The organism is Ruegeria sp. G7 (genome assembly GCF_056535465.1).
The window spans coordinates 1-56916 of sequence record NZ_JBQFIL010000003.1 but is presented as its reverse complement, the minus strand read 5'-3'; the positions used below and the strand labels follow the sequence as shown (position 1 = coordinate 56916).

56 protein-coding genes and 6 pseudogenes (1 of these 62 only partly in view) are annotated in these 56916 nt (G+C 53.8%); 35 read left to right on the top strand and 27 right to left on the bottom strand.

Annotated elements, in window-relative coordinates; translation table 11 throughout:
- The 4 genes in view from ACR3EN_RS20555 to ACR3EN_RS20540 are tightly spaced (at most 13 nt apart) and all read right to left on the bottom strand, a layout consistent with a single transcriptional unit that may run on beyond the window.
- Positions 1-469, bottom strand: the 5' end (the start) of a protein-coding gene (locus ACR3EN_RS20555; protein WP_480918509.1) for a DUF3604 domain-containing protein. The gene continues 968 nt to the left of window position 1, outside the view; the window shows 469 of its 1437 coding nt (coding positions 1-469); the start codon lies at positions 467-469; the stop codon falls past the left edge of the window.
- Positions 466-981 (bottom strand): DUF3604 domain-containing protein, encoded by a 516-nt coding sequence (locus tag ACR3EN_RS20550; protein ID WP_480918508.1) that lies wholly within the window; start codon positions 979-981, stop codon positions 466-468. The genes ACR3EN_RS20555 and ACR3EN_RS20550 overlap by 4 nt, the downstream gene beginning before the upstream one ends.
- A complete protein-coding gene (locus ACR3EN_RS20545) occupies positions 917-2806 on the bottom strand; it encodes a DUF3604 domain-containing protein (protein WP_170825399.1) in 1890 nt (629 codons plus the stop codon). The genes ACR3EN_RS20550 and ACR3EN_RS20545 overlap by 65 nt, the downstream gene beginning before the upstream one ends.
- A gap of 13 nt (positions 2807-2819) precedes the next feature.
- Positions 2820-4739, bottom strand: a complete 1920-nt coding sequence (locus tag ACR3EN_RS20540) for a DUF3604 domain-containing protein (RefSeq protein ID WP_170744550.1) — start codon at positions 4737-4739, stop codon at positions 2820-2822.
- Positions 4740-5099: 360 nt separating this feature from the next.
- Between ACR3EN_RS20540 and ACR3EN_RS20535 the strand changes: the two genes are divergently transcribed.
- Positions 5100-5786: a Crp/Fnr family transcriptional regulator gene (locus tag ACR3EN_RS20535; RefSeq protein WP_480871156.1), complete on the top strand. Its 687-nt coding sequence runs from the start codon at positions 5100-5102 to the stop codon at positions 5784-5786.
- Positions 5787-5870: 84 nt separating this feature from the next.
- Here ACR3EN_RS20535 and ACR3EN_RS20530 read toward each other — a convergent pair whose 3' ends face one another.
- Positions 5871-7058 (bottom strand): MFS transporter, encoded by a 1188-nt coding sequence (locus tag ACR3EN_RS20530; RefSeq protein ID WP_170744552.1) that lies wholly within the window; start codon positions 7056-7058, stop codon positions 5871-5873.
- Between the two features lie 158 nt (positions 7059-7216).
- Here ACR3EN_RS20530 and ACR3EN_RS20525 point away from each other — a divergent pair.
- The 6 genes and pseudogenes from ACR3EN_RS20525 to ACR3EN_RS20500 form a co-directional block, all read left to right on the top strand.
- Positions 7217-7330 (top strand): annotated as a pseudogene (locus ACR3EN_RS20525) (IS6 family transposase); the annotation flags it as partial.
- Between the two features lie 177 nt (positions 7331-7507).
- Positions 7508-7846 (top strand): hypothetical protein, encoded by a 339-nt coding sequence (locus ACR3EN_RS20520; RefSeq protein WP_480918507.1) that lies wholly within the window; start codon positions 7508-7510, stop codon positions 7844-7846.
- Positions 7783-8352 (top strand): hypothetical protein, encoded by a 570-nt coding sequence (locus ACR3EN_RS20515; protein ID WP_480918506.1) that lies wholly within the window; start codon positions 7783-7785, stop codon positions 8350-8352. The genes ACR3EN_RS20520 and ACR3EN_RS20515 overlap by 64 nt, the downstream gene beginning before the upstream one ends.
- Entirely contained in the window at positions 8331-8906 is a 576-nt protein-coding gene (locus ACR3EN_RS20510) for a hypothetical protein (protein ID WP_480918505.1), read from the top strand. Before ACR3EN_RS20515 ends, ACR3EN_RS20510 begins: the two co-directional genes overlap by 22 nt.
- 415 nt (positions 8907-9321) lie before the next feature.
- Entirely contained in the window at positions 9322-9987 is a 666-nt protein-coding gene (locus ACR3EN_RS20505) for a LysR substrate-binding domain-containing protein (protein ID WP_480918504.1), read from the top strand.
- A gap of 162 nt (positions 9988-10149) precedes the next feature.
- Complete coding sequence (locus ACR3EN_RS20500; protein WP_480871150.1) at positions 10150-11205, top strand: tyrosine-type recombinase/integrase; 1056 nt, start codon at positions 10150-10152, stop codon at positions 11203-11205.
- A gap of 4 nt (positions 11206-11209) precedes the next feature.
- On the opposite strand, the gene ACR3EN_RS20495 is transcribed toward ACR3EN_RS20500, so the two are convergent.
- Together ACR3EN_RS20495 and ACR3EN_RS20490 are read right to left on the bottom strand one after the other, a co-directional pair.
- A complete protein-coding gene (locus ACR3EN_RS20495) occupies positions 11210-11527 on the bottom strand; it encodes a type II toxin-antitoxin system RelE/ParE family toxin (RefSeq protein WP_480871148.1) in 318 nt (105 codons plus the stop codon).
- Positions 11524-11787, bottom strand: coding sequence for a hypothetical protein (locus tag ACR3EN_RS20490; RefSeq protein WP_480871146.1), 264 nt, complete (start codon positions 11785-11787; stop codon positions 11524-11526). Before ACR3EN_RS20490 ends, ACR3EN_RS20495 begins: the two co-directional genes overlap by 4 nt.
- Positions 11788-11845: 58 nt before the next feature.
- Here ACR3EN_RS20490 and ACR3EN_RS20485 point away from each other — a divergent pair, with 58 nt between their 5' ends.
- From ACR3EN_RS20485 to ACR3EN_RS20465, 5 genes are all read left to right on the top strand, one after another.
- Positions 11846-12085, top strand: coding sequence for a hypothetical protein (locus tag ACR3EN_RS20485; RefSeq protein ID WP_480865536.1), 240 nt, complete (start codon positions 11846-11848; stop codon positions 12083-12085).
- Positions 12086-12734: 649 nt separating this feature from the next.
- Positions 12735-13916 (top strand): plasmid partitioning protein RepA, encoded by a 1182-nt coding sequence (repA, locus tag ACR3EN_RS20480; RefSeq protein ID WP_480861281.1) that lies wholly within the window; start codon positions 12735-12737, stop codon positions 13914-13916.
- 1 nt (position 13917) lies between these two features.
- Positions 13918-14892, top strand: coding sequence for a ParB/RepB/Spo0J family partition protein (locus ACR3EN_RS20475; protein ID WP_480871144.1), 975 nt, complete (start codon positions 13918-13920; stop codon positions 14890-14892).
- A gap of 289 nt (positions 14893-15181) precedes the next feature.
- Positions 15182-16153 carry a helix-turn-helix domain-containing protein gene (locus ACR3EN_RS20470; protein ID WP_480918503.1) on the top strand — a complete coding sequence of 324 codons (972 nt, stop codon included), beginning with the start codon at positions 15182-15184 and terminating at the stop codon, positions 16151-16153.
- 152 nt (positions 16154-16305) lie between these two features.
- Positions 16306-17415 (top strand): DUF4172 domain-containing protein, encoded by a 1110-nt coding sequence (locus tag ACR3EN_RS20465; RefSeq protein WP_480871140.1) that lies wholly within the window; start codon positions 16306-16308, stop codon positions 17413-17415.
- A gap of 507 nt (positions 17416-17922) precedes the next feature.
- Here the strand turns inward: ACR3EN_RS20465 and ACR3EN_RS20460 are convergent.
- Together ACR3EN_RS20460 and ACR3EN_RS20455 are read right to left on the bottom strand one after the other, a co-directional pair.
- A complete protein-coding gene (locus tag ACR3EN_RS20460) occupies positions 17923-18852 on the bottom strand; it encodes a nucleotidyl transferase AbiEii/AbiGii toxin family protein (protein WP_480871138.1) in 930 nt (309 codons plus the stop codon).
- Positions 18842-19663, bottom strand: a complete 822-nt coding sequence (locus ACR3EN_RS20455) for a type IV toxin-antitoxin system AbiEi family antitoxin domain-containing protein (RefSeq protein ID WP_480871136.1) — start codon at positions 19661-19663, stop codon at positions 18842-18844. Before ACR3EN_RS20455 ends, ACR3EN_RS20460 begins: the two co-directional genes overlap by 11 nt.
- Positions 19664-19966: 303 nt before the next feature.
- Here ACR3EN_RS20455 and ACR3EN_RS20450 point away from each other — a divergent pair, with 303 nt between their 5' ends.
- Entirely contained in the window at positions 19967-20650 is a 684-nt protein-coding gene (locus ACR3EN_RS20450; protein ID WP_480822479.1) for a hypothetical protein, read from the top strand.
- Between the two features lie 26 nt (positions 20651-20676).
- On the opposite strand, the gene ACR3EN_RS20445 is transcribed toward ACR3EN_RS20450, so the two are convergent.
- Positions 20677-21621, bottom strand: coding sequence for a lysozyme inhibitor LprI family protein (locus ACR3EN_RS20445; RefSeq protein ID WP_480871134.1), 945 nt, complete (start codon positions 21619-21621; stop codon positions 20677-20679).
- A 213-nt stretch (positions 21622-21834) separates the two neighbouring features.
- Between ACR3EN_RS20445 and ACR3EN_RS20440 the strand changes: the two genes are divergently transcribed.
- A complete protein-coding gene (locus ACR3EN_RS20440) occupies positions 21835-22665 on the top strand; it encodes a hypothetical protein (protein WP_480843291.1) in 831 nt (276 codons plus the stop codon).
- A gap of 106 nt (positions 22666-22771) precedes the next feature.
- Here the strand turns inward: ACR3EN_RS20440 and ACR3EN_RS20435 are convergent, their stop codons facing one another.
- The 5 genes from ACR3EN_RS20435 to ACR3EN_RS20415 all read right to left on the bottom strand — a co-directional run bounded on the left by ACR3EN_RS20435 (position 22772) and on the right by ACR3EN_RS20415 (position 25975).
- The gene (locus ACR3EN_RS20435; protein WP_480822473.1) at positions 22772-23539 is read right to left on the bottom strand and encodes a Shedu anti-phage system protein SduA domain-containing protein; all 768 of its coding nucleotides are present in this window, start codon (positions 23537-23539) and stop codon (positions 22772-22774) included.
- A 147-nt stretch (positions 23540-23686) separates the two neighbouring features.
- Positions 23687-24454, bottom strand: coding sequence for a DUF3800 domain-containing protein (locus ACR3EN_RS20430; protein WP_480843293.1), 768 nt, complete (start codon positions 24452-24454; stop codon positions 23687-23689).
- Positions 24455-24597: 143 nt separating this feature from the next.
- A complete protein-coding gene (locus tag ACR3EN_RS20425; RefSeq protein ID WP_480822469.1) occupies positions 24598-25230 on the bottom strand; it encodes a tyrosine-type recombinase/integrase in 633 nt (210 codons plus the stop codon).
- A 122-nt stretch (positions 25231-25352) separates the two neighbouring features.
- The gene (locus tag ACR3EN_RS20420; RefSeq protein WP_480918534.1) at positions 25353-25667 is read right to left on the bottom strand and encodes an NUDIX hydrolase; all 315 of its coding nucleotides are present in this window, start codon (positions 25665-25667) and stop codon (positions 25353-25355) included.
- Entirely contained in the window at positions 25610-25975 is a 366-nt protein-coding gene (locus tag ACR3EN_RS20415) for an NUDIX hydrolase N-terminal domain-containing protein (protein ID WP_480918533.1), read from the bottom strand. Before ACR3EN_RS20415 ends, ACR3EN_RS20420 begins: the two co-directional genes overlap by 58 nt.
- 2890 nt (positions 25976-28865) lie before the next feature.
- Between ACR3EN_RS20415 and ACR3EN_RS20410 the strand changes: the two genes are divergently transcribed.
- The 3 genes from ACR3EN_RS20410 (at position 28866) to ACR3EN_RS20400 (ending at position 29933) form a co-directional block, all read left to right on the top strand.
- Complete coding sequence (locus ACR3EN_RS20410; RefSeq protein WP_480871132.1) at positions 28866-29213, top strand: tyrosine-type recombinase/integrase; 348 nt, start codon at positions 28866-28868, stop codon at positions 29211-29213.
- Positions 29214-29500: 287 nt separating this feature from the next.
- Positions 29501-29686, top strand: coding sequence for a hypothetical protein (locus ACR3EN_RS20405; protein WP_480822465.1), 186 nt, complete (start codon positions 29501-29503; stop codon positions 29684-29686).
- A gap of 46 nt (positions 29687-29732) precedes the next feature.
- Entirely contained in the window at positions 29733-29933 is a 201-nt protein-coding gene (locus tag ACR3EN_RS20400) for a hypothetical protein (RefSeq protein ID WP_480822463.1), read from the top strand.
- A 205-nt stretch (positions 29934-30138) separates the two neighbouring features.
- On the opposite strand, the gene ACR3EN_RS20395 is transcribed toward ACR3EN_RS20400, so the two are convergent.
- On the bottom strand, positions 30139-30615 hold the full coding sequence (locus ACR3EN_RS20395) for a hypothetical protein (protein ID WP_480843295.1): 477 nt from the start codon (positions 30613-30615) through the stop codon (positions 30139-30141).
- Positions 30616-30870: 255 nt separating this feature from the next.
- Here ACR3EN_RS20395 and ACR3EN_RS20390 point away from each other — a divergent pair, with 255 nt between their 5' ends.
- Both ACR3EN_RS20390 and ACR3EN_RS20385 read left to right on the top strand, forming a co-directional pair.
- On the top strand, positions 30871-31764 hold the full coding sequence (locus ACR3EN_RS20390; RefSeq protein WP_480822459.1) for a hypothetical protein: 894 nt from the start codon (positions 30871-30873) through the stop codon (positions 31762-31764).
- A 96-nt stretch (positions 31765-31860) separates the two neighbouring features.
- Positions 31861-32313: a DUF2799 domain-containing protein gene (locus ACR3EN_RS20385; protein ID WP_480822457.1), complete on the top strand. Its 453-nt coding sequence runs from the start codon at positions 31861-31863 to the stop codon at positions 32311-32313.
- Positions 32314-33006: 693 nt separating this feature from the next.
- On the opposite strand, the gene ACR3EN_RS20380 is transcribed toward ACR3EN_RS20385, so the two are convergent.
- Complete coding sequence (locus tag ACR3EN_RS20380; protein WP_480822455.1) at positions 33007-33849, bottom strand: SDR family NAD(P)-dependent oxidoreductase; 843 nt, start codon at positions 33847-33849, stop codon at positions 33007-33009.
- 38 nt (positions 33850-33887) lie between these two features.
- Positions 33888-34700, bottom strand: coding sequence for an SDR family oxidoreductase (locus tag ACR3EN_RS20375; protein WP_480822453.1), 813 nt, complete (start codon positions 34698-34700; stop codon positions 33888-33890).
- 160 nt (positions 34701-34860) lie between these two features.
- Here ACR3EN_RS20375 and ACR3EN_RS20370 point away from each other — a divergent pair, with 160 nt between their 5' ends.
- A complete protein-coding gene (locus tag ACR3EN_RS20370) occupies positions 34861-35751 on the top strand; it encodes an AraC family transcriptional regulator (RefSeq protein WP_480822451.1) in 891 nt (296 codons plus the stop codon).
- A 677-nt stretch (positions 35752-36428) separates the two neighbouring features.
- Here ACR3EN_RS20370 and ACR3EN_RS20365 read toward each other — a convergent pair.
- A complete protein-coding gene (locus tag ACR3EN_RS20365; RefSeq protein WP_480822449.1) occupies positions 36429-37094 on the bottom strand; it encodes a Crp/Fnr family transcriptional regulator in 666 nt (221 codons plus the stop codon).
- Positions 37095-37246: 152 nt separating this feature from the next.
- Here ACR3EN_RS20365 and ACR3EN_RS20360 point away from each other — a divergent pair, with 152 nt between their 5' ends.
- The 3 genes from ACR3EN_RS20360 (at position 37247) to ACR3EN_RS20350 (ending at position 39630) form a co-directional block, all read left to right on the top strand.
- On the top strand, positions 37247-37735 hold the full coding sequence (locus tag ACR3EN_RS20360; RefSeq protein WP_480822447.1) for a hypothetical protein: 489 nt from the start codon (positions 37247-37249) through the stop codon (positions 37733-37735).
- A gap of 123 nt (positions 37736-37858) precedes the next feature.
- On the top strand, positions 37859-38971 hold the full coding sequence (locus tag ACR3EN_RS20355) for a linear amide C-N hydrolase (RefSeq protein ID WP_480822445.1): 1113 nt from the start codon (positions 37859-37861) through the stop codon (positions 38969-38971).
- A 386-nt stretch (positions 38972-39357) separates the two neighbouring features.
- Complete coding sequence (locus ACR3EN_RS20350) at positions 39358-39630, top strand: HlyU family transcriptional regulator (RefSeq protein ID WP_480822443.1); 273 nt, start codon at positions 39358-39360, stop codon at positions 39628-39630.
- A 122-nt stretch (positions 39631-39752) separates the two neighbouring features.
- Here ACR3EN_RS20350 and ACR3EN_RS20345 read toward each other — a convergent pair whose 3' ends face one another.
- On the bottom strand, positions 39753-39929 hold the full coding sequence (locus ACR3EN_RS20345; RefSeq protein WP_480871164.1) for a tyrosine-type recombinase/integrase: 177 nt from the start codon (positions 39927-39929) through the stop codon (positions 39753-39755).
- Positions 39930-39964: 35 nt separating this feature from the next.
- On the opposite strand from ACR3EN_RS20345, the pseudogene ACR3EN_RS20340 reads away from it, so the two are divergent.
- Positions 39965-40438 (top strand): annotated as a pseudogene (locus ACR3EN_RS20340) (IS5 family transposase); the annotation flags it as partial.
- 9 nt (positions 40439-40447) lie between these two features.
- Here the strand turns inward: ACR3EN_RS20340 and ACR3EN_RS20335 are convergent.
- Both ACR3EN_RS20335 and ACR3EN_RS20330 read right to left on the bottom strand, forming a co-directional pair.
- Entirely contained in the window at positions 40448-41221 is a 774-nt protein-coding gene (locus tag ACR3EN_RS20335; RefSeq protein ID WP_480871130.1) for an N-acyl homoserine lactonase family protein, read from the bottom strand.
- A 326-nt stretch (positions 41222-41547) separates the two neighbouring features.
- The gene (locus ACR3EN_RS20330) at positions 41548-41760 is read right to left on the bottom strand and encodes a hypothetical protein (protein ID WP_480918502.1); all 213 of its coding nucleotides are present in this window, start codon (positions 41758-41760) and stop codon (positions 41548-41550) included.
- Between ACR3EN_RS20330 and ACR3EN_RS20325 the strand changes: the two are divergent.
- The 5 genes and pseudogenes from ACR3EN_RS20325 to ACR3EN_RS20305 form a co-directional block, all read left to right on the top strand.
- Positions 41759-42127 (top strand): annotated as a pseudogene (locus ACR3EN_RS20325) (acyl-CoA dehydrogenase family protein); the annotation flags it as partial. The gene ACR3EN_RS20330 and the pseudogene ACR3EN_RS20325 sit on opposite strands and share 2 nt — an antisense overlap.
- 127 nt (positions 42128-42254) lie before the next feature.
- Positions 42255-42992, top strand: a complete 738-nt coding sequence (locus ACR3EN_RS20320) for an acyl-CoA dehydrogenase family protein (RefSeq protein ID WP_480918501.1) — start codon at positions 42255-42257, stop codon at positions 42990-42992.
- Between the two features lie 3 nt (positions 42993-42995).
- Complete coding sequence (locus tag ACR3EN_RS20315) at positions 42996-44195, top strand: CaiB/BaiF CoA transferase family protein (protein WP_480871125.1); 1200 nt, start codon at positions 42996-42998, stop codon at positions 44193-44195.
- A 5-nt stretch (positions 44196-44200) separates the two neighbouring features.
- Positions 44201-44875 (top strand): zinc-dependent alcohol dehydrogenase family protein, encoded by a 675-nt coding sequence (locus tag ACR3EN_RS20310; protein ID WP_480918532.1) that lies wholly within the window; start codon positions 44201-44203, stop codon positions 44873-44875.
- Positions 44876-44915: 40 nt separating this feature from the next.
- Positions 44916-45206: a zinc-binding dehydrogenase gene (locus tag ACR3EN_RS20305; RefSeq protein ID WP_480918500.1), complete on the top strand. Its 291-nt coding sequence runs from the start codon at positions 44916-44918 to the stop codon at positions 45204-45206.
- Between the two features lie 28 nt (positions 45207-45234).
- Here the strand turns inward: ACR3EN_RS20305 and ACR3EN_RS20300 are convergent, their stop codons facing one another.
- The 5 genes and pseudogenes from ACR3EN_RS20300 to bktB all read right to left on the bottom strand — a co-directional run bounded on the left by ACR3EN_RS20300 (position 45235) and on the right by bktB (position 50490).
- Entirely contained in the window at positions 45235-46443 is a 1209-nt protein-coding gene (locus ACR3EN_RS20300) for a glutathione S-transferase C-terminal domain-containing protein (RefSeq protein ID WP_480918499.1), read from the bottom strand.
- A 185-nt stretch (positions 46444-46628) separates the two neighbouring features.
- On the bottom strand, positions 46629-47738 hold the full coding sequence (locus ACR3EN_RS20295; protein ID WP_480871121.1) for a glutathione S-transferase N-terminal domain-containing protein: 1110 nt from the start codon (positions 47736-47738) through the stop codon (positions 46629-46631).
- 63 nt (positions 47739-47801) lie between these two features.
- Positions 47802-48485 (bottom strand): aldehyde dehydrogenase family protein, encoded by a 684-nt coding sequence (locus tag ACR3EN_RS20290; protein ID WP_480918498.1) that lies wholly within the window; start codon positions 48483-48485, stop codon positions 47802-47804.
- On the bottom strand, positions 48436-49233 hold the full coding sequence (locus tag ACR3EN_RS20285; RefSeq protein ID WP_480918497.1) for an aldehyde dehydrogenase family protein: 798 nt from the start codon (positions 49231-49233) through the stop codon (positions 48436-48438). The genes ACR3EN_RS20290 and ACR3EN_RS20285 overlap by 50 nt, the downstream gene beginning before the upstream one ends.
- Positions 49234-49306: 73 nt before the next feature.
- Positions 49307-50490 (bottom strand): annotated as a pseudogene (gene bktB, locus ACR3EN_RS20280) (beta-ketothiolase BktB).
- Between the two features lie 210 nt (positions 50491-50700).
- On the opposite strand from bktB, the pseudogene ACR3EN_RS20275 reads away from it, so the two are divergent.
- The 6 genes and pseudogenes from ACR3EN_RS20275 to ACR3EN_RS20250 all read left to right on the top strand — a co-directional run.
- Positions 50701-51938 (top strand): annotated as a pseudogene (locus ACR3EN_RS20275) (CaiB/BaiF CoA transferase family protein).
- 36 nt (positions 51939-51974) lie between these two features.
- The gene (locus ACR3EN_RS20270; protein WP_480871113.1) at positions 51975-52769 is read left to right on the top strand and encodes an IclR family transcriptional regulator domain-containing protein; all 795 of its coding nucleotides are present in this window, start codon (positions 51975-51977) and stop codon (positions 52767-52769) included.
- 281 nt (positions 52770-53050) lie between these two features.
- Positions 53051-53581 carry a TRAP transporter small permease gene (locus ACR3EN_RS20265; protein ID WP_480871111.1) on the top strand — a complete coding sequence of 177 codons (531 nt, stop codon included), beginning with the start codon at positions 53051-53053 and terminating at the stop codon, positions 53579-53581.
- 20 nt (positions 53582-53601) lie between these two features.
- Positions 53602-54885 (top strand): TRAP transporter large permease, encoded by a 1284-nt coding sequence (locus tag ACR3EN_RS20260; RefSeq protein ID WP_480918496.1) that lies wholly within the window; start codon positions 53602-53604, stop codon positions 54883-54885.
- Positions 54886-54961: 76 nt separating this feature from the next.
- Positions 54962-56053, top strand: a complete 1092-nt coding sequence (locus tag ACR3EN_RS20255) for a C4-dicarboxylate TRAP transporter substrate-binding protein (protein WP_480918495.1) — start codon at positions 54962-54964, stop codon at positions 56051-56053.
- Positions 56054-56265: 212 nt separating this feature from the next.
- Positions 56266-56583: pseudogene (locus tag ACR3EN_RS20250) on the top strand (integrase core domain-containing protein); the annotation flags it as partial.
- Positions 56584-56916 lie beyond the last annotated feature (333 nt).

Below are 56916 nucleotides of genomic sequence, written 5' to 3'. Positions count from 1 at the left end.
GTGACAGCATGGGATGGGCTTCACCATCCCCTTTCATTTGAGTCACTTCATATAGCGGCTCCCAACGGGCGCGGCGTGCCGCATATTCGGCATCAAGCGCCTCGTCGCTGTCAAGCTTGACAGTGTCAAACATCAGCCCGTTAGAAAGGTTTCCATTGTGTGGAATGGCCAGAAGGCGGTCGCCTGTATCGGCCTCGTATTGCGCCATCCAGTCCCATAGATCTTCTGGATCCACGCTGTCGTAGGCAGAATAGGGTAGTCGCATATCGGCATTCTCTTTTCCGCCGCGATAGATCACATTGCGATGCAGGTTCGAGCGATCAAAGGTCGAGGTCCATTCAAACCCGATAAATGCAGTGAAGGCACCGGGCTGGTTGTGGCTTTCGGCAGCCGCGGTAATCTCTTGCCAGACGCTGTCATAGACGCCGGGTACATCAGCGAGTGGGTCTTCCCCAGACGCCTTTGTCACAGAAAAATCTCCCACGCGCCGGGTAAATCCCCCGCATCAATGGCAGCCTGAAGCGACTGCCCGTATTCTGTTTCGAGAAGCCGGGTGTCACGCGCCGCAAGCAATGGCGCCGTCCCAAGATTCTCGGCGTGATCGGCAACAACGAGAAAATCGAGCGGACGCGACAAACGGGCTGGAAGCCCGGTTGATGACGTGACCGTTTCGCCTTTGGCAAAGCGATAGGCCGCGTCCGGCCCTAATGTGTTGCCGATCAGACCGGCATCAGCGGAATAGGTCGTATGCACATGGGTGTCGCCAAAGAAAACCTGGTTGGGGAAATCCTGGCTTGGATAGGGCGAGTATTCGCCGGCAGGAGCAACCGGCGGCGTGTCCTGAGCGTGAAGCGCCCCTGCCAGAGCAAGCGTGGATACAGAAAGCGCAGCGAGCTTTTTCATCGCAACGTACTCCTCAATTTGCGGGCGTGTACCAAATGGGCGATGTGTAGGCGCGTTCTTGGATTGATGTTGGGACATCCTCCGGAATTTCTACTCCAAAGAATTTTGCGTCATACGTCGTCCAACGAGGTGTCGGAATTGCCAATACTCTGACATAGTAGAAAGCAGCCTGCGTCGGGTCGAACTCGGGATCTTGCCAGAAGCCACCAAGGATCGCCTGACCAATCTCATTGGTGTAGCTGGCATTCGCTACATCTACGGTGTTGCCGACCGGAGCCGAGCACTTCGCTGAAACAAGAGCACGTCCGCCGCAAGCAATATCGTAGATGCGCTCCGACGTTGTGCCATCGGCGTTGTTCCATCCCTTTACGATCTGCACACGGTCTAAGTTGGCACCATCCGGATCCCGCAAAGCACGAACAAGGAAACGCGGCGCACGGTCTTCACTCTTTCCCAAATCACCCCCCATAGGTACGCCATTGGCGTAGCCATGCGCCGCGAAGTCCGACCGAGGGAGATCGGATTCATCAAAATCGTAACCCGCGAAGACACGAACCCGGATACGTGTCCCTGTGGTCGCAAAGACCTCTTTTCGCATCATCGCGTTAAAGATGGCTTCGCGCGTATTCTCACGTGCCCAAACCGCAGCAAGCCCGCCAGCACTAGTGTTTCGCGTAAAGTTCTTTTGCGCGTCGTCCTCTGCAAGGCGCGCTGTTGCAGCCTCATCAAATCTGATCGGGTCGGCAGTTGGTTCCACCGCTGGAAATTTACCGAAGTAATTATTCTCCTCGACAGTGCTAAGCGACGTGTGGCTGTCAGTCGACCCGATCACACCAAACTTAAATGGGTTCGCCCCCAACCTATCCCCTATTGAAAGACCACGCATCAAAGCGGTTCGGGCATACTCATTGGGCAGCATTTCGGGCGTTTTGGGCTCGACTCCAAAGCTACCACCGTCCCAGGTCTCGAAGTCGGCAAACTCATCATCGGGAGACAGGAACGGGTGTGCTTCACCATCGCCCTTCATTTGAGTGATCTCGTACAAAGGCTCCCAGCGCATGCGTCGCTCAGCGTAAGAGGCGTCAATCGGTTCACCACTTAGCAGACCGGTTTCCGAGAACATAAGCCCGTTCGACAGATTACCATTGTGCGGGATGGCCAGGAGTTGCCCTCCGGTCAGCTCCTCGTAAGAAGCCATCCAGTCCCAAAGGTCCTCAGGGTCCGGGGCCTCGTAAACTGAAACCGGAATAATCTGATCTGCTTTCTCCTTGTCATCCTTGAAGACCACGACGCGGTGCAGATTGTTGCCGGAGGGGTCAAGGGTATATTCAAAACCAATGAAGGCGGTGAATGCACCAGGAATATTGTGCCTGTCTGCGGCGTCTGTGACGCGTTGCCACATCGTAATCGACATGTCCTGGTTATCGGCTAGCTCGTTCACGCCGGTCTGCCGCATCGTAGCCCAGAAATTCTGAGCGTCCCGTCTAGCTTCAAACGTCCCGGGTTTGGCTATCTCATAGATCTGACGCCCCCATTCGGTCGCCAGCAGATCCTCGTTGGCTTCTTCAATCGCTACGGGTAGTCCCAAGTTTTCTGCATGATCAGCAACAACAAGAAAATCAAGGGGGCGGCTTAGTTTCGCATTCTGCCCGGTTGTGGAAACGACTGTCTCCCCTTTCGCAAAACGATAAGCCTCATCCGGGCCCAGCAAATTGCCGTTCAAACCCGAATCCGCTGAAAACGACGTGTGAAGATGTGTATCGCCAAAGAAAACCTGATTGGGGAAATCCTGACTCGGATAGGGCGAATAGTCGCCTGCAGGAGCAACAGCCGGCGTGTCCTGGGCGTGGATCGCCCCCGCGAATGCGAGCAGTGAAACGGAAATAGCGAGTTCCCTGATCATTAAAGTGCACTCCTCAATTTGTGGGCGTGTACCAAATGGGCGATGTGTAGGCGCGATCCTGTGTGGTCATCACAACGCTGTCCGCCATTTGAACATTGAACTTTACAGCGTCATAAGCCGTCCACCGTGGAGTGGGGATTTCGATGACCCGGGCATAATAGAATGCGGGTTCTGCCGGATCGAAATCCGGATCGGTCCAGACGGCACCAAGCTCGGGCGCACCGATGGTGTTTGTCCAGGACGGCACCGACAGGTCGACGGTATTGCCAACCGGCGGCAGTTTTCCGTTCTCATCCGGAGACCGGTCACCCCCCCACGCGACATCATAGACCTTTTCCATGGCCTCGCCGGACTCGGCATCGATCCAACCCTTGATGATCTGCACGCGGTCAAGATTTGCACCCGACGGATCACGCAGAGAATAGACGAGGAAGTCAGGCGCTTCGCCGTCTGCAGGCGTCGCAAGATCACCACCCATGGGGACCCCGCCATAGTAACCGACCTGAGCCAGATCACGACGGTTCATCGCGTCGGCTTCATAATCGCCACCAAAGAACCTTACGGATAGGCGCGATCCGGTCGTCGCGTAGGTTTCGCGCCGTTCCATGGCATCAAAGATCGCACCACGAGTATTTTCCGTAGCCCAGACAGCGGTCAAACCCGCGGCTGAATAGATGGACGAGTCATACGCAACATCACCGTTCGGATATGTCCTTCCGACATGCGCCGCCCGTTCACCGTTGGGTTCATAAGCAGTAAATTTGCCATAAAAGTTGTTTTCCTGCGCCGTGGTCAGGCCGGTATGCGTATCAGTAGCGCCGTCGGCACCAAACTTGTAGGGGTTGGACCCAAGTACAGCGCCCAGTTCCAGCCCACGCAACAAACCAGACCTTGCATATTCACCCGGCAGCATCTCGGGCGTTTTTCGAACTGTCGCGTCGAGATTGCCGTAATCCCAAGTCTCGAAGTTGGCAAACTCATCCTCGGGCGATAGCATGGGATGCGCTTCGCCATCCCCTTTGAATTGGGTCCATTCGTAAAGCCGTTCCCACTTTTGGCGTGCTTCGGCATATGCCGGATCGAGCGGCGCGCCATCGGCAAAATCATCAACGAGCGGGAACATCATGCCGCTTGAAAGGTTGCCGTTATGCGGAATTGCGGTAACGTCGCCACCCGTGACCGTTTCGTAGTTCTCGAGCCAAGCCCAGAGGTCACGCGGATTGCTCGACCCCATAGGTGGTGTTGTGGTGTAGGGCACGACCTGACCTGCGCGTTCGGGCCCATCTCGAAAAATGACGTTGCGGTGCAGATTGTTGCCCGAGACCAATGAGGTCCATTCAAAGGCGATGAAAGTGGTGAATACCCCGGGGTCGTTGAACTCTTCCGCCGCGGCGATGATATCATCCCAGACCCGCTTGTAGGCCGGATTGCCGGGCTGGTAGTTGAGTTCGGACGAAATTGTGCCTTGTGCAAACTGTTTTGTGAGTTCCTGAGCTGCCATACGGGCCGCTTGCCCACCTTCTGCAAAGGCTTCGTGAAATTGTCGCCCTTGTTCATCGGCCATGATGTTGGGCGCACCGGACAAAATGTCGGTAATGGCGCCCATCCCATCGGAATGATCTGTGATCATATAGAAATCCAGGGGACGGGAGAGTTTGACAGGTTGACCAGTGTTAGAAATCACCTGCTCACCACGAGCCAATCGATAGCTGTCGCGTGGCAAAAGTGTTGTTCCACCGCCTCCCGCATCAGCCGACAACGCGGTGTGGACATGCGTGTCGCCGAACAATGGCCGCGTCGGAAACGCGCGGTCGGCATAGGGGGAATAAGGGCGCCCCTTCAAAACACTATCGGACGCTTCGGGCGGAGCTTCTTGTGCAAAAACGCCCGTCGCAAAAAGTGTCGCAGCGAGAGAAGGAATGATTTTTTGCATCAGGTGTTCCTTACTGTGTGGGCAAATTGTTATGGATGATGGATCGGCGCGCTTTCGATTCCGGGCCTGTCAGAACGCCCCAATCAACTCGGTACGGTCCCCCGCAGCCTGCCAATCCGGAACCATGAGTGGTGGCAGATGTTCGCGGACCTAAGCCGGACTGGGGGCATTGAATGCCCCGGTGAAGCTGCCAATACATAGGAGGCCGCCTGAACCAGCCGAGAGAGAAAAACCGTTCCAATGAAGACATCAGTCACCCTAAAGAATCGCAAACTTATGTCTGAAATGTCAGATTCGCCCCTTGACTGTAGCCATTCGAATAAATCTATTTGTCCGAATTCGGACAGAAGGCGGAATTGAATGCACATATCAAGCGCAAATGCGAAAAAATATCTTTCACATCATGGCTGGGCTTCAACCCTATCGGGTGAATTGCTGGACGCGTTCCTGGGCATCACTCACCATGTAACGCTTGATGCCGGGCAGCCGCTTTATTCCATCGACGACCCTGCCGGTGACCTCTTCGGGTTGGCCTCGGGTGCGATTGCTATCGAGTCAGCAGGAACTGAAAACGTGATCGAAAAGAGCTTTCTGATGCACCCTGGGGTGTGGATTGGAGCAGCACGGCTGGCTGGAACAAAAAGACGTAAAATCGGCGCGTATACTACGCGCCCTTCGACCATTTTGGTTGTCAAAAGCAACGAGTTCGTGAGTTTTGCTGAGATTTACCCGGATATTTGGCGTCGACTGTTGTTGAACCAGATCCAAAACCAAGAGCGGGCGATTGGTTTTGCCCATGATCTCATGCGCCGCGGAAGCCATGAACGCCTTGTTGCCGTCCTGGCCAGAATGGCCGGGCTGTATGAACCCAACCCTCCTGTTCCAGCGATCGTCGATGCCACGCACCGAGAGATCGCTACCTTGACCAACCTATCGCGCGGTGTTGTTTCTTCTCGCCTTGCGGAACTGGAGCGCAAAAAACTGATAAGCCTCGGACGCGCCAGCATAACCATAACGGATCCCAAGGGACTGTTGGCATTGCTGTGAACTGTGTTCACGAGGTGTGAGCGATCCGCGTAAACGCGTGTAGAGGTTTAGCCGAGAATGGATGGTTCTTTTTGGCTGTGCGGCTCAAACATTGGGTTGCCGACAAGACAAGCTCAACGCCGCAACACAAAACACAAGCGCCAACGCGCCCCAAAGTGGCGCGTCTGTACCAAAACTGTAAAGTGCAGTGCCGAGAACCGGCCCGGCAGCAATTCCCATTCCGCGAAAAGCCGTATTGATGCCCGCCACTCGACCCTGATCCGTTGTACCGGCCGATAAGCTGAGCGCACCCATAGCGCCAGGAGCGACTGCCCCCAGAGAAGCACCAACGGCGATCATGCCAATCGCCAGAACCAACACATCATCCGCCAGAATCATGATCCCTATTCCGGCCAAAGCGCCAATACTGCCTGACCGCAGCAACCGACGCGCATCCCATCCCTTTCGTGTTGCCACAAACACTTGTGATATCGTCAACGACAGAGTTGCGCCTGCAAGAATAAAGCCTGTTGATTTCATTGCCTCGGTACTGTTTACTTGCAGGTCATCCATTAGTTTAAGCCCGATGATCGGAACCACCATGGTGTAGCCAGCAAAGCCTGCCATCGTGATCGCAAAGAATTTCCAGAACCGAGACAATCGAATGGGTTTTTTCGTCCTTGGCCGGATATGTAATTGCGAGGTCGGAAGAAATTTCAAAGACAGAAAAAACGCAAACAAGCCTGCTAGAAGAAGCGCAACAAAGCCGACTGCAATGCCCCGCTCGGCGGTCAACCAGAGCAGCATTGACCCTGAAAGTGCGCCCAAACTGACGGAAGCCCCCATAAGACCCATGCCTGAGACGCGCGTCTTGCTGTCTGTAGTATCGGCAATGAGCGCCTGCGTCGACGGAATGAGCGCCCCACCGAACACGCCCTTTACGGTGCGGGCAACTGCAAGCGTATAGACCGTTGCGCTGCTGGCCAGAACCAACATGTTTGAGAACACCAGCGCCATTATCAACGGGCTGAGCAAAACAAACGGAATAGCGGTCAAAACCAGGGAACGGCGGCCCACGCGCTCTGACAAAACGCCCCATAGGGGCGCTGTGGGTACAACAGCCAACGCGCCGAGACTTAGGATTATGCCGACTTGTAATTCGGTGATGCCATAGTCCCGGCTCACCGGACCAAGGCCACCGGAAAGCAGTGCGTTTGACGCAGCATAGACGTAGACACCAGATACAATTGCAAGGCGCTTAATCAGGATCAATACGTTACTTTCAGTTGCCAATATGAAATAATTAAGATGTTCTCGAGCATTAGGGCCGATTGAAGCAAGATCAAGTTCTTATGTTTGTTGAGAGGGTTCCGTTGCAATCCTTCGACCATTGACGATTTCGGAATCAGCGAGTGAATGTCTGTCGGTCGTATCAAGTCGAAAGCCAGCTCATGATTTCTTTCAAAGGTGCACAGGCACCGGAGTATGTGATCCTATTCGCAGTGTTCTTCTATGTTCGATACGGCGTTTCCTATCGCTATCTGGAAGAGATCATGGCGAAGCGAGCCAGCAAGATCTCTCCAATTTAGCCAACATCACATGTTCAGAAGCGCCCCAACGCCTCCAGGGCATGTAGGAAGAAGGCCTGATCGAATTGAACTACGGACGTATCAGAACTCTCGACCCGATCGCATTGGATAGTAACGTCGCGGAATAGAATTTTGGTTTTGCTACCAGGTTCTTTGAAGTATGAATCCAGGTTGAAAATTGCAGTGGTCAGCTGCTCTGATGCAGGTTTTTTGCATTTAGCCGCCTCGACGGGCTCTGAAGGTATTTTCCATGGGTCGGCCCAAACCGATGTCGTCCACGCCACCCAACTGGAAATCCCCGAACTGGCGAATATCTCATTGCCGATAGCCTCGATTCAATTTGGCACCTTGACAGGCCAAGGACTTATCCGGTCGGAATACGGACGTATCGTTTTGATCGATCCAGAAGGCTTGGGGGGATTCGATAAATGCTTAAGTGGCAGCAAAATCTCAGGTCATCGCGCAGCCCTGATCGCAATCGAAGTGCGGTAAGTTTTTTGCTTTTTGTCGTCATCGTATTCGGTTTCGTTTCCACGCCAAGAATGGTAAACGCTTGCCCGGTGTGCACGACATTGCCAGAGACAACGCTCGCAGATCACCTACTTGCAGCCGAGATCGTCGTTCTGTCCGGGCCTGCTCCGGATAATCCCTTCAAATTCACTCCCGTAAGGGTCATAAAAGGCACTTCCGAAGGGCTTGAGCGGATGCCCGAAATCCCCTTCCTGATCGATAGCCGTACGCGTGCTGCATTCCGGGCCGACCCTGACAAGTTAATTTTGCTGACTTTTGGCACCACAACCAAAGATGCGGCCGGGCGTGGGCTGTCGCGCAAATGGACCAGAATTTTTTCTCTGACCCCCGACAGAGAGCAATTTCTCGAAGCTCTATGGATCGTGGGTGAGCATTGGCGACCGGGCAAAGGGAACTACGCCGAACGGGTTGAGTTTTTGCACAGTTTCTTTCGGACAAAGACTTGGTGCTACGCGATACCGCACTGATCGAAATAGATCGTGCCCCCTACAGCAGCATCCAGATTTTGCGCAACAAGGTTCCTGTAGACATGTTGCTGCAAGAATTCGGCACCATTAACCGGCTAAGCTTTGTTCCGGTTTCGATCCGACTGATGGGGCTGCAAATTGACGATGACAGGGCGAGAAAAGCGGTTCAATCCCGGTATTCACAAGCGATGCATTCAAACTCGGCTTACGTGTACGAATGGGCTCTGTCAGGGATCGCCATGGACGGCTTGTCGGCCATTGAAGTCGTCAGCGATGCATTGAAGACGGAGACCTTGAAGCCGAACAGCAAGCGATCGCTTGTGCGTGCATTGGCCGATTGTGGCACGGTATCTCCTGCATTCAGAAACCGGATTACTGGGGTCTTCGCCGAGGTATTAAAGGACGATAGTGCATTGGCAATGGAAATTGCGATTGCGATGCGGGACTGGAACGAAACTCAGCTGGATGAACAGCTGTTGGCCTTGTTGGACAGTGAAAACCTTGACCCGGTCACGCAATTTATCATTCAAACCAAACTTGCGCCCAAAGACTGATGTCACTGTGCCCTTAATTTCTGGACGCAGATGCATCTTGGTGCATTTACCCAGGTTTTGTGCCCTTAATTCTCGGATATCCACAGGCCACCAACCAGGGACCTCACATACATTCGGTGAAGGACCGAAGGGTCCCTGTACCGGATCACGTCTGCCTAACACACGACTTATCCCCAGAATGCACGGTCTTGGAATTTAAGGCACAGTCCGGCAATTAAGGACACAGTCCAGAAATTAAAGGCACAAATTGGAACTGATTTTACTCAATTTTTTGAAGCAAGCGTCCAGAAATTAAGGGCACCGTGACAGCCTTGTTCCGCCGTCAGCGCGGCAAAATGGCCCCCACCCCGAGGCCCAATATTTCATCACCGAGGCCGAAGCGATCCTGGATCGCCTTTCGCTTTCAACCCGGACAATGCGCGAGATCGGAGCGCTGACAAAGGGTCGCCTGAACATCGCCTGTATGCCAGCCGCCGCCAGTCTCTTGATGCCGCAGCTTCTGGGTGAGTTCCTGTTGGACAAACCGGATGTGAAAGCGTCGTTGATGATGCGGGCGTCCCCGGTAATCGAGGAATGGGTTGTCTCTCAGCAATATGACATCGGGTTGGGTGAATCCCCGAAACCCACGGCAGCGATCGATACGATCGACTTCGACATGCAATGCGTGTGCGCGATCCCCGCGGATGATCCGCTGACCGAATTGGACACGATCGAGGCGCACCACCTGTCTGGCCGCCCGATGGCAGGTCTGCAGGACGGGCATCCAAACCTGATCGCAACCCAAAGAGCGTTCGCCAGCCAAAAAGCCAGATTCGACCAACGGTTTGAACTCAGGACCTTTCACCCGGCTTTGACCTTGGTGGAAAAGGATCTGTGTTTTTGCATCTGCGACCCGATCACTGCGGCCGGATACGTCAACATGCGGCCCGAGCCTAGGCCCGTCGTCTTCCGAGCGTTCCGTCCTCATGTAGCTCTGAACGTCTCAATAATGCGCCCGGCCCACCGTCCTCCATCTGCCTTGGCAAGTGAATTTGTTCTGCATTTTAAGGCGGCTCTGGAACACATCAACAATCAGTTTTGAGAAATCTTTGTGGCTGCATCGCAACCCCCTACCCGGTTTACGCGCAAAATTCGGTCTTTTTGATTGTTACTTTTCTCATTTTGTCAAGTCATTATTATATCCGATAAGTATCCCTTATCATGAATAATTGATTTTGCAGCGAAGTCAGCACAGAATGTGCCCATGAAGCCCCCTGCCCCCTACCTCCCCGCCGCCTCCCCTGCCCTCTCTGCCGAGGATCAGGAGGCACTGACAGATCTGTATGTGCGCGGGACGCCGGCGAATACGCTGCGCGCCTATGAGCGGGATCTGCTCTATGTAACAGCGTGGAAAGAGGCGCGCTTCGGGGCGGCGCTGAACTGGCCCGAGCATGAGGCCACCGCACTGGCCTTTATTCTCGATCACGCCCGCGATCTGAATGATGCGCCGGAAGACGACATCGCGCGTCAGACCGCAGAGATGTTGATCGCGCAAGGCTTGCGCAGGTCCCTCGCCTGCCCGGCCCCGTCGACGCTGGACCGGCGCATAGCCTCGTGGCTGGCCTTTCACCGGATGAAGAACCTCGCATCACCGTTTGATGCCCCGCAGGTCAAACAGGCCCGCGCCAAGGCCCGCCGCGCCGCCGCCCGGCCCCCTGCCCCGAAATCACAACACCCGATCACGCGCGACATTCTCGAACAGCTGCTGGCCACCTGTCGGGGGTCGCATCGGGATTGTCGCGACAGGGCCATCCTGATGTTGGGTTGGGCCAGCGGCGGGCGCCGGCGCTCTGAGATCACTGGGTTGATGCGCGAGGATGTCAGCCTCAAAGAGTTTGAAAAGACCGGCGTAGTCTGGATTTCCCTGCTGGAAACCAAGACCACGAGCAAGGGTGAGACCCCTCGTTTGGTGCTCAAGGGCCGCGCGGCGCAGGCGCTGGTGCATTGGATCGAGGTAGCGAAGATCACCGACGGTGCGCTATTCCGTCCGATCTCCAAGGCGGATCGCGTATTGAAACGCTCCCTCTCCCCGGATGCGATTGCGCAGATCGTCAAACACCGCCTGAAGCTGGCCGGGTTGCCGCCAGATTTTGCCTCGCCCCACGGGCTGCGCTCGGGCTTTCTGACCCAGGCCGCGCTGGATGGTGCCCCGATCCAGGCTGCTATGCGCCTCTCGCTGCATCGCTCTCTCGCGCAGGCGCAGAAGTATTACGACGATGTCGATATCGCCGAAAACCCGGCAACAGACCTGCTGGGCTGATGTATCAACTCTGCCGCAGGCTCGCGCGGCCGATCCAATCAGCCCCGCCATAGGTGATCGCCATGACGTAGACCTCTTGCGCGGTGTCATCCACGGTAAAGGCGATGACGGCGCGGCGGGCGGCGGGAATCGCGCGCAGGCCGGGCAGAATGTGATCGCGCTTGGTGCCGCGATGAGGCAGCGTGCGCAGGCTTTGTGCGGCTTCGGCGATTTCGGCCAGCTTGCGGCGGGCGACCTGCGGACCGGCATAGTCCTCGATCAGCTCGGCGATGGTCAGCAGGTCGTCAGCCACCGAAGGGTGGTAGCGCAGGCGATAGCTCACCCCTCGCGGTCCAATCGGCGCAGGGCGGGCCGGAAGACATCCTCATGGTCGACAAATTCCGAACGCGGTGTGGCCGCGCGGCGGCGCAGCTCCTCGGCCATGGCGTCCAGAGCGATCTCACGGGCCTGCTCGTCTTCGATCATCCGCTCGACCGCTGCGGCGACGGCGGCAGATGCCGAGGCATAGACGCCCTCGCCTACCTTTTCCTTGAGGAACCGGTGGTGGCGATCGGTAAAGCTGAGCGTTGTCTTGATGGTCATAGCGGGCCTCCTCAGTCATACTTGGTCATACTGGTGGGTCAAGTCAAGTCCTTGAGCCTTGTGGGATTCTGAAGATATCAACGCCCGCGCTGGCCTGGATGCGATTGCGTATATCATCAAACACCGGCTGAGGTTGGCCGGACTGCCGGTAGACTTTGCCTCGCCGCACGGGTTGCACACGGGCTTTCTGACCCAAGCCGCTATGCGCCTCTCCATGCATCGCTCCATGGCGCAGGCGCAAAAGTGCAACAACGATGTGGATATCGCAGAAAATCCGGCTGCCGATTTGTTGAGGTGAGCTTTGCTCATATTATTCAAGAACTACTAACCCGAAGGATATTCTGACTGCACAGACTGGGTTTTTTTCCGTGACATCCGTCAACGCAGCTAGCGCGGAAACACGTCACGGCAGATCACAACTGGAGCGCAGGATATCGATTATAATCACGCTATCCGGCTGATCCAGTTAGACCAGAAAGTGCTTCCCGCCCTTACATACCGGAGATCAACCGCGTCCTCGATCAATATGAATCCGCTACGACTGGCCGCCTGCCCTATCACTTGAAAAAATCTACGTTTCTCAGGAAAATCCAGGCATTCAGCATGGGAGCGACGTGAAGCATTGCATTCGGTTAACTACTTTTCTGAGGACTAGATAAGATGTGACCGTTTTATTGGGCTCCGGGAAGCAACAATGCACCTGAGGTCAAGCATCCTTTAAAATACTGACTCGGAGTCTGAATTCTTATCGGTACCATACAACCTCCAAGCGCTTCTCAAGCGCTCAGCAAAGACGTGAGTTAACAGCTGTTAACTTCAGCACGTTTGTGCAGGTCTCACAGTGCACCACAAGTTATTGATTTTTCTCTTGACATGAATCGGAATACGAGTGCCTAAATACACTCAAGTTGCGCAACCATACAAAAATGAGCAGGAAAACTGCAACTATGCTACAGACCACACCCATTGATGCGGCGACGCAGTCTCACGTTACACGTGAAATTTCTGATCGTCTACAAGTTGCACTTACTACACACCTAACTCAGGCGTACTCTCCTGAGCTGTCAAAGACCCTCCGCCTTTTCAGTGCGACTGAGGTTGCCGACCTGTTTGGGACAACCGGACAGTACCTTCGAAAAGGCCATGCTGAGGGCTCACTTCCCGAGCCGGAAGTCAACAGAAACGGCCGACGTTTTTATTCCGGCGCCGAAATCAAAACGATGCGCCAGATTCTTGAAGGCAGTTCTAGAAAGCCCGGCAAATACCTCCCCGGCCGTCGCGATGGCGACCGGCTTCAGGTCATTCAACTTATGAACTTCAAGGGTGGTAGTGCAAAGTCCACCTCGGCAATTCACCTGTGTCACTATCTTGCGCTTCAAGGTTATCGCGTTCTGGCCATCGATCTTGACCCACAAGGCAGCCTGACTGGTTTTTGCGGAATTCAGCCCGAGATAGAGTTTGAAGGAAATTCAATCTATGATGCTTTGCGCTACGAGGATCCGGTGCCAATGTCCGAGTGTATTCGGGCCACCTACTTCCCCGGCCTGGATCTTTCCCCCGCACAGTTGATCCTGTCTGAGTTTGAAACGGAAACTGCTGTTTACGCCCGGAAAGGTATCCCCTTTTATAATCGGCTCGCCAATGCGATCGAGACGGTGGAGGCAGACTATGATGTGATCATTGTCGATAGCCCACCTTCTTTGGGTTTCCTGACGCTGGCGGGATTATTCGCGGCAACGTCTGTCATCGTGCCGCTGACACCCAGCATGTTGGACGTAGCCTCTACACAGCAGTTTCTTGAAATGACTTCGGCATATCTGGAAGAGTTTGAGAACTCCGGGATTCCGATCGTCCACGACAATTTCCGGTTCCTCATAACAAGAGACGACCCCTCAGACACACCATCTCAGCAAATTGTTAGTCTGATGAGGGCGTTGTTTCAGGATCGGGTGATCAGTGCGACTGCTCTGCGAAGCACTGCCATTGCTGATGCTGCGATGCTGAAGATGACAATGTATGAAGTCGTTCGATCTGAAATGACGAGATCGACCTATGACCGCGCCCGATCAAGTATGGATGCTGTTGGGCACGAAGTATCAAACATGATTCAAACCGCTTGGGGCCGTTGAAATGGCACTTAAACAAAACAAAACCAGCATGGCTGCAGCGATTGCAGCAGCAGCCGGAAACCCACCAATCCCACCCACGAAAACGGAACGCGCCAATGCTGCACTTCCACGCGGTACGATTGCTTCGGTCCGTGTTGGAGCCGGAGGCATCCAAGACATCGATACCTCACTCGTTTTGCCGTGGGGTCCAAAAGATAGACTTGGGATCGAGTTAACACCTGTTAACTCCAACCCAGAAGCGGACGTCGATTCAGCTGTTCTGGAACTCGCTGAAAGCATCAAGGACGCAGGAGGCCAACAAGTTCCCGTCCTGTTGCGTCCTTCTGAGGAAGTCGACGGTCACTTCGAGGTCATCTACGGCCGCCGTCGCATCTTAGCTTGTCAGTATCTAAACCAGCCTGTTCGCGCACTGGTAAGAACACTTGATGATAAGGAAGCGCTTCAGGCAAAGGGTCTAGAGAACTCCTCGCGGGTTGACCTCAGCTATTACGAGAGAGCCCGGTTCGCACGCGAAATATTAAACCAAGGATATGACCGCTCGGAAGCGATCACAGCTCTGGCGATTTCCAAGAACACGCTGTCACAATTAGAGCGAGTCACAAACGATATTCCGGACGATCTCGGGGATATGATTGGTCCAGCACCAAAATCTGGACGACCCAAATGGACAGCTCTAGCCGATGCGTTACGGAAAGGACTGATAACAGCAGACAAGGCCAAGAAGCTCCTGGAGACGCTCAACGTTGCTAATTCAGACGATCGGTTAAACGGTCTCCTAAGCAGCTTGACCCCTAAGAAAGCAGCACAGGAAATCCGACCGGCGCCCGACGTTGTCATCAAGACCAGCAATTCTGCGGTGAGCATGACTATCAAAATGGCAGGGGACAATGAAGCCTATACAAGCTGGCTTTCGGACAACCTTGGACAAATCATTCAAGATTCCTACGAGCGTTTCAAAGAAAGCGCCGAGGATTAAGCGAGTTAACAGGTGTTAACTCTACATGAGGTAACGAGCAAAGAGGAGAAAAGCAAAAAAGAAACCCCCGAAACCTGAGGCTCCGAGGGCTGAAAACCAACTAGTGGTTATAGATTAGACACCTAAACCCTAACAGCCCGCGAATCACGACACAATAAAAAACGCCTCTGGGTGAACAGGTTTTCTTTGTCTGCTGACAAAATTTCATGAAGACACTAACAGCATTGGCTCCAAATGGAGCAACCTTGTCGGCAACGACAGGGCAGGGAATAGTACGCCCAAAAAATGGATGCTTCTTCGCGCCGTTGAAGAGGCCAGAGAACCTCTTGGGTTAAAATCCACGACTCTCAATGTCCTGAGAGCGATGATTTCCTTTGTGGGCGGTGATCAGATTGCTGCGGACCAAGCTGATCATCACATCTGCTTCGCTTCCAACGCCGCGATCGCCAAACGAACTCATGTCAGCGTCCAGACAGTTGAACGTCATATCTCGACGCTGGTTGAGCTTGGACTTATCCGCCGCGTCATGAGCGCAAACGGCAAGCGATGGGTCCGCCGGGATCGACAGGGCAGGGTAGTCACCGCAACTGGGCTCTCCCTGATGCCTTTGTCTGAACGGCACGCTGAGTTCATCCAGGAAGCCCAGAGGCATGCTGATCGAGTTCTGGAGTTCACTGTGCTCCGCGACAAGGTTTCTGCCGCTCTGGCGCGTCTCAGGGAGCTTCTGGCAGACGACACCAAAATCTCGGGTTTGATGGCCACCGTACGCAATGCTCTGCGTCGCAAACCAGATGCGAATGTGCTCAGCGAACTGCTGGCAGAAATCTCTGTGGAAATCTCAGAGATAACACAGACAGATACAGAAAATTTGAGGGCCACTGACAATGAAATTGAGGGGCACAAAGAGGACTCTTTGAATCAGGAAGTTAAGAAAGAAGAACTTTCTCAGATTCAAGTTTCTCCAGACCAAATGGAGCGCAGTTTTCCACGGCTATGCTCAGAACTACGTTTTGCAAAAGATCAGCACCACTGTGATCGACTTATGGATGATATCGCCGAGTATCTCCGGCTTGGCCAAACCTGGTATGCAATGAAATCGATGTTTGGCCCAGCTATTCGCTTCATTGTCCTCGGATACATCTTTCAACGTGCTGAGAATATTCAATCTCCAGCGGCTTACCTGATTTCATTGCTGGCTAAGATCGAAAAGGGAGAGCTGTCTCCAAAGGCAATGCTCTCACGGACCTCCAGTGCTACGTAAATTTGTGGAAACAGGGTGAAATCTACTGTTTTCAGACTACACGTTCAATCAATGATCAGATTGAAGAGTTTGAAAAGTGAGCAATAGGATTGACCTCTATAAATCACATATACATAAATGGTGAGCTATAGGAAGGAGGCTGATACCTCACGATGTGGAACTGGCAAAACCCTGATTGGCCGAATTTTCGTTACGATGCCACAAGACTTGAACCATATGAACAACAGTTCCTATTGTCCTCAGGGGAAGTTCTTGGAGCAGTTCATCATGTGAACACATCGGATCGCGATCAATTGCGGATCGATCTGCTAAGCGAAGAAGCGATGAAGACCAGCGCGATCGAAGGTGAGATGCTGGATCGGCTCAGCGTGCAATCTTCCTTGCGTCGCCATCTTGGACTGGCACCCGACAGCTACCCATCCAAACCGCGTGAGCAGGGCGTTTCTGAAATGATGGTGGATGTTTATTCTAACTTTTCGGAACCACTGTCGCACGACACCCTGTTTCTGTGGCATGACATGCTTCTGTCCCATGACAGGCATCTGGAATCGATTGGATCTTACCGGAGCCATGAGGATGCGATGCAAATCGTCTCAGGCAAGCTAGACCGTCCTACGGTGCATTTCGAAGCGCCACCTTCACATCAGGTTTCGGCTGAAATGGATCAGTTCGTCACCTGGTTTAATCGGACCGCACCAAATGGTCCCGAACCATTGCGCGCGCTAATCCGGGCCGGATTGAGCCATCTGTATTTCGAGAGCATTCACCCCTTTGAAGACGGCAATGGCCGATTGGGCAGGGCGCTGGCGGAAAAATCCCTGGCGCAAAATATTGGTCAGCCAAGCCTGATTGCCCTTGCTTTCACGATCGAGAGAGAGAGGAAGGCTTACTACGATCAGCTTGAACGCCATCAAAAGACGCTGGACGTCACGCCATGGCTCGTTTGGTTCGCCGAGACTGTCCTTACAGCGCAGCAGGTGACGCTCGAGCGGGTCGGTTTCTTCATATCCAAGACGCATTTCTACGACCGACATCGTGATCAGTTTAACGCCCGCCAAGGCAAGGTAATCGCCCGGTTGTTCAAGGCTGGGCCGGACGGGTTCAAAGGCGGGCTCAGCGCCGAGAACTATATCTCGATCACGGGAACGTCGCGGGCCACCGCGACGCGGGATCTGCAGGACTTGGTCGAGAAGGGGGCGCTGACCCGAACGGGTGAACTCCGGTACACACGCTATTGGCTAGTGTTGGACCAGGAAGGGTAAGGGGCTGAAGTACGGCACGAAAGGGCGGAACGTGCTCTAAAATTTTCGTCCATTGGACGTCAGGCAAAAGCACAAGAACAGGAAGAACACGTTCAAGTACCTGTTGCTCCAAGCATCAAGCCGCGTCCGGTCTGGCTAGAAAAAAGAGGTGACGCCTTAAAGACCGAAACCTGCGAAACTGCTCGTCTGCGCCATCCGGGGTATGACATCTACTACATTGAGGGCCAATGGCGTGACTGGTCTGCGGGAATGGAACCACCCAAAGATCCCGACCGTGCATTTCTCGCGTACATTCGGAAATTCGCTGAAGCCAACCCAATTTGACTTCCTTACGGCTTACCTACCGATTGACGATTCTTGACCTGATGACAGGCGGCTCCCATAACGGAGAAGAATGAGCCTCCTGAATCGTAATGGGATGTTCGAATTTCTCGGCATTATACGCAGTGACAATAAGCGGCGCGGAAATGTCCCCGCGCTTTCAATTGGTCGGACATTGAATTTAAATCAGTCGAAGAGGCGACCTAGGAGTTTCTCGAGTTCTTCCCTTTGCTCGACGTGCTTTTTCGGGTTGTCCCGGATCAGGCGCTCCAGATTGAGAAGCTTCCAACGCACGGCGGGAAGATAGGCGGCTTGCGGTCGATCTATTACGGCGAAATCCGGCGCGCCATCCTGCAGACTGAGCAAGAATTGTCTGGTGGGTTTGTCGAAGCGAGATTGGATGTCCGCAATCAGTTGCTTGCGCATCGCCAGCAGGTCATCGAGGCCGACGGCTGACTTAGTCATGCCCTCGAACTCACGCACATAAGGTTGATCTAGGGCGATCAGGTTGGGATTCAGCAATTCGTGTGCCGGACGTGCCGAACTGGCGATGTAGATCAGGAAAGTTCGGAACAGATCATCCGTCAGTCCTTCGTGTTCGTAGAGTAGCTTTACATCATAAAGATCGCGTGGATGCTGTCGATCCACGGCTGCGTGGAGCTTACCGCCGAACAAATCTTCGAATGAGACGATCTGCATTTCTGCATAGCCAAACGCGTCTGCTACGGCGTCGGAGACCGCCCGGGTTTCGGGGTCATGAACAACGCCGCCTGTGACAGGCGAGGTCTCGATTTTGACTTCTGCATCGTCCAGACGCGCAAGCACGCGGGTGGCGCCGCCCCCACCTCCTTTTATTCTTTGAGCCTTCGCCCCGCTGATACCCTTTTCGATCAACTTAGCGATCCGATCCATGGCTTCGTTGATCTCGGCGAGGCTCTGTTCACGCTCTTTGATCGGCAGATATGTCAGGTCGATATCAACCGAGAGTCGCGGTAGATCGCGATAGAAGAGGTTGATCGCTGTCCCGCCCTTGAGCGCGAATATCTCTTCCCTCGCGACGTAAGGCAATACACGCACGAGAAGGGCGACCTGGGATTCATAATTTCTACGGGCCATTTTCTGCCCCTGTCGTGGCGAACTCTTCGGGTACCATGATGCGATATCGCGGATGTATCCGACCCCCTTCGACCAATGCTCGATCCCCTGTCCCGAGGTTGAAGGCGTCAGCATCAAGTCGTTTGCGCCAGGGGTGATTGTGGCGATCCGCAAAAACAAAGAAGAGGCGCTTGACCTTTATTTTCTTGCAGCTCAGCAAGAGCGCTGAGAGCAACTTAGGTCGTAGTGTCGTCAAGCCTTCGAACACCATGTCGAGGTTGTGAAAACTCTCATGGTCCGGCAATTCGTCCATGGCTTCCATGACCGCCCGTTCGGGGGCCGACATGCGCAGTTGCCAGTCCCACGGGAGGGAGTTTTCAGATTTTATGTCGTCATTTGTAACGCCAAGTGCCTGGTCAGCGAACAGCGACGTATTGCGCGTTTCTATAGGCGCATTGAGTGGTAGCTTCGTGAGCCAGTTGGGTATTTTGAAGCCATAGATCCAGACGGGGGCGTTGTTGCCCAAACGCAAGTAGTGGTCGTAGCCCTGTTGTGAGAGAGCGGTTTTGCCACCGATATGAATATCATAGCCCATGATATGTTGCATCGACATCAGGCAGGCCTTCCAGTCAACGGTGTTTGATACGGGCGGATTGGGAACAGGTCGGCGAAAAACGCCACGGTGAACGCGTTCGAGCCAGCCCCGTTTTACATAGTCGCGAAAGGTTTCGTAGGCTATGCCATGGGCGGTGAGCCAGTTGGCATCGACGAGATATCCCGCGGGCACTGAGTCGAGAACTTTCTTCAGATTTTTCGATCTTCCAGCGTTCATGACGCCTTAAATCATATTATTTCAAAGAAAAGGCAAGAGGTTCTCTTTGAAAAGTACATCTTTAAAGCGTCTATAGCACTGAAAATAACACATCATTAAAAACGCAGCGCCGCGCGGAAACCCATCGGAATACCCGGGATAAATGGAAGATTCCGGTGCCAAGAGGGCGGAGAGCAGTCATTCGCTGCAGCAGCGCGACGAATAGGATGAACGGCAGGAAGCAGTCATTCGCCTTGTTCGAAAGCTATTGGACATATGAAGTGGTAGCCTGGTTGCCAGTCAGATAGAAGCAAGGGAGTTGCCTTGAGCTTAATTGAAAGCACTCGAAAGTTTCTTGATATGTCATCTAACAAACCTTTACCCTCCTCGCCTCAGCGCGAAGAACAGTCCGATGAAGTTCTGATTTTCGTGATCGACGAAAGCTACGACCGCATTGGTGAGTATGTAAATTGGGACGACTACGCTGACGAGGGAGCGGCGACAGATGCGGCCAGCCAGATCTTTCTAAGTCGTATCAAATCCGAGTTCGATGCCGACTTCGACGAAGCAAACATTGGGCCCGGCGCGGACTTGCCTGCGTTCGTCACGGTGATAGCCTCAAATTTGGTCCCCCTTATTCCTTGGCTGATGGCGGTATTCTTTTCCGGCAAGCCCATCGTCGACAATATAGAAGCTTGGCGAACCATACTCAGTAAGATCAGACCGTTTTTTCGACGAACTATCGTTCTGAACCGGAATGGCGCAGCGGTCTTGGCAATGGACGCAGTCTTCGAAGACATGGGTGGCATACCCAAAAGGGTAGTCCTTCATGGATACAAGCCTGACTATAGGTACGACGACGCTGAATTAGTTGTCCCAGCGGAGATCGAAGAACCGATGCCCACGCTGAACATGAGCATGGTAAAGCACGTTTTTCACATTGAGGCTGACGGGGTCCTATTCATGGTGTCCGTCGACGGGACCAAAGTAAGCGCTAAACGGACCTAATCGGGAATCCTGTACGGTCCAGGCGACTATCTGTCCATCCACTCGCTCATCAAGCGCTCAATCTGGTCAATCCTTTCCCGGGTAAGCGCTGCTTTTTCTGAGGCCCAGATCATTGGATACATTGAGCCGCCTTCCACTTGAAAGGCCACTAGGTTGGCTTGCATGTCGGCCCAATCGGCCCAGGCAGTTTGCAACGCACTGAGTGCGGCGCGATCAATTCCATCAAGCTTGTTGGCTTCATCCAATGCAGCCGTTAGTTGGGCTTCCTCGTCACGCAATTCGTCGCCCTTACTGAGGTTCATTGCAATCTGCGTTTTTGGCACGGAACCGTGCAGGGCTTCGACCACGACCCAGTCTGTTGCCGTAATGAATGATTTCGCTGCCTTCGAAAGCTTTGGTACTTCAGCCGGAACAAGAAACGGCGAAGATGGAAGTTCATGGGTTAGGACATGACGCACCTCGTATAAACGGGCTAGTGATGCCATCACCAGATCGCAGTCGTCGATGATTGGCCGCAGCGGCCAGTCTTCGCTCTCTTCGGTCCATCTGGGATGCGCAGTCCTCAGCTTAGCCGGGAAGTCTAAAAGCAATGTGTCCAAGGTGCTGATGATTGATTCAACGTTGTTTAAGGAGACAGCATGCGCAACAAAGTCGCCGATGGTGAGTTCGCGACGATCGATGTGGGCGGCAAATGCAAGATCAAATTTCGCACCCTTAACGAGCTTGTCGCTTCGCTCAAAGTAGTCGTCCCTTTCATCAATTAACTCTGCTATCACGCCCCGAAGAAAGACTTCCAGTATTGTAACCAGTCGAATCGGAATGAACTCGATAAATTCTGGAGAACTTCCTGAGACCGCATCAGCCTCTTTCATGAGCCGGTCGATATCGTGCACCAATTCAGCGCCAAGCCTACGGTGGTCACCTTGGCGTTCGTTCCAGTCAATAATCTGTTGGTACTTGGTTCGCCTCATGGACTGACACTTGCCCAAAATGATCCTTCAAGCAAGCAGTTGGCCCACCATATCTTTTGTGTCAAAACAGCTCAAACAGGCTAAGACTTGCGCCACGAGTAAGACGTGACCGCTCGCCATATTATTCCTGCGACAAGAACGTCCCCGGCAATGCGCGATTGTGATCGAAACGCACGAAAGGGGAAGACCGTACTGTATGAAAGATGGGAAATGGTGTTTGAGAAACTCAAACAATGGCGCTCCAAGGCTAAGGCAAGAAAGCGCATTGAACAATACGACCGAAAGTACCGAAAAGCGTTGCCCAATTCGGAACGCCCCGATGCTTTGCATGTCGAGCAAACCTTTGACGCATTCGTTGCTGAGTTTGGTGGAAAGAAGATTTCAGACCTGATCGAAAACAAGGCTCAGATGCCACTAAACGCCGACTATTTGTTTGAGGACCAAAATGTAATTGCGGAGCTGAAAACGCTTGAAGGTATCTTCTCTGGCCCTGACGCGATCAAGCAGATGACACAAACTTACATCGACGCGGGCTGTACTGGGTCGGATGTAATGGGGCTGCTTTTTCGAGGCGAACCTGTGCCAGAGGCGGCGGCAAAACTAGCGCAAAAGCGCATTCGGCGGTCGATAGAACAACGAATAAAGCAGGCCCGTAAGCAACTCCGAAAATCAAGGGAAGAGTTCGGCGATAAAGATACTAAGCTGCTGATTCTAATCGCCATGGATCAACAGCCGTTGTTCGGGCACAGAACTATGCTCTTCAACACTGCAAAGATCATGGGCGACAACTACGCGGACGTGCATACCGATGGTGTCGTTTATCTTAATCCCAACGTGCCTACAAAAATCCGCCCTGACAGCATGGAGTTCGCTGGTTGGTACCCATTCTATCGCGACGACGATGTGAACAATGAATTGAGCGATTTCGTCAACCTGCTTGGGAATAAGTGGCTGAACTACTACGGAAAGCAGATTGGCGAAACGAATCCTATTTTGGAATTGGAATCCTTCGACGAAATGACAGCGGCGCTTGAACGCTTCTAGATGATCGATGCCACGAGAAGCGTAGCAAACTTCTTGAATCCGGCTGCTTTCCTTTGAAGTGTCCGACCGGCCGAACCAAATTCTCAAACTCAGAAACTGGTTATCATCAGTTCCAGTCATTCAAGTCATTGTGCCAATCGTCGCGCTCAAGGCGAAAATTCGCGTTCCGGGCAAGTTGCTCGAAGGTGTGGATCTTCACCGGACCGGACTGATTCCGATGCATAATTCGCGCCTTTTCTTCAGTGTCTAGCTTGGACCATCGGCCAAGAATGGCCGTGTAGGTCCAAAAACATTGTTCACTACCGCCAAACATATCCCAGATTCTTTTGACGTCCCCGGAAGAAGTGAAACGCACTCCTCTCGAGGTTTCTCTGACTTTGTCATGTTCATCCAGGCTTTGTGCCATTCTGAGTAGCTCACCGGCATAGAACTTGGGCTGGCGATCAATTTCAATGCGCCAATCTTCGAGTTGACTCAAAGCTCCCGCTAAGCGTTTTGCTGGATTTCCCTTCTTCGTGAATAGCATCTCGTGAGAGGTTTCTATCTCGATCATGTGAGCAACTGCACCACCCTGATGAGCCTGAAGAACACAGAAATCTGCGACGAAGCGAGTTCCGACTTTGGGTTTGAAAAGGACAGCCAGATCGCTGTTGTCGGGACCGCCAAAGAGGCCAGTTAAAAAACCAAAGTTCGCCTCGAGAAATTTCTGAAGAACTTCTTCTTTTGGTTCAGTGGCGAGCAATTCGCACAAATCGAATAGCTCATCAGGCCCGGGTGTCGGAGCCCTTAATCGGTTGCCAATCGCAAGGGTTCTATCCGATCCGACCGCAAAGATGTCCTTTAGGACCTGCTCAGCATCAAGTGACAAGGGCATAACTATCTTCTCTTCTAGTAGCTGCGATTTTGAACGTTTGTGTTGCTTACTCCAAAAGCCCTTTTCCGTCTTGGTTTGGTTAGTTGTGGCCACCGCTGAGTGATTTTGGTGATAAGTTTCGGGAAGGCAAACTAGTCAGATGTTCATTCAATGAATACATCCAAGGTACATTGATCCGAACCGTTTTCGGGCGGCTTCTGTAACCTCTGAGGATGCACTTGGATCAATGTACAATCCATGCGGTTCGACTAACACAACTGCAAAATCCTCATCGTCGATGTCTGCACCGTTGCCAACGCTCAAAAACGCGTAACGTATGCCTGCCCACATCTCGAAGCCGAGATCGATTTCCACATCGTCGCCATATCCTGAGTTTGGCACGTTAACGATCTTGTTGATTTTCCCTAGTCCATCAAGAAGCATCGTTCCGCAAGTGTGAGCAATGAGATCAGCCACTTGGATGCCTGGCACGAGCTGCGAGTCTTGTTCAAAGTGAATTGTGCATTCGTCGAAGCCACCAATTTCTGCGGCGATGCTCTTTGCCTTGGCTTCGGACGAGAAGAGGCCTTCATCAAAGAAAACTTGATGGTGTTGATCGCGCAGCGCTGGATGCAAGACTGCTTTCTTCAAGAGTTCCAAGGATGCAGATCCGATCTGCTTGTCCCCATCAACCACGCAGACGGCGATCTTGCACTTAGACCTTACAAAACCCCTCAATGCGTCGCGCAAGCGCTGCAGACTGGGATTGTCGCACATCTTTGAAGAAGATTTGTACTCGTAAGCTGATAGATCGAACCCAAATCTGGCAAATATTGCTTCTAGTTCCTCTTGGGGATCGTCGACACAGATCGCGAAAGCAGCTAAGGAAAAGCCATGTGCGTGATGTTTGCTGTCGTCTAGGTAGAAGTGAGCCATGGATGGAGTGTAGTCAATCAAATCTGTCCCCGATAGCCATTCCGACAATAAGACCAATGTCTGCTTTCGGAAAGCTGCGCTGCAGCGTTCGACAACGTCAGAAACGCCAGGTTTGGGCCGCCACTGAAGGCGACCCAAACGCGCTAGATTTCAATGGCTTCGGCGATGGCCAGCGCATCCTCGAGTTCAACTCCCAGGTACCGGACCGTGCTGTCCATCTTGGTGTGGCCAAGAAGAAGTTGAACGGCGCGAAGGTTGCCTGTCTTCTTGTAGATCTGGGTTACCTTTGTTCGCCGCATGGAGTGAGTACCATATGCGCTTGCCTCGAGACCAATTGACGTCACCCAATCCCGAACGATCCTCGCATACTGTCGAGTGGAGATATGCAGGCGCTCATGGAAACGGCCGGGCCAAAGGTATTCCGAGCCGACCATGAGTTTATCTTCCATCCACTTTTCGACAGAGGCGCGTGTGCCTTCGGATATCTCAAATCGCACGGGTTTCTGCGTTTTGCTTTGCAGGACAGAGGCACGTTCTTTGATCTGACCTGATGCCATGACATCAACGACTTTCATCTTCACCAGGTCACAGCCGCGAAGCTTGCTGTCGATCGCCATGTTGAAGAGTGCGAGGTCGCGATGGTTCTCTGCCAGTTCCAGTCTGACGCGGATTGCCCAGACATGCTTTGGCTTCAGCGGTCGTTTTTGTCCAACGACGCGGCCCTTGTTCCAGGCCGGCCGAAGCGCACGAATGGCAGGTAAGTTTGGTGTTTCCATGACTGATCCTCCGATCCGCCATACCCTCCCAAAACGACAACCCGACGTTGACCCGAGCATCCTATCACAACATGCCGCGCCGCATCTGATGGCGACAACGAGCCCAAACCTAAGCTAGAAGATCAGTGAAAAGACGCTGCCCTCCCGGTGTTACCAAGATAGTCAAAAGCCATCTCGATATCAGTTTCGGTGGTGCGGCCTGTAGACAATTCGGGAATGGCGTCGCGTCCAAAATAGGCGTGTTCAGCAATACTCGGATCATTGGGGCCAGCCGCCGTCCCGATACCATCACAGGCAAAAAACAGTTTGTAGAAGTCTCTAGTATCAGGCTCAGAACTCCCCTTCTTTTTGTGTCTGACGCCTATCAAACCGGTAACATCTACAACCAGCCCTGCTTCTTCGAGAATTTCCTTCGATACGTTTTCAGCAGGTGACAGTCCGATATCGGCGAAGCCGCCCGGAAGTGCCCATTTTGCATCGCTTTTTCTTTGACAAGTAGAAGTCTTTCACCGTCAAAAACGACGCCCCTAACATCAACTTTGGGCGTCGCGTAGCCGGTTGCATAGGGGCCGACCAATTGCTCAATGCGACCGATAGGAACATTGCCAAGTCTAGCCATCATCTCCAAGGCAATTTGAGCGATCTCATCATACCGTTCCCTATCGAATTGATCGGTCGTAAAGGCGGCTCCCGTCGAAGCGAGCGCCTGGAGTCGCTTCGCATACTCGAGCCAAATGTCTTCCATTTCTGCCAATCTGAATTCCTCGCGAGTGCGTTAAATAACACAATAGGCTTCAAAAGCGCCTATGTCAGCTTTGTCCGCGACTTAGCTGTTAGAAGGCTGCGTCGTGGCCGGTATCGATTGCGTAGTCCGGCCATTCGTCCAAGATGCGGCGAACCAGCCTGAAGAGCCCAATCCTGTGAATTTGTTTTTTCCGCGCGCGTAATCTTGAACAGGGCAATGCGGCGCAAAACTGGCTAGTCGCGGCCAGTGCAGCAAGGATTGTGGCCAGGCAATTCACAAGCCGCGGACTTTGTTGCCACTCAGGTGCTTTAGATCAACGTCTGCTTAAAGACTACTTAAAGTAGGGAGAGGGGTGCCCCTCCCGAATTACTTCATTTGAGAACTTGGCCTTCATACTTGCGGCTAAATCATCAGCCCCAAGCCACTTCCCCAGGGGGGGTCCACACGCCTCTAAACGCCCAGCTAAAGCAACCAGCTTCCCCTTTGTTGCGGCGATTTCGCCTTCTAGATCGCCACCAGAAAGACTGGACATAGGTACCCCAATCAAGAAAACGCCTACAGCATCACCCGTCACGGCTTTCTTTTGAGCCGCAACTAAAGATGGGACTTTGGTCGCTTCTTGTTTGTACAAGTCCGCTGCACGAGAACAGGAGACTTCACGGTACGTATCGCCCATTGATAATGGAGTGATCGATACTGGCTGTTGAGCGCACGCGGATGTGAGTGCTAACCCAGTCAAGACTACAAGTAGTTTCTTCGTTTTAGTCCGTGTAACGAGTTCGCGGCTCCGACGCCTCTTCGCGCCTGAACTGAAAACTCGCCTTTAGTTAAATTGTTAGTGGCAGTGATATGGCTGTTTTCCTGCGTGACAGCACTGACCTGGAGGGCTGCTCTTACGGCAACCGCCGCTGTGCTCGAAGCTATCAGCGGAAAAACTTGAGCTAGATTGGTTAAATTGGTCTGCTGATGCAGAATTTAAGGCAATGGAAGCTAAGAAAGCGAAACTAATAGCTAAGTTCTTCACGCTGTTATCCTTTTTTGATTGCTATGCGGTTCATGTGCGCTCTAACTGCAGTACCGCTCAGAAGAGCTTCAGCAGAAGATGCATGTAGTACCTCATCCCAGCCAAATGTGTCGAGATTGGGGTCTCAAGTTGACACTGGGCTGACACCACGAAAACAACCCTGAATAGTATTTGAGGCACTAGTCTCTTGTTTGCGAGCGTTGCGGTACGATAAACCATTATTGCAAAAGCTATGACGCATTGGGGTTTCGTTTTGATTCAAGAAACGTCCTCAGCGCGTTGTATCTCAACCTAAAACGTGCGCCCGAAAGGGCCAAAGTAACCGAGACCGCTGGGAGAAGAAGCAACGAAAGAAATGCTGCAGTTTCGCTAACCTTGCAAAATTTGATGAAACTCCGCTAAACCAGTTTTAATTGAGCGATGTGGACCAGCGTGTTTCTGTCTCCCGATTTTGAGTGTACGTGGCAAACTCAAAATCGTTCTTAAACCAATCATTAACCAATTCGTGGCATCAGGTTGCGCATGCTACAAGTATGGAAAATTGAAGTGCCGACCGCACCTGAATTCAAAAGCAAAACTTACGGTTGGGTGTTGGCGCACTCTGCCGAAGAAGCTCGTGAAATCGCGGGGGTACAAGGTGTCGAAGTCACTCGGAAACCGGATCATTTGTGGGTCGCTCGTGAAAGGCTGATTTGGGAAAGGTCGGCTTAGCGCAGTTATCCATATTGAGATTCTGAAGTTAGATTCAGACCAATAGTGTTCTGAGCTCTCGTTACCTATGCCGAGAGGTTACATTATGAATAAAGCACCTTCGTTAGCGAATGTTGAGAACATCAAGAGCTTAACAGCGCGTCGCAGCCCTTACTGGAATACTATAGAGTATTGTCGCCATATCGGCGTGTTGAAATATAAGTCCGGTAGATGTCACTGGGTGGCTCGAATTCGAAGAGCGGACGGTAAATACAGCCAAAAAACAATTGGCGCAGTCGCTCCAATACACGAGGGCGGATTGGACTTTGTGCAGGCACTCGTTGTTGCGGACGCTTGGTTTAACCAACCCGATATCTGCGCCATTGCTTCGCAGCCTTATCCCATCGGTTCGAATTGCAAGTTGAACTATCAAAAAACAAATGACAGCTTCACGGTTGGGGATGCAATGCATAGTTTTGTAGAATGGAAGCGTATCGCCGCCGCCAAAACCTATTTTGAAACAACGCTTTCTCTAATAAATTTCCACATAATCCCAAGATTAGGTGACCTACCTGTTACTGAACTCAACCACTCGGTCTTTACTCAATTCTGCACTGATGTTTTGGAAACTACTCCCAAGAGGGGCAATAGGTCCCAAGTTGAGAAAGTTCGCATTGAATCCCTAGACTACGAGCAGCTCAGAAAACGAAAAAAGACGCTTAACACTGTCATTGGGTTGCTCAGATCCGCAATCGAGCTGTCGTGGGAAAATGGAGATGTTGAGAGTCAGCTCTCCTGGCGAAAGCTGCGCCGAGTACCTCACGCCGACACACCGCGACAGTTCTTCTTAACAAGGGGACAAGCAAAACGTTTGATTGCGTCATGCCCGCCTGACCTTGCTGCACTGGTTCAGGCAGCATTGTATTCTGGTTGCCGAGTTTCAGAACTCGCTAGTCTAAAGGCTCGAGATGTCGGAGGACATGTTTATGGAATATACGTCGCGCCCTTAAAGAGTTACCGCGGGCGCTATGTAATTCTTCCTGATGAGGGGATGTCCTTCTTTTTAGATCAAATCGAAGGGTTGGACGATGAAGATCTAGTGTTCAAGATGTCTTCTGGAAAACCCTGGGCAGGAAACCACAAGCACCAGTTTAAGGACGCGGTAGGCGTGCCAAGTTGCCACAAGGTTTTGTTTTTCACGGACTACGGCACACCTACGCAAGTCAGTTGGTCCAAGCCGGAACACCCCTTGCGATTGTCGCCAAGCAGTTGGGCCATAGCAACACTGATACTGTCAGCAGAACGTACGGACACTTGTGCAGTGAGTCTATCGAATCTGAGATTACAAGCAGGTTTGCTCCCTTGCGGTCGTCGCGCAGCGACGCGCGCCTCAAGTCGCTAAAAGCAACTCTTCAAAACATGGCTGAACCTTCTTGGTCTTGGCCCACTAAGAACAGAAGCAAAGCCAATGGAGAGTTAGTTGAGTTGCTGAAAACGAGGGAAGACGAACAGCGACTACGTTAAGACAGGTGTTGATACGGTGGCAGAAAAGCAATTCTTCGTTAGCCAAAGTATCACCGGTGGGCTTGCAAGCTCAGTGTGTCCCCAAAAACTCCTTTTGTTTCCGACGCACCATTGAATCCAAACTGGAAACAGAACTCACGTTCGACGAGGCAACCCCGAAGACTTCCGCACATGTTGTGCCTCAGAACTCGGTGTAACATAGGTTCATTTCCGTAATTTAAACAATTTACCGTTTGTTAAGGAAATTGCTCCAACTTGGGTGAAATTGTGTGCAAGGGAGTAACGGTATGGACAGAGAATTTTTGGAATGTGCCAACGACACGGAGCTAAGGCTGGAAGCCGAGGGTTTCTTCCTGACTGCTCAGGCTATGCGTCAAGTTATCAGCACGTATATTTTGGACCACACTGAAAGTAAATTATATGATTTGGGCTCCAGAAAACAAGAAAACAAAACAGGATTAACCCAGCATTAATCCATATCCCTCGACAGTGGCAAAAAATGAATTGGAGAGGGGTTTCATGAGCACCGGACATTGGTTTGTCGAAGCAATTATTGAGATGGTTGACCACGCAAAAGCAGAGGGTTCTAAGAACACATTGTGCGGCTTGCAAACAGCTTTCGAAGTTTTCTTAGAGGAAGCAACGGTAACCGAAGAAGAGAAGGCCATCGTGAGGAACTTAATTCAAGAAAACACAGAACAGCCAAGGGAACTCATCTAATTTAGTTTGGGCGACAACCGAAAATGAGTTCAAAAGCGCTATGTACGTCGTACTAGGGCAATAAGTCTATTATTCTTCAACAAGCCAGATTTTCTCAAATTGGTCTGAGGCTTCAATATTAGTGTTTCAGGTCTTCGTAATTCAATCTCAGCAAACTTGTGATCCAAACCCAGACTGTACAAGTTTGGCTTTGGGAAAACTGGTTTCAGGCAATTTGATCTACAGCTCTCTGAGTTGCTTTGAGTGTAGCAGGTTGGTTAGCGTAACCGCCGCTAAGGATTTTGCTCACATTCTCTAGGACATCTAGCGCCGTTGCGACAATATCTTCTTTCCTTCGAACAAGTAGCCGGAATTGCTCGGCTGTTGTCGGAGTGTAAAGAAAAGTAATCAGGTGATTGGTGATTTCACGTCTAAACGCCTCATCAAAAACTACCGGAAGCCCCTCAGCGTCTACGAAAATCGCGACCTCTTCGGCTGTGCAAATGGAGATTTGAACCAACTCGTTCACGTCGCAGGGCTTTTTTATCAGTTCTACAACGACTCCCATGGCAACAACGTCGAAAAAATTTGGCGCTAGTACAAGCCTACCGAAACCAAAAGTCAATTGAGTTCCGAAATAGGGCTGTAGAATACTCCAGGCATTCTCGACTTGGGCCAAAGGTCTGGCCAGCATCTCAGCCACATCCTGTATCGCAAATGGCGTTGTCGTAGAGCAAAACAACTTTTGGTCCTTCTTCCAATTGGTTTCTCAATTTTATTCAAAAATCATAAGTCAGAATTAACGCGCGAGATTTTATAAAAATTTTCCCTCTCATTGAAGTCGATAGCTTCTTCGCGACACATCCGTGAAGCTAACAGCGTTAGGCTGACGTTAAGGCTCCTGCACTAGAGATTCGGAAAGTACTTCCAGTTTCTCAAATGTAGTGAGGTGGAGTTCATGAGAGCCCTGATTTCTGCACTAGGCGTTTTTCTAGCCGTTTCTTCGGCATATGCGGACACGATAAAATCCAGCTTCTTTACAAACGATTTTATGGGTGACGGCAGAGATCGCTGGCGATCCGCGAGTTACACTTTGTTTTTTGGTTTTGAAGGAGAAAACACGGGAGGAATCGCGCACGATTTTCGAGCAAGAGCAGAAATCATTTCCCCATGGGGCGCGAGAGACCAGCCAACGAATAGAGACCGACCCTATGTGGGAATGTTGGGGTTTGGGATATTCGCCAACGATAACTATGGCGCGCTGCAATACAATGCGGGACTCGAAGTGCTCCTTACAGGCGACCAAACAAACATCGCCAGTTTTCAGCAGGGCTTTCATGAACTAACAGGAATTGCTGGATACCTACCTGAGGATATGCCCCATGAACATGTGGGCGATAGCGTCACAGGTATGGTCGCAGTCGAACTCGCGAGACCTTACACAATATCTGACAGCTTTTCTGTCAGGCCGTTTGTAGGTGTTCAGGCCGGATACGAAACCTTCGGGCGAATTGGGGTTGATCTTCTTATTGACGGCTATGCCAACGCCCAACGCTACGTTCGTGACCCAGTTTCCGGTTTCCTACAGCCGTCTTCTCCTGAGCGGGCGTCCAGGATGGACGACATGTCGTTTCTTTTGGGGGTCGACTACACGTACATTACTCATAGCGATTTCTTCCCGGATTGGTCGGATGTCGAAATAACCAACTCACGCATTAGAGCGCGGGCAGGAGTTCAAGTGGCGATACGAAAAGTCTCAACATTTTTCGGGCTTACCTATCTCAGTAAAGAATTCGATTCACAGGTCGAAAGTCAAACAATAGGGGTTCTATCTCTCGAATTTCCTTTCTGAATTTCCACCTTAGGCATTTGTTAAGTGCCGTTTCTTATTCTCCTACAAGCAACGCGCCTTGTGTGCGCCAAAATCTCTAACAAAGGGATGAGAGCAATGACTAAACTTGTGACGAACAGTGAGCAGATTAATTCTTCAAGTAAGTATTGGACGAAGTCTAAGCTATTTTTTGGTTGTGTGGTGTTGGCTCTCTGTGCAAGTGGCCCAGCGTCAGCGAACGATACGCCCTATGGCTTTTTCTCAAAGTGGCTCTCGCCTGAAGCTTGCATTGGGAAGATAGACTGGTTTCAGGTCGGAATGGCCGACGGAAGCATGGGAATAGAGCCGAGCTATTTCAGTGTTTACGAACAGCTATGTGCGCGACGCTCAAAAACGCCTGACAGGGAGGCGTATTTCAAAGCTTACCGTCAAAGCGTACGGACTTATTGTGATCCCGAGAATATCTATAAGCTCGCTCGTAGCGGTGCAGTCGTCATCAGCGCATGTGAGGATTCTGCGGTCATCCGTAAGGCTGTTCAGGATGGTTTTGCAAACCTCCTTGAGCAGTGAGCGAGCGATGAGCCAGACGATTCTTAGAGTTAAGGTGTGGCGCTAACCAAATCTTTACCAATTCTCGGAATACTCAAGTCAAATGAAGATTTTCCTCGGACTAGCCCAGCCACATTGGCTGGGCGTTCTTTTTGGGCAAACTTCTCAACAGGTTCCTATAGTCATTCACATAATAAGATATTTTTTGCCGTACTGTTCTCTACTTCTGACGCTTATGCCGAAAGTCACCAATAAATTTCGTTGCTTACTCAAACAATCGCATCGTTTTAACTAAGAGCGATCAGCATCGTCAATCTCAACAGCTAACAACGGACCTTTGAGATGTCAGCCTCAAAGTCGGAACTGTCCCGCATCTGGCTTATCTGGACGAGTGACAGCGAAAGCGCAGTTTCTGTTCGGCTTAATATGACACTTAGGAATGTCCGGAATGACGAATTGCGCTGCGCTGCAGTGTTTAGCGTGCGGCAGATGCAAAATCATGCTGCATCAGCGATGTGCGAAAACCGGACGGCGGCTCTCTCTGCAATCTGTGAGTATGATCATTTCCAGGTTGCGCGAGTGCGGCGAACGGCGGCAATGCAGGCTGCGACCGCAGCATAGGAGTCGGGTGGTGAATGTCTCTTAAGGGCTGCCTCTGTGCGATTAGCTGCGCAGCGCACGAATATCGGCTTAACGACCTATTGTTGATTTCGACTATTCCGAGACCTCGTCCGCCGCGAAGGCGTCCGCATAGTCGGGATGCCAGCGTGAAAGAGCCGGGCGATTGTTGATAATATCGCCCGAGGCCCATTCAACCCGTTTGCGGTCGCGCTCTTCGGACACGTCATTGTCCGGGCAAAGAATATAGAAATCTCCGTCCGACATACGTTTCAGTAGATAGTCAATTGTCTCTTCGCTTGTCCAAGCGGCGGCAGGTTTTTCAGGCATGAACTTCGCGATCATACCAGTATAGGTAAATCCCGGCACAAACAGATGAGCGGTGATATCCACCCCGGCCTGTCGCAAGTCATGCGCCAACATCTCTGTCATGACCTTCACGGCGGCTTTGCTGGTATTGTAAGCAGGGTTTCCGGGCGGTGTGGTTATGCCCTGTTTTGACCCGGTGTTGATCACCACGGCCGGGCGCGCCGCTTTGATCATGCGCGGCAGGAAAGCGTGCACACCATTCATGACGCCAAACAGATTAACCTCTATCAGTTTGCGCCAGTTTTCCGCGTTCTCCCAACTGCCGGACGGCAAAGCGATACCCGCATTGTTCATCAGGACAGCCACCTCGCCGAGTGCAAAGACCTGATCTGCCAAAGCATTCACAGCTTTGGCGTCGGTAACATCCGTTGGAATCGCCTGAACAATTGCGGACGCCCCGGCCTGATCACGCAAGTCCACCTCAGTTCTGTCCAGGGCTTCAGCCGCCAGATCGACCAGTACAACCCCCAAACCGTCTTGAACAAAGCGTTGGGCCGCGGCCTTGCCGACGCCGCTTGCAGCTCCGGTCACAACGGCGAGGCCACCCTTATCAATTGCTTCGCGGTACATGGATCATCCTCTTTTTCTATGAGGGGCTAAGCCGCCCCTCAGGGTGCCATCTGTTGTTTAAGACCACCGATGAACGTCTCGTCATCCTGTTGTTTGCGCGCATCAAGCAGTTCCTCTGCATCAGACCCCGCGCGAAACCGCAGGCAGTCTCCGGTCTCGTTGACCGCATCCCAAATGACCTGCGCGACGGTCTCAGGTTCAGACGGCTTCGCGGCCAGCTTGCCAAACAGGCGCCCCATGGCTTCGGCCATTGGTGCGTAATCCGGCAGGTTCTCATCCATCGCAAAATCAAAGGAGCTGCCGCCAAAGTTGGTCCGGATCATTCCAGGCTGGACAATTCGGACCCGAATGCCAAGCGGCTCTAACTCGTAATGCAGCGCCTCAGAAAGCCCTTCCACTGCGAACTTGGTGCCATTATAGAGCGTGCCAAGTGGAAAGGTGATTTGTCCTCCGATGGAAGAGATATTAATAACCGTGCCTGACCGGTTCTGACGGAAATGAGGCAGAACCGCTTTGGTCATTTCCATCAAACCGAGTACGTTGGTGTCAAACTGACGCCGGATGCGATCCATCGAAAAGGCCTCTAGCGCACCGTAGGCGCCGTACCCCGCATTGTTCAGCAATACATTAATCTGCCCAAACCGTTCGATGCCAGCGCTTACAGCTGATGCGATTGAGTCTGAATCCGTCACATCCAGTTGAGTTAGATACACGTTATCCAGAGCCCCAAGATCCGTGCTGCCCGCGGGGTTGCGCATCGTCGCAATGACATTCCAACCATTCGCTTGGAAATGCCGGGCAGTTGCTGCACCAATACCGGATGACGCCCCGGTGATCAGAATGGTTTTCATATTTTGCTCCGTAAGTTCATAAGTAAACAATAGTCTTCAGAGGAGGATGTATCTTTCAGCATTCTCCATCTTTCTTGCTCAATCCTCCAGAAATAGAAGTTTTAAGTAATAGCGTTAAATGCTTCCGTGCTAACGGTGGGGGCAACGACAGGAGGCAGTCATGGGACCTCGGACTTTATTGGACTATGTTCTGGCCCTACTTGGCCATGCGGGTGTTGCGCAGGGTGCACTGACGCATAAAGAAAGCGGGACGGTTTTCCTCACCCACCCTTCGACCACCCAACATGACGCAAATGTCTATCGCCCGCTGCTGTGCGCGGTCTTGCAAGGCGCCAAAGAGGTTGGGACCAGTACCAGAACACTCACCGTGCGGGCCGGGCAGTCGCTGATCGTCAGCAATGCGCTGCCGGTTGTCTCAAGGATTACCGAGGCCACCCCCGAACGTCCTTACGTCGCGCTCGTGTTTCCCCTTGATTTGGATCTTTTGCGCACCCTGGCATCGTCACTGCCGAGGTCATCTACCCACCGTGTGTCAGATCCATTTTCGATCTGCCTCGCTGAAACCGATGGCGAAATGAAAAGCGCCCTGTTGCGGTATTTTCACCAGTGCGAAACCGAAAAGACGAGTCACATGCTGGCGCCGATCACATCGCGGGAAATCCATGCGCGCCTGCTGATCGGACAACATGGTGGCACGCTGCAAAAACTGGTGTGGCAGGAAAACACGGCCAGTCGGATTTTCGCGGCGACGCACGAAATTCGGTCCGATCTGGCTAGCCCCCTTGTCGTCAGAGAGCTTGCCGGGCGCGTGGGTATGAGCAGTTCGGCCTTCTTCCAACAGTTCAAGGCCGTCACGGGAACCTCGCCGCTGCAATACCAGAAAGACCTGCGCTTGCTTCAGGCCCGGAGTAAGCTTCAGACCACCGGCTCAAAGATCTCAGAGATTGCTTACGGGGTCGGATATGAAAGCCCAGCTCAATTCTCACGGGAATATGCCCGCAAATTCGGTCGTTCTCCAAGACAGGATCGGGTCGCGGAAACTGTCCAATAGGGCTGCAGCGATAGAACGCAAACGTTGCAACCCTGTCACGAGCCAAGGCTTTCGACCCGATAATTCCCGAAAGCGACAACTAGCGCAGCTGCGGAGAACTTGTAATTTGTCCCGCAGTTTTCCGGTTCGCCAACTTCTGGATTACGCAGCCACGGCGAATGACGGGTTCGACGAGCCGCAGCGCAGCAGAGTGAACCTTGGACCAACAGCGACTTTGGGCCTTCGAGATGGGGAACGAGCAGTACGTAGTTTAGAGGCCGTGTCTTATCCTAAGTCCGAAGAGACCCTATTGTGGACTATTCAACACTGCGATCAATGGCTGCTTCTCAGATTGTCTATGAAAGTAGACACCATCTGGATACCTTTCAGGATTATTTTCCCCGTATTCGATCCTTATTCGTCTTCTTAGTAACCGATACGTACGAGTGGCTTAGTAGAGTTGCAAAGGAGGATCGCCGCAGCAATTGAGGGTCGCCGACCCCTGGTATTCCTCATGATCCAGATGCCCAAATTACCGGATCATGCTGCGGCGAAACATCTGCGGATGTGGTAGACCTGTCTCAGGCCACACTATGATGTGCCTATAGTTTCTGGCACATGCAGGGCTGTGCTATGAAACTGGTATGTAGCGCAGGCACAGTCGAAGGCTGGGACAATTGCATTGCGCTATCAACACCTTAGTGCCGTTCGGGTAAAACTCCTGCCAAACCGCTCGCATCCGCGATTTCGACATGCCCATATTTGCGCTTGATGTATCCGAGACTTTCCAACTGCTCCAAGGCGATACCAACGCGCCTGCGTGCAATGTCGCAAAGCGATGCAAGTTCACTCTGTGAGACTGAGATCGTTCCTTCCCAACCGGGGCCCCCTGCACTCAATCTAACCAGGCATGTGGCCACCCGCGCGGTGGGGTCCTCGGTGCGCAGCATTTCGATGGTGTTAAACCCCATGCGCATGTTGGTGTTCACCATATCTGCCAGATTGCGCCAGAGAATGGGGTGGGCTTCGCATAACATCATCAAAGTGCTGCGCGTCAGCCTCAACACTTCGCTATCGCGGCCCGCGATCAGCTCGAATTTCCGGGGCTCACCCGAAAGCGCAGCCATATCTCCGATCCAACCTCCTGGACCGCCGCAGTGCAACAAAGTGCGGCCTTCGCGCAGGTGAAGCAGGTGCAGATCAATGCGACCGGAAATGACACCGTATATTCCACCGGCCTCATCCCCGGCGCGGTAAATGGATTGATCTTGCTGCAAAGTCAGCCGATCACACTTTGCGATCACTTCGCTTTTCAGATCATCGGGCGCGGAGGCCAGCCATCGTGCTTGAATCGGAGGTGCCATTCAAAAAAAATCCCAACATAGTGCAGTGCGGAACAATCTGAGCAATCGGATCGGGCAATACAAGGCGATTATTAGCGCGCATGCTTTGCGCCAAGTGGTACAACCAATTTACTTACAGGTGTCAGCATCTTCTCGTGCTGTAGGACGAACAAATGAAAGCGAAACAGCCAGATCCTGCGACGGAACGGGACATTCGGCTTTATCTGAAGAAGCACACAGAATTTCTGGTCAAGGATATGGGAATTGAAGCCGCTGGTGCGTTGACAGGCAAATCCAAAGCAACGCTGGGCCGCTACTATTCGCGAAACGCTGAGTATAGCGATAGGCTTATGCCTTTGACTTCAGTTGCTATCCTCGAACAAGTATCCAGCTTCCCGTATGTGACCGAAGCCATCAGAGAGTTTCGGGGGCACGGCGAAGAAGGAAGGCGCATTCGGCTGAACGAGCTGAACAAGCTTGGATTGCCGCATCAGATCATCGCCCTCAGCCAGCAATTCGCCAAACTAATGTCAGTTACCAACGCGGTAAACGACACCAACGCTCCGACAGCGCGCGAAGCTCAGGATACACTGAGTGAGGTTATGGCTCTGCAGCGTATCCTCGTTGACTTGAAATCATATCTCAGTGACGTCGGTGACTAGTTTAAGTGCCGACTGGTCCACATACTGCTTTGGGGGGAGGCTGGCTTGACCAGACCAATACGTAACTGAAAGACGGCCAACACTTCGAATTTCATACCATCCTGAAAAAATGGAGATTCTCTAATGGTTAGAACCAATAAACCAAATCAAATTCTACCACGCCTGAGGCTTGTGCTGCTATCGATCTGCATAGCCCTGACTGGCGGACACGCTTATGCGTGTACCGGGATCATTCTAAGCGCGGCAGATGGCGCGATTGTTCCGGCCCGGACTATGGAGTTCGGTGTTGATGTGCAGTCGGACCTGTACGCGGTACCTGCCGGAACCGAGATCACCACATTGCAGGCCAACCCCGACGAGACTGGCTTCACCTACACCACAAAATATGGGTTTCTGGGCGCGAATGCCTTTGGGTACCCGATCATTGTGGATGGTATGAATACCGAAGGCTTGTATTTCGGTATCTTCTATTTTGCAGGAGATGCTGTCTTTGGCGAGGTAAGCGATGAAAACCGCGACCGCGCGGTGTCATCGGAAGAGCTTGGGAACTGGGTTCTGGGGCAGTTCAGTTCAGTTGAAGAAGTGCGCGAGGCGATTTCGACCATCGAGTTGGTCGGCAGCCATATTGATGTCATCGGAAGCTACGCCCCGGTCCATTATACGGTCGTTGATGCGTCCGGCGCAGCGATTGTGATCGAGCAGACCGACGAGGGGCTCAAGATTTTCGACAACACAGTCGGCGTCATAACCAACAATCCAACCTACGATTGGCATCTGACCAACCTGCGCAACTATCTCAATATCCGTCCGGAAAACCGCGAACCGATCACCGTTGGCAGTGAAACACTGTCAGCCTTTGGCGAAGGGACTGGCATGCTTGGTCTGCCCGGTGATTTTACGCCGCCGTCCCGTTTTGTACGCGCGGTCGCGTTTAAGGAAACCGTCCTTCCGACAGAAACGGCAGCTGAGACAGTCTTTCAGGCGTTCCACGTTCTGAATATGTTTGACATTCCCAAAGGGGCCGTGCGTGCGCCAACGCCTGAAGGCGTTCATACAGACTATACGGTTTGGACAGCAGCCTCTAACACCCAAAACCGCGTGTATCACTTCAAGACCTACAAGTCTCAAACGGTGCAGAGTGTCGATGTCAAACAAGCGCTGGAAGGTCTGACGGCCCCCAAATTCGTGCCGTCCGAGACCGGCTTTATCATTAACGACCGAACAGGAGATTTCTAAAACGCTCCGGAATTCAAGACCACTGTGCTTCAGCCGTGGGCTGGGGCACGTTTATTCCCACTTTCCAGCCCATGTAGGAGAACGAATGACGCCAAAGTTCACAGATCGTGGGTCCGAAAATGTACGGCTTTGCATTTGTGCCGAACGACTGGAAAGCGGGCGCGACTGCAGGAGCCAAACTGATCATTCAACTTCGGCTCTGGGCCGATCCGCAAATGTGAGAATGGTGCAGAGGAAAGAGATTTCCCCGTGGATCGGGACGTTTGCGACCACGCACAGAGCGTATCACCAGATCGACGACCACTGAGGTGACAACACGATTCGCTTAACGCCTGCGCTAAGCGGCGCTAGTCTCCGGTCCCAGCAATGCTGAAAGGAGCCGCCCAATGTCCCTTTTTTCTAAACTCTTCGGTAGCAGTGAAAAGTCTGAGCTGGAGCCCGTATCGTACAAAGGGTTCGAGATTTTCCCTGACCTGATGCCCGAGGGCGGCAAGTACCGCCTTTTGGTCCGTATCGAAAAGATCATAGACGGAGATCGAAAGACCCATACGGTGATCAGGGCGGATGTCTTTGAAAGCCGGGAGCAGGCTGAAAGCTTCAGCATCGCAAAGGCGAAGCAGGTGATTGACGAGCAGGGCGGACGCCTTTTCGGCTCATAGAAGCGGTGGCTTGAAGTCCACGGTGCGATCCGCGGGCACCATGTGAATGGCTGCTGCGGTGATGCTGCGCCGCCGCATTGAGTTACATGGGCAAAGTCCGCTAAGGGCCGTCGATGTCGCAATTAGCCCAAAACGTCAACTCGCTCCAACGCTCTTAGAAGGGCATGATTCGAAACCCTCATATAGATCTCGGTTGTCTTGAGGTTCGCATGCCCGAGCAGTGCCTGAACCGCTCGGATATCGATGCCTTCTTCGACTAGCACCGACGCGACCGAGTGTCGGAGCCGGTGCGGAGCCAGGTGGGGTTCGACGATAGGCGTTTGGACAGCGCCCTTACCTGAAGGCTCATCGCACGGTGTCCGCTCTGGGCGTGAAAAAGGGAGGCGTGTACGCCTGATTGGCCCCACTAAGGGCGGTATGAACACCAAGCTGCACGCCATCTGCGACAGCCAAGAGCGCTCATGAACCTCTTTGTGACAGCCGGTCAGGTCAGCGACTACATCGGCGCACGGTTTCTCGTTGGCAGCCTGCCGAAAGTAGATTGTCAGGTCGGAGGTCGCGGCTATGACGCCGGCCGATTCAGAGAAGCGTTGAAAGACAAAGGGATATCCGCCCACTTCCACGGTCGAAAACAGCGCAGGAAACCAGCGAAGTACGACAAGCGCCGATACAAAAAAGACGCAAGCGGATCGAAATCATGTTCGCAAGGTTGAAGGTTTGGCGACGGGTCGCGATACGCTGCAACAGATGCCCAAAGGTCTGCCTTTCAGCCATCGCGCTGGCGGTGCTCGTCATTTATTGGCTGTGAGCCCTGACCCTAGTCCCACCAGCTTCCGTTTCTGGGCAACGCTTCAAACTCGGCCAATTCATGACAAAGATACAAGTCGATGCCAGCACGCTCGAGTTGCTTGATGCGCGCGCGGGACTTGTGCATCAGATCGCAGCTAAAGTCCCAAGGCATCGGAACCATAGCCTCGAATTGCTCACGGAGGTGGGCGACATCCCCACCCAGTATAAACCTCCCCCGGTTTGGCAGCGTCACAAGAAGACATTGCATTCCCGGTGCGTGGCCGGGGGATTTCAACAACTTGAAAGTGCCATCGCCAAAGAGGTCGTAGTCACCGTCAATCTCCAGGAGATTGAGCTTGTGCAGGTCGCGGAAGTCTTTTTGGGCATAGACGGCCGCATGCCAGGGGCCGGGGCAAAGTGCATAGCGGAGCTCGTCACGTTGAACGACGTGCACGGCATCCAGGAAGTCGCTCATTCCCCCTGCATGATCGAGGTGAAGGTGAGAATAGATCACATATCGGACATCGCTCTGCTTGATCCCAAGCGTGTTCAATTGGTTTTTGATGGCCATGTCTTGGGTGAATGCAACCGCGCCAAACGCTGTCTTGACGCCTTCGCCCCAGTAGGCATTCGGGCCGTCAGGTTCAGCGACTTGCTCGGCACATCCGGCGTCCCACAAAACTACACCATGTTTTGGATGATCAAAAACTCCCACAGTCGTCGGGATCGTTATCATCCCTTCAGCCATCGTCACGAGTTTCGCTTTTTCAAGCGTAAGGCTGCCGCCGTCGAAGGCGGTCATTCTTGGACCTGTCATGAAGTCTTCCTCCTCATCGCTCGCGCACCGAGATGCGCTTTGGGTGGCTGACAGTTGCAACTCCAACGCGCGCGGTAAATGAAATTTCATTTCGACAAGTGAAACGCTTGGATTGTGAGGCGCCCTAGGTCATTTTGGGGTTTGCAACTGCGGCGCTCAAAGTGAGCCAAATCACGTGCGAAAGAGCACAGGCGATGGAGGAGTGACGCTTATTTGGGTCGCTGCCTTCGCATCCCAAAGGTCTGAGATTCGTGTCGTCTGAAAAGGAGTGCGGCGTCCTGTTCGACGCCAGCTTCTCCGCAAACGGTAATCTACTGATGATCCAACCGCTGCCTTTGCAGTCCAAGCGCGCATGCTGCAACACATTGGTTGCCGCCGCCAAAACGCGATATGATGGCAATGACCTTGGCATCGGCTGCTTCCGCCTCAATGCCCGCTTCGACAGAACTGCCAAGAGCATGGCTGCTACCCATTTTCACTTGTTGAAATGCTATTTCATTTACTTCCCGGCGAACTGTCCGCATGCTTATGCGAGGGGATCGGTCTGCAACAAACGCGACCAGCGGGCTGACCGGACATGCTTGGAGTACGGCGATGAATTTTTTACTAAGCGATGAGCAATTGGCGCTGCAGGACATGGTACGGCGTTTTGCCCAAACGGAACTGCCGTCGGTTGCCAAACAGGTAGAGGTCGAAGACCGCTCACCTGGCAAAGACGTGATGAAGAAATTCGCCGATCTGGGTCTGCTTGGCGTCAACCTGCCCGCAGAATATGGCGGCGGTGGCATGAGCCATTTCGATGCCGTCCTGGTGCTTGAAGAGGTCGCCAAGATTTCGATTGGGGTCGCGTTCCCGATCTTCGAAAGCTGCTTTGGTCCGGCGCTGGCAATTGCGAATTTTGCGCCCGAAGCAATGCGCAAGCGCGTTTTGCCAAGAGTCTGCGCTGGCGAGATGGTCGTCGCGGTGTCAATGTCGGAACCCTCGGCGGGCACGGCACTGACAGATCTGAAAACGCGCGGTGATCAATGGCGACACAGTCATTCTGAATGGCACCAAGCGCTGGTGTTCGGGCGCAGGGCACGCGGATGCCTACGTCGTCTATTGCCGCCTTTCGGACGATCCTGGCGCAAAGGGCATCGGAGCTGTGCTGGTAGAAAAAGGCACAGACGGGTTCTCTTTCGGCGCTCAGGAGCGGCATATGGGGTTCCGCGGTGTGAACAGCGCCGACATGTATTTCGACAATGTCGAAGTATCCGCTGACAATATCATCGTTCCCGCCGGCGGCTTTAAAAAGCTCATGGAAGCCTTCAACCTTGAGCGCTGCGGCAACACCACCATGAGCATCGCAGTCGCGCAATCGGCCTTCGACTACGTGCTGGACTATGTGCAAGAGCGCGAACAGTTCGGAAAGCCCTTGGTCGATTTCCAAGCCGTACAACTGTCACTGGCCGAGATGAAGATGAAGTTGGACGCGTCGCGCCTGCTTTTGTACCGGGCCGTCGTGAACGCGCAAAGAAGTCTGCCCTCGGCGCAGGAAAGCCCAATTGCGAAATGCTTTGCCAACGAGATGACGCGCGAAGTGACTGGACAGGCCATGCAACTGATGGGTGGATACGGGTATTCAACGCAATACCCGATCGAGCAGAAACTCCGAGACAGCTGGGGCTGGGGCATCGCGGGCGGCTCGATTGATGTTCAAAAGACCAACATCGCTTCCGCACTTGTCGGACGTCGCTTCAACCAACGGGCCAAGTAACCCGTGTCGCAGGATTCACCCCTCAGCGGATTGCGCGTCGTTGATCTCACGACAACGATTTATGGTCCCTATGCCACTCAATTTCTTGGTGATTTAGGCGCAGATGTCATCAAGGTTGAAGCTCCGGCTGGCGACCCGGTCCGGTTTGTGGGCCCAGCGAAGAACCCCGGTATGGGCGCCCTTTTCTTGGGCGCCAACCGCAACAAGCGAAGCATTGTGCTCGACCTCAAGAATGACGGCGATAAGGACGTATTGTGGACGTTGATAGGAACTGCCGACATCCTGGTGCACAACATGCGACCCCAGAAGATGGCAAAGCTGGGGTTTGGCCCCGCGGCGGTGCTTGAGCGGTTCCCGGAACTTGTCTACGCGGGTCTGCATGGGTACGGCGAAACCGGCCCTTATGCCGAGCGGCCAGCCTATGATGACGTCATTCAAGGAGAGGCCGGGACAGCGGAGACGTTCCGCCTACGCGATGGCGCGCCCGCTCTGATCCCCTCGATTGCGGTGGACAAGGGTACGGCGACCTTCGCGACCACGGGCATCCTGGCGGCGCATATCAAGCGCCAGGCCACAGGCAAGGGTGTTTATGTCGAAATCCCCATGTTTGAATCCATGGTTGGGTTGAACTTCGTCGAGCATCAATATGGAGGCATGTTCAAGCCCGCGGAGTCGGAGTATGGCTATCCGCGGATGTTGTCTGAGTTTCGGCGGCCCCATCAAACCTCGGACGGCTATATATGCATGCTTGCCTACACCGACCGACAATGGGCGGCTTTCTGGGGGCTTACCAGTCGCCCAGAACTGGCCGAAGATGCACGCTTCAAGGAGATGAAGACGCGCAGTCAGCACATCGGGTTGATCTACGAAGAAGCGGGCAAGGAAATGCGCTCCCGAACGACCGAGGACTGGCTGACGTCGCTCGCCGCGAACGATATTCCTGCCGGGCCGGTCAACACGCTTGACGATGTACGGCGCGATCCGCATCTGAACGCAATCGGTTTTTTCGAGCATTTCGACCACGAGACCGAAGGTCCGCTGGATGTTCCGGGATCGCCGTTCCGATTTGACAACGAGCGACCCAGAATGAGGCGAGGGCAACCACAGCTGGGTGCCGACACTGCGTCCGTCTTGCGCGAAGCCGGCGTCGACGAGGAAACCGTCCGAGCCGTCATCGCCCGCAACGGGGAGACATCATCGTGAAGGCAATGCAGATCGAAGGGGATTGGGGAACCGCCAACATCCGTCAGGCGACGAAACCTGATCCTGTGCCTGGCCCAGGCGAAATCGTCATCGACATCGAAGCGATCTCGATCAATCCGCGTGACAAGGTCATGTCTGAGGGTGGCTATGGCAAGCGTGGCGGCAGCCTTCCTCTTGTCCCTCTTTGTGATGGGGCTGGGCGTGTCAGCGCTCTTGGCGATGGCGTGAGCGACGTGGCGTTGGGGGATCTGGTGATCCCGTCCTATTCGCGAACATGGATGTCGGGGACGTTTCAGTCGAGCAGTTTCACCGGTGCACATGGCGGCCCATTGGACGGGATGGCGCAGGAAAAGATCCTGATCCCGGCGGCTTGTGTGGTCAAAGCGCCCGCGCATCTGAGCGCGCGTGAAGCAGCGACCTTGCCCTGTGCGGCGGTGACCGCGTGGAATGCGTTGATCGCGCAGGGTCAACTTCAGGCGGGGCAGGTTGTCCTGCTACAAGGAACCGGCGGCGTTTCGCTTTTCGCATTGCAGATTGCCAAAGCAATCGGGGCGCGGGTGATTATAACATCGTCCTCGAATGAAAACTGGAACGTGCCCGCGCGCTCGGGGCGGATGACACGATCAACTACCGTGAGACACCTGATTGGCACAATGCATCTCGCGAGATCACAAAGGTGAGGGGATCGACCATATCATCGAGATCGGCGGCGCAAAGACAATGGCCAACTCCCTTCGAGCGATCAAGCCGAGTGGTGTCTTGAGCCTGATTGGCATTCTTGGCGGAGCCAAACCGGAACTAGAGTTGGCGCGCGTCGTGACACGAAATGTCCGCCTTCAGGGCGTGACCGTAGGAAGCCGCGAGATGCTTGCCCATCTTGTCCGCGCGATGGAAGTCAACGCGATCCACCCGGTGATCCATGACACGGAATTCGCCTTTGATGCGGTCGGAACGGCGCTGGATGATCTGTCCAAAGGTGCACATTTTGGCAAAGTCGTTTGCACGCTTTGAGTGTTGCGATGGAATCTATGCCGGCGCATTAAAGTGCCTGGTCTCGCGATAGCTGAGAGGCACGGGCGGGGCCTTTTTGCAGGGGTGGCGCAGCGTAAAGCATGGCCCCGCGGCGTTTCACGCGGCAGTTCGACAAGCGCTCGTTCAACTCCAGAAGCTCAGCACCATTGGGCCATTGGGCAAGAAATCCCTTTAGGGCCGTGCGCCCGCCATTTGCGCAGCACGCATCGATGTAATCGCTGAGCCGCTGAAGCATCCAAATGTGGTTGGGGACCAACATACGCTGGCTCCGGACGCCGCCAATTTCGAAGGACACCGTTAGGGGGCCATCACCCCGCTGAGCGTCCTCAAACCCATTGGAAGCCATGAAGGACTTGTGGGGCAGCGGGTCGCCAGGATTGACGTCATGGGAGGCATAAAAAGCGGCTAGCCGATCCATTGAATTGCGCAGCACCGGCCAGAATTCGTCAAAGAAAACAGCCAGCAAGGACGAAAGACTCTCGGGCACCGTGTCATCGGCCAGCACCTTGCCATCATCTGAGGACGCCGGTCTGGGCTCGAGTTTGCCACCGTCGTTGACGACATAGATCTTCTGCACATAACCGAGCGCATTGAGGTCGTTGGCCCCATAGGTTCGCTCGACCCACTCTGCGACGAGAGGGAAACGGGTGCGCAACTCGACGCCTGGAACGGGATCGCGATAGATATGGGCGTAGAGCGGCGCAAGCAGGCCAAAATCACCGACCGACGGCGCCCCGCCAAGGGTGAAATCGTGATGATCCAGGTGGGCTTCGAAGGCTTCCATCATACGAATGTAGCTATCGTAGAAGGCCTGTTCGGTTTCCGGGTTGATACCCATGTCGCGCAGACCGGCGAGCGGGCCACGGGTGACGTCGTCGGGGCGGTCGATGCCCAGGACACTTTTGAACATTCTCTTTGCCAATGCGCGGCGGCGGCGCGGACGGCACATCGGGCGGAAGATCGCGCTCCACTGCTGAGCATTGAACTCGATATGGTTTTCCGTCGACGCGTCCAATGCATAGTGCCAGCGCGCCCAGAACCCGTAGTTAATGAGCCATTCATCGCCCAGAAATTCTAACAGGAGCGAGGCGACGAGTTGCCTGGGCGACGATATCTCGGGCACTATGCGCGGCTCAGGGTGCACGCGATCAAGGTGATCCATGATTTCGCTGGAATCCAGCAGCCATTGCCCGTCCGGCGTCTGCAGCTGTGGCAAAGGGTGGAGCCCGTGTTTTTGAGCAGGAAGTTAAAGACAATATCCGTCGTGGCCAGAATGTCCTCGTAGCCTTCGGGCAGGGCGCCTGTTTTCTGTTTGTACTTCAGAGCCGCCCGCACTTTGCCGGAAAAGTAACTGATCTCACGCGAGAATAATCGGTACATGGTGTCCTCGGATTTGATTGCTCAGTTGGACGGAAAGGCGCGGTTCAACTTTGGTTGCGGCGGATGCGCCTGATTGGGGATGGGCTGCGCATGACCCTCGGCGTCCCTGAAATGGGCCAGAAGACCGACTTCATCCAACACCCCGTCCAGCAGATCATTGCGCAGCGCTTGATAGCGTGAAATCAGGACGCCGCGAGATCGGCGGGTGTAATCGGGCAGCGGAACGGGCGCTTCGTTGCCAAAGGCAGGGGCGGCGCCCTGGTCAAGTGCCGCCGTGATCCAAGGGGTGTAGTACATGGCGAGCGGTCGGATGAGAGCGACAAGGTCGTCCCGCATCCCGCCGGCATCCTGCCAGTTTCCGAAGCTGGTTTCTTCGGGCTCGGATAGGAGATGGGTATAATGCACCACTTCAGGCGCTGTGACATCGACCAGCTTGCGGCAGGAGACATCGCTTATGAAATGCGCGGAGTTACCGCCATAGAGCGCGATATCTGCCAGAGCGGGTCGGTCGCCGAACAGAAAGCGGTACTTGCGCACATGGGCGCCAAGTGCCGTCATCCAGGGCACGATTTCGGCGTCGATCCACGTTTGCATCATGGACTGGGGTAGGCCGAATTCGATGCAGGACCCAATCATGCGGTCCATTATGTTTTGCCGGACGGTTTCACAGTCTTGCTCGACAAAGACAGTATAGTCGCGGGCAAGGTCCCAACCGGCCTGCATCGCATTTTCGGCGTCATACCAGCGCCACGCCACGGCCGGCCGGTAGAGCCATTCGTCCGAATAGTCGTTGAGCAGGTGGCTCAGAAAGCTCAGCGTCGGGTCGTCTGGCGTGACACACCTGTCGGGGTAAACGGCATCGAGGTGCAAGATGATGGCGGTGGAATCCCACCAAATCTGGTCGGTTTGAGTTTCTACAACGGGGATACCACCCGGCCAGCCCGCATCACTCAGATGTGGCAAGGTACTGTTTCGGCGAAGACGCCAAGGGAGGCCCTTATACGTCATGTAGCCGATGACTTTTCGCGTGAAATAGGACTTTGTGCGACCGTAGACGCGAAAAAACGGTGTCTCTCCAACTGTCAGAACCCACTCCTCCCTTGAGTTTCTCGGGCCTAGATGGCCGTTCAACAAATCATGCTTTGATCCTGTTCGATTTTGGCACGTGCGTCCTGTGCCGGTGAGCGGTTTGCTTCAGCCGACATCTGAATTCACATACGTCGTTTTGCGTTCCGTGAAGAACTCAATCGCTGCATAGCCTTGTTCCTTACCCCCAAAACCACTGGAATGACGGCCGCCGAAAGGCACGTGAAAGTCTAGTCCAGCGGTTGGTGCATTCACCATCACGAGACCAGAGCGCGACTGCTTTCGAAAATACTCTGATTTCGCGAGCGACGTTGTGCAAACGCCGCTCGACAGACCGAACTCCGTATCATTGGCGATCGACACCGCGTGTTCGAAGTCGTCGGCGGTAATGACGGCAGCAACCGGGCCAAAGATCTCTTCCCGGCAGATACGCATATCGTTGGTTGCGTTCACGAAAAGCGTCGGCTCTAGGAAATACCCTTCATTCGGTAGATCACGCTTGCCTTGTGCTGTTGCGATCTCGGCCCCTTCCTGTTTTCCGATCTCGATGTAGTTCTGGACGATCCCGCGTTGCGTCTCAGAGGCTGATGGGCCGATCTCGGTCCCTTCTTCAAGCGCGTCGCCTACTTTCAGCGCATCAGTCTTGGCTGTCAGTTTTGTGACGAATTCGTCGGCCACGGCGGCTTCGACAATCAGGCGGCTGGAAGCCGTGCATCGCTGGCCAGTCTGGTAAAAAGCGCTATCAAGCGCACAGTTGACGGCAACTTCCATGTTCGTGTCGGAGGCGATCACCAGCGGGTTTTTCCGCCAAGCTCGAGCTGGCATTTTTCATCTGCTCAGCGCAGCGTCGCAAAATCGCCCGTCCGGTCCTGTTCGAACCAGTAAAGGTGATCGCGTCGCAGCCATCCACGACGCTGTCGCCGATTTCGGACCCAAAGCCAGACACCAGGTTGACCACGCCCGGTGGTAGGCTGGCGTGATCGACGGCTGAGACAAGGGCGTGCGCCATTGCCGGCGTAAGCTCGGCTGGTTTGAAAACGACCGTGTTACCATAGGCCAGAGCGGCCGACATCTTCCACGCGGGAATAGCAATCGGGAAATTCCATGGTGTGATAATCCCAACAACCCCAACCGGTTCGCGACTGGCCATGACGCTGAAGCCGGGTCTGAGACCGGGCAACAGTTCGCCGGGTGCCCTGAGAGTTTCTGCCGCGAAGTACGAGAAGCACTGCGCGGCGCGACGCACCTCAGCGATACCATCGGCGCGGATCTTGCCTTCCTCGCGCGCAAGAAGTTCGCCAAATGTCTCCGCGTTCGCTGCAAGGTATCTTGCGACGCCGTCGAGGCAATCGTGGCGCACCATTGGGGTTGCATTGGCCCAGGCCGGTAGGGCTTTGCGGGCCGCTTCGATGGCCTCTTCGACTTGGGAATTATCTGCGACAGCGAAACGGCCAATGACATCGGAAGGACGAGACGGGTTCAGGTTCCGTTCGACAACACCGGAGGCGCGCCATTGCCCGTTGATATAGTTCTTTGTCATTTTTTCTCCCTCACTGAAGATTGAGGTCGGGAAGGTGCCACGAAAGAGCAGCAGCCTAGCCGGGCGTTGGATGTCAGGACCGAAGGTTCTCTACGATGAGGGCAATTCCCTGTCCGCCGCCGATGCACATGGTTGCGGCGCCGTATTTGCCGCCCGTACGCATAAGCTCATAGAGAAGTTTGGTGGTGATGATCGCGCCACTGGCCCCGATGGGATGCCCGATTGCGACCGCGCCGCCGTTAGGGTTGACTTTTGCCGGGTCCAGGCCGAGTTGCTCGGTCACAGCGCAGGCTTGAGCGGCGAAGGCCTCGTTGGACTCCACAACGTCCAGGTCGTCAACGCTTAACCCGCGCGGGCCAGCGCTGTCTGCATCGCAGGGACCGGACCCATCCCCATGTACCTGGGGTCCACGCCTGCGTGCCCATAAGACAGGACGCGCGCCAGCAGAGAGATATCCTTGTCACGGGCCGCGTCAGCGCTCATCAAAACGAGCGATGCTGAGCCGTCATTGATCCCGGACGCGTTGCCCGCCGTGACCGCGCCATCCTTTTTGAAGACAGCACGCAGCTTGGCCATGTCTTCGAAGGAGGCGTTGGGGCGGACATGTTCGTCGGTGGCGAAAACTCTCTCCCCCTTACGGGTCTTTAGCACAACGGGAATGATCTGCTCTTCGAAGTACCCTTTTTCGATTGCTGTGCTGGCTCGCCGATGGCTTTCGACGGCAAACTCATCCTGCTTTTGCCGCGTGATCGCGTATTTCTCGGCCACATTCTCGGCCGTAATTCCCATATGCCCATGACCAAACGGGTCGTGGAGGGCCGCAGTCATCATGTCGACCGCCTGTGTGTCACCCATCTTTTGACCCCAACGTGCGGCGGGGATGACATAACCCGAGCGGCTCATGCTTTCGGTTCCGCCGACCAAAACACAATCGGATTCTTTCATGCCGATGGCCTGGATACCCGAGACAATTGCCTGCAGCCCCGACCCACACAGCCTGTTCACGGTCAGTGCTGAGGCGGCTTCCGGCGCGCCGGCTCCGATGGCGATTGTGCGCGAGACATACATATCGCGCGGTTCCGTATGAATGACATTTCCGTAAAAGACCTGCTGTATCTCAGCGGCTTCAATGCCCGCGCGTTCAATTGCGGCCTGGGCCGTCAGAACCCCCATGTCCGTCGGCGACAGATCTTTCAAAGAGCCTCCGAAGCCTCCAACTGCGGTGCGCGCGGCTGATGCAATTACGATGTCTTCCATGGTCGTTCCCCAAGCCCGGATCAGACGTGCTAAACAGACTTTTGCCTCGGTCGATCAGTGCCTTCCGGCACAGCAGAAAGGCAGCGGAAACCCGCATCTCCTTGGATGTCGATTTTGTTGCACGTTCTGCAAATTCGATCTTTCCAAGTCTGTCTAGTTTTCGCTAACATGTAAATGAAACAATATTTCACTTATTGAAATGAGGTGGCCATGAGACTAAATGAGGCGCATGTCGGAGCTCTTGCCGGTGTCCGGGTTCTGGACCTTAGTCGAATCCTGGCCGGCCCGTGGTGCACGCAGATCCTTGGCGATCTCGGCGCGGACGTCGTAAAGATTGAGTCCCCCGCAGGTGGGGACGATACGCGGAGATGGGGGCCACCCTACACGCACAAGGAAGACGGAACGCGGGCAGACGCCGCCTATTTCGCGTGTTGCAATCGAAACAAGCGCTCCATGTGCTTGGACTTTACCGATCCCAAAGATGCTGACCTCGTCCGGCAGTTGGCGGCCAATGCCGACGTGATTGTAGAGAACTTCAAGCTTGGAGGGCTTGCCAAGTACGGTCTCGACTACGGCTCTCTCAAAGAAATCAATCCCAGCATCGTCTATTGCTCGATCACAGGCTTTGGTCAGGATGGACCATACGCGCATCGCCCAGGATATGACTTCCTTATCCAGGGCATGGGCGGACTAATGAGTATCACGGGCGCTCCAGACGCTATGCCCGGTGGCGAACCGACGAAGGTGGGCGTGGCAGTGTGCGACTTGTTCACCGGAATGAATGCGGTCACCGCTATTCTGGCGGCGCTCTATCATCGACAGATCACAGGCGTCGGGCAGCATATCGACTGTTCGCTGCTCGACAGCCAGGTTGCCATGTTGGCGAACCAGGCGTCCAACTGGCTAAACGGCGGCCAGGTGCCCGGTAGGCTTGGTAACAGTCACCCCAATGTGGTACCCTACACTGTGTATCCGGTGAAATCGGGGCATATCATTATCAGCTGTGGCAATGACCGACAGTTCGTTCGGTTGTGCACGGCGCTGAGCCTCGAAGAACTGGCGGACGACCCTCGTTTTGCAAGCAACGAGGCAAGGATCAAGAACCGCGAAGCCATTGATGCTGCGATTGCTAACGCCACCACGCAGCTTGAAAAGACGAGGTCATCAAGCTCTTGGAGATGGCTGGCGTGCCCTGCGGGCCAATCAACACTGTGCCGGAGGTCTTTGAGGATCCGCAGGTAATGTCTCGTGGTATGCAGATCAGCCAGAGGCGAACAGATGACACAGTCTTTAAGACAGTCGCATTCCCCGCAAAGCTCTCTGCCACGCCAGCAAGCTACCGAAGGCCGCCACCGGAGTTGGGCGGTAACCAACAACAAGTTCTTGACGACTGGCTCGGGAAAACCGAACTAGTGCAGTCTACGCAGACCTCTGTGGCCAATGACTAGTGGCGTCCCCGCTGCCTGAACAGGACGAATGAAAAAATGGTATCCTACAAACCAGTGACAGCCGCCTTGCGGGTTCTAGAGGTTCTTTCCTCTGTCAATCGTCTTGATGGGAAGGCAACTGTCGGCAGCATCCACTATCAGACCGGGATAGACAAATCTACAATTGTCCGGATGTTGGAGACGCTCATCAGCGCTGGCTATGTTGTTCGCAATGAGGCCTCAGCCATTTATCGGGTAACCGGTAAATCCATGTCCCTCAGTTCTTCTTACGATAGGAAGCTTGTATTCGTCGACATTCTAACCCCCATCCTGGGGGAGTTTCGCGAAGACATCGGATGGCCTTCGGACGTCGCTCTTTTGGATCATGATGCAATGGTCGTGGTTGAGACTTCGCGGGCATCCGGCCCGCTTTCGTTCAACCGTTCTACGGGTTATCGCGCACCGCTTCTAGGCACTAGTCTGGGCTTGGCTTACATCGCTTATTGTTCGCCCGAAAGGCAGGCAGAAATTTTGGATTGCATTCCGGATGACGGCGCACCTTGGAATGATCTAAAGAAAGATCGAGAAGCCTTCAGCGCCCGGATGCATGAGGTGCGTGAGAAAGGCTTTGCGACGATGGACGCTGCCTATTCTCAACGCGAGTACTCTAACCGCATCTTTAGCATTGGCGTTCCCATTCGAAACGAGGAGCGCGTCTTTGCTTCGATAAACGTCATTTATTTGAAGCAGACCATGAGCCCCGAGCGGGCCCAAGATATGATCCTGCCAAAGCTTGTGCAGGTGTCCGAACAAATGTCGACGGCGTTGGCGTATCGTGCGGAACCTGGCTAGGCCACAAGCTCAGAGTTAAGGCTTCGCCCTTGATGGCGACATGCCCTGAGGGTTCCAAGCGGCTGACGCTAAACTGGTCTGCCGATTCAAGATTCCGCACTTCAGAAGTGATATTTTTGTATCTTTTCAGATTCTTAACTTTTGTTTCATCTGTTGAAATTTAATTTCATTTACTTTCGACCCTTTCCTGTAGACCCTGTTGTAGAGGAACCCTGCGAGAGTTCGCGGGAACAGGGAGGAAGGCATATGCCGACCGGCATTTTGCTGGCCCTCGGGTCGGAATGTTAACGCTTTCAATCAAAAGGGCGACGGTCGCGCTTGAGTGGGTTGCCGTCATCACCCTCATCCTGATGGCCGTTCACGTATTGGCCGACGTTGTGGGCCGTCAGATTTTCGGGCAGCCGGCGCCGGCGACAACTGAAGTCGTCGCGTACTATTACATGGTCGCCGCTGTATTCCTGCCGCTTCCATTCGTCGAGCTTCGAGACCGTTCGATCTCTGTCGACTTGTTCTACAACATGTTCCCCTCAATGATGCGGCGGTTCTCAGACGTTGTCGCCAATGCGGCCGGGATGCTGTTCTGGGGGATGTTGACGGCCAAAGCATTCACCGACGCAATCGAAGCCTTCGAAAAGGGCGAAATGGTGGACGGCACCTACACCGTTCCAATTTGGCCGATGCGCTTTGCGCTACCGATCGCTTTCGGCTTGGCGACAATTGTAGTTGCAATGCGAATTTTCCAGAATGGTACTCCGGACAACGAAGTAGATTCCGTTTTGCCTAATGAAAGTGGGCCCAAAAATGGAACTTGATCGCTTCGAAATCGGCTTGCTTGGCATTGGCGCTGCACTTCTGCTCATGGCGTTGCGAACGCCCGTGGGTGTCGTGTTGGGTTTGGTTTCGTTTTTCGGATCTCAGCCCTTACTTCGACAAAGGCGGCCTGGAGCATTTTGACAGGAATCCCTTTGCGTTCATCACCAATTGGAATCTCTCTGCGGTGCCCATGTTCCTCCTGATGGGATACATCGCAAGCCAGACCGGCCTGACTTCGGGACTGTTTGCGGCGGCACGCATATTCTTGGCCCGTCTTCCGGGCGGTCTGGCGTCTTCTAGCGTGATCGCGTCTGCTTTGTTCGCTTCGGCTTCAGGTTCTAGCGTAGCGACTGCAGCTGCATTCTCGCGCATTGCGGTCCCCGAGATGTTGAAAGCCAAGTACGAGCCTGGGCTGGCCTGCGGCGCAGTTGCGGCTTCGGGAACTTTGGGGTCGCTGATCCCACCATCTATCCTTCTTATCCTCTATGGAATTTTTACAGAGACTTCGATCTCACAACTCTTTCTGGCTGGCTTGATCCCGGGCCTCGTCTCGGCCGCTATCTACATCGCCATGATTACAATGCGGGCCAAGTTGAACCCTGCCTTGGCGCCGACCTCTTCGGAACAATACAGCTGGTCACAGAAAGCCGCCGCAATACGCGACATCTGGCCATTGCCAACGCTGATCGCAGGTGTGATGGGCGGCATCTTCTTTGGATGGTTCACACCCACGGAAGCGGGTGCGATCGGGGCCGGGCTCGCCACACTCATAGCCTTGTTGCGCGGAACTTTGACGCTGGCGGTGATCCGCCGCGCTTTGATCGATACCGCAGAGGGCACCTGCACGATTTTCATTGTCGCCGTTGGTGCTGCAATGTTTGCCCGTTTCTTGAATCTTGCGCGGGTGCCCGATGAATTGGCTTCGATGCTTCTGCCGATCGCAAACGATCCGATCACATTGATCATCTTGCTGGGCCTGCTGTTCATCATTCTGGGAATGTTCGTCGAGAGCATCTCTCTCATGCTCTTGGTTATTCCGATTGCGACGCCGCTCCTGACGGCAATGGACATCAACTACATCTGGTTCGGGATCATCATGGTCAAGCTGCTCGAGATCGGCCTGATCACTCCGCCCATTGGGCTGAATGTTTTTGTGATGCGAAGTGCCATGGGTTCGACCATCCCGCTCACGACGATGTTCCGCGGCACATTCTGGTTCCTTGGAATGGACTTCTTGACTCTCGCGCTGCTGATCGCAGTTCCGGGTCTCACGCTGTTCCTGCCGACACTGATGACTAACTGACCGCGCTCAAACCGGCGCACCTGACAACAATGGAGGATTGCAAATGAAAATGAAGCTACTTGGAGCCGTCTCAGCCTTGACGCTTGCCGCATCGGGTTTGGCTGCCGAAACGCTGACGATCACATCGTGGACAGGCGAAAAACACCCGTTCTCTGTTGACTACATCGACTTCGTTGATCGTGTGTCCGAGAAAGCCATCGGTGACATCGAATTTGACCTCTTTGTTGGGGGGGCTTTGCTGCCACCGAATGCCGTGCTTGCCGGGATCCGGGACGGTGTGGCTGACATTGGCAATAACGTTGGGGCCTATACTCCAGCCGATTTGCCGATCAACAATCTGCTGAATGACGTCTCCTTTGCCTGGTCCGACAGCATTGCTGCAGGCATTGCCATGACCGAAATCACGCTGATGAACGAAGCCGCTCGGGAGGAGTGGGAAAGTCAAGGCGTAGTCTTTATCAACGGTTGGAGCACGCCCGTCTACTACCTGGCTTGCGTCAAGGATATCCAGACGGCTGACGATCTGAAGGGAATGCGGATCCGGACCGCTGGTGGTGCTCATGTCGAGTGGGCGAACTATGTCGAGGGTACGCCTGTCTCTGTCCCGTTCCCGGATGTTTACTCGGGTCTGCAGCGTGGCTCGATCGACTGCGTCATGATGAATGCCTCGGACATGGGGCAGGGTTTCCAGATCGCGGAGGTTGCGGACAACTTCACGCTCCTGTCTCTGGGTACCCATACGTCGGGCGTTCAATATATGATGAACCAGTCTACATGGGCGGGCTTGTCTGTTGACGTTCGTGATATGCTCTTGCGTGAATTCGCCCGTCAGTTGGTGCGCTTCCAGCTGAATTATCGCGTTTTGGAAGAAGCGGGCATGCAGGCTGCGCGTGACCACGACGTCGATATTCGCGAACCGGACGCGTCTTTGGTGGAGTCCCTCGCGGCTTTCCGCGACGGCTACTATGCAAGCCTTGCCAACACCACGGAGGACAAGCGCGGGATCGATCCTGCACTGTCTCAAACACTTATCGATCAGTATCAGTCGGTCTATGACAAATGGGTTGGGCTTCTTGCAGATGTCGATCCGACCGACGAGGAAGCGATCGTCAGCCTTGTGGAGCAAGAGATCTACAGCAAGCTCGATCCGACGACATTCGGTCTATGATCGACGACGACAAGCGGTTGATATCCTGACCGTCTTTCGGTTGGGCAAACAGCAGAAAAACAATCCTGCCCCCCTATCTGGAGGGCCGGATTTCGCATCTTAGCGGCCTTTGAATCGGAGTTCTCGTTTGTTCCGGAACGCCGAACAGCCCTCCGAAAAATCCTCCGTTGCAGTCATGGCTCTGAACGCCAGGCGGTCTTTCTCTATCCCTGATGCTGGTCTCGGACAATGGGAGGGAACTGACATCGAACACGATGCCGAAATGGCAGGAAGAACGCAAAGTCGGCTGGCACTACATCGCGCCGGGCAGGCCCATGCAGAATGGTCCTGTGGAAAGCTTCAATGGTCGAATGCGCGAGGACTGTCTCAACGAATACCTGGTCCCGCGTCTGCGCAACCCCCGCCGAACGATTGCGGCATGGCGCGACAGCTACAATCAACACCGCCCACATTCGAGCCTCGACGGGCTTACCCCGTGGGAGTATCACCGACGATCACGCGAGGATCACACCCTGGACAGAGTTAACTGAAAAACGCGGTCTCCAAGGGGATCAGGAAAAAAAGTCCACCGTACGCGAAACTCTCCTCGGGATGCCATGAGATATCAGTGAGCCAAAAGGCCCCAACAACGCTTACGTGCAGTCACATTGCCGATTTCTCTTGGCCTTACAGAGCAGTAGGCTGAGGCAGTTGCATTTCTGCATATGGCATTTCGCGGGAACGGCGGGGTCGTACAAGGGCGACTACCGTCTTTCTCAATCCGGTTGGCTGGGGCTCAGCGCACCTAGAAGTTTTCGCCGAGATGTGTGGTCAGCCGTTCAAAGTCCGCTTCGATTTCCGGGTTCTTCATCACGTCGTAGCAT

Coding starts and splice junctions, on each gene's coding strand:
- ACR3EN_RS20430 (WP_480843293.1), bottom strand. CDS start 24,454: ATGGCTCACTTCTACCTAGACGACAGCAAACATCACGCACATGGCTTT.
- ACR3EN_RS20310 (WP_480918532.1), top strand. CDS start 44,201: ATGCAGATCGAAGGGGATTGGGGAACCGCCAACATCCGTCAGGCGACG.
- ACR3EN_RS20490 (WP_480871146.1), bottom strand. CDS start 11,787: ATGACCATCAAGACAACGCTCAGCTTTACCGATCGCCACCACCGGTTC.
- ACR3EN_RS20380 (WP_480822455.1), bottom strand. CDS start 33,849: ATGTACCGCGAAGCAATTGATAAGGGTGGCCTCGCCGTTGTGACCGGA.
- ACR3EN_RS20435 (WP_480822473.1), bottom strand. CDS start 23,539: ATGCCCTTGTCACTTGATGCTGAGCAGGTCCTAAAGGACATCTTTGCG.
- ACR3EN_RS20475 (WP_480871144.1), top strand. CDS start 13,918: ATGGCACTTAAACAAAACAAAACCAGCATGGCTGCAGCGATTGCAGCA.
- ACR3EN_RS20405 (WP_480822465.1), top strand. CDS start 29,501: ATGGACAGAGAATTTTTGGAATGTGCCAACGACACGGAGCTAAGGCTG.
- ACR3EN_RS20425 (WP_480822469.1), bottom strand. CDS start 25,230: ATGGAAACACCAAACTTACCTGCCATTCGTGCGCTTCGGCCGGCCTGG.
- ACR3EN_RS20385 (WP_480822457.1), top strand. CDS start 31,861: ATGACTAAACTTGTGACGAACAGTGAGCAGATTAATTCTTCAAGTAAG.
- ACR3EN_RS20390 (WP_480822459.1), top strand. CDS start 30,871: ATGAGAGCCCTGATTTCTGCACTAGGCGTTTTTCTAGCCGTTTCTTCG.
- ACR3EN_RS20370 (WP_480822451.1), top strand. CDS start 34,861: ATGGGACCTCGGACTTTATTGGACTATGTTCTGGCCCTACTTGGCCAT.
- ACR3EN_RS20365 (WP_480822449.1), bottom strand. CDS start 37,094: ATGGCACCTCCGATTCAAGCACGATGGCTGGCCTCCGCGCCCGATGAT.
- ACR3EN_RS20285 (WP_480918497.1), bottom strand. CDS start 49,233: ATGACAAAGAACTATATCAACGGGCAATGGCGCGCCTCCGGTGTTGTC.
- ACR3EN_RS20465 (WP_480871140.1), top strand. CDS start 16,306: ATGTGGAACTGGCAAAACCCTGATTGGCCGAATTTTCGTTACGATGCC.
- ACR3EN_RS20550 (WP_480918508.1), bottom strand. CDS start 981: ATGTCCCAACATCAATCCAAGAACGCGCCTACACATCGCCCATTTGGT.
- ACR3EN_RS20375 (WP_480822453.1), bottom strand. CDS start 34,700: ATGAAAACCATTCTGATCACCGGGGCGTCATCCGGTATTGGTGCAGCA.
- ACR3EN_RS20415 (WP_480918533.1), bottom strand. CDS start 25,975: ATGGAAGACATTTGGCTCGAGTATGCGAAGCGACTCCAGGCGCTCGCT.
- ACR3EN_RS20540 (WP_170744550.1), bottom strand. CDS start 4,739: ATGCAAAAAATCATTCCTTCTCTCGCTGCGACACTTTTTGCGACGGGC.
- ACR3EN_RS20305 (WP_480918500.1), top strand. CDS start 44,916: ATGGCCAACTCCCTTCGAGCGATCAAGCCGAGTGGTGTCTTGAGCCTG.
- ACR3EN_RS20455 (WP_480871136.1), bottom strand. CDS start 19,663: ATGAACGCTGGAAGATCGAAAAATCTGAAGAAAGTTCTCGACTCAGTG.
- ACR3EN_RS20470 (WP_480918503.1), top strand. CDS start 15,182: ATGCTTCTTCGCGCCGTTGAAGAGGCCAGAGAACCTCTTGGGTTAAAA.
- ACR3EN_RS20270 (WP_480871113.1), top strand. CDS start 51,975: ATGGTATCCTACAAACCAGTGACAGCCGCCTTGCGGGTTCTAGAGGTT.
- ACR3EN_RS20445 (WP_480871134.1), bottom strand. CDS start 21,621: ATGAGGCGAACCAAGTACCAACAGATTATTGACTGGAACGAACGCCAA.
- ACR3EN_RS20500 (WP_480871150.1), top strand. CDS start 10,150: ATGAAGCCCCCTGCCCCCTACCTCCCCGCCGCCTCCCCTGCCCTCTCT.
- ACR3EN_RS20355 (WP_480822445.1), top strand. CDS start 37,859: ATGGTTAGAACCAATAAACCAAATCAAATTCTACCACGCCTGAGGCTT.
- ACR3EN_RS20360 (WP_480822447.1), top strand. CDS start 37,247: ATGAAAGCGAAACAGCCAGATCCTGCGACGGAACGGGACATTCGGCTT.
- ACR3EN_RS20505 (WP_480918504.1), top strand. CDS start 9,322: ATGCGCGAGATCGGAGCGCTGACAAAGGGTCGCCTGAACATCGCCTGT.
- ACR3EN_RS20400 (WP_480822463.1), top strand. CDS start 29,733: ATGAGCACCGGACATTGGTTTGTCGAAGCAATTATTGAGATGGTTGAC.
- ACR3EN_RS20350 (WP_480822443.1), top strand. CDS start 39,358: ATGTCCCTTTTTTCTAAACTCTTCGGTAGCAGTGAAAAGTCTGAGCTG.
- ACR3EN_RS20335 (WP_480871130.1), bottom strand. CDS start 41,221: ATGACCGCCTTCGACGGCGGCAGCCTTACGCTTGAAAAAGCGAAACTC.
- ACR3EN_RS20460 (WP_480871138.1), bottom strand. CDS start 18,852: ATGGCCCGTAGAAATTATGAATCCCAGGTCGCCCTTCTCGTGCGTGTA.
- ACR3EN_RS20330 (WP_480918502.1), bottom strand. CDS start 41,760: ATGCGGACAGTTCGCCGGGAAGTAAATGAAATAGCATTTCAACAAGTG.
- ACR3EN_RS20535 (WP_480871156.1), top strand. CDS start 5,100: ATGCACATATCAAGCGCAAATGCGAAAAAATATCTTTCACATCATGGC.
- ACR3EN_RS20545 (WP_170825399.1), bottom strand. CDS start 2,806: ATGATCAGGGAACTCGCTATTTCCGTTTCACTGCTCGCATTCGCGGGG.
- ACR3EN_RS20265 (WP_480871111.1), top strand. CDS start 53,051: ATGTTAACGCTTTCAATCAAAAGGGCGACGGTCGCGCTTGAGTGGGTT.
- repA (WP_480861281.1), top strand. CDS start 12,735: ATGCTACAGACCACACCCATTGATGCGGCGACGCAGTCTCACGTTACA.
- ACR3EN_RS20515 (WP_480918506.1), top strand. CDS start 7,783: ATGCTTAAGTGGCAGCAAAATCTCAGGTCATCGCGCAGCCCTGATCGC.